At 62.3% G+C, this 57,671-nt stretch carries 48 protein-coding genes, 2 pseudogenes and 1 riboswitch (1 of these 51 running past the window's edge); of the genes and pseudogenes, 30 read left to right on the forward strand and 20 right to left on the reverse strand.

Features of this window, described 5'->3' with window-relative positions:
* Positions 1-892: chaperonin GroEL (gene groEL / locus NKI16_RS27325; RefSeq protein ID WP_352923907.1), on the reverse strand; the 892-nt coding region annotated here is incomplete at its 3' end.
* A gap of 62 nt (positions 893-954) precedes the next feature.
* Positions 955-1,251: a co-chaperone GroES gene (groES, locus tag NKI16_RS27330; protein ID WP_006203049.1), complete on the reverse strand. Its 297-nt coding sequence runs from the start codon at positions 1,249-1,251 to the stop codon at positions 955-957.
* A gap of 217 nt (positions 1,252-1,468) precedes the next feature.
* Here groES and NKI16_RS27335 point away from each other — a divergent pair, with 217 nt between their 5' ends.
* Positions 1,469-2,404 carry a bifunctional helix-turn-helix transcriptional regulator/GNAT family N-acetyltransferase gene (locus tag NKI16_RS27335; protein WP_352841659.1) on the forward strand — a complete coding sequence of 312 codons (936 nt, stop codon included), beginning with the start codon at positions 1,469-1,471 and terminating at the stop codon, positions 2,402-2,404.
* A gap of 40 nt (positions 2,405-2,444) precedes the next feature.
* Here the strand turns inward: NKI16_RS27335 and NKI16_RS27340 are convergent, their stop codons facing one another.
* Positions 2,445-3,833: an FAD-binding oxidoreductase gene (locus NKI16_RS27340; protein ID WP_352783260.1), complete on the reverse strand. Its 1,389-nt coding sequence runs from the start codon at positions 3,831-3,833 to the stop codon at positions 2,445-2,447.
* Between the two features lie 140 nt (positions 3,834-3,973).
* Here NKI16_RS27340 and NKI16_RS27345 point away from each other — a divergent pair, with 140 nt between their 5' ends.
* The 8 genes and pseudogenes from NKI16_RS27345 (at position 3,974) to NKI16_RS27385 (ending at position 14,737) form a co-directional block, all read left to right on the forward strand.
* Complete coding sequence (locus tag NKI16_RS27345) at positions 3,974-4,882, forward strand: LysR substrate-binding domain-containing protein (RefSeq protein ID WP_352517858.1); 909 nt, start codon at positions 3,974-3,976, stop codon at positions 4,880-4,882.
* A gap of 332 nt (positions 4,883-5,214) precedes the next feature.
* Positions 5,215-5,418, forward strand: a riboswitch (cobalamin riboswitch).
* A 167-nt stretch (positions 5,419-5,585) separates the two neighbouring features.
* Positions 5,586-6,329 (forward strand): ABC transporter ATP-binding protein, encoded by a 744-nt coding sequence (locus NKI16_RS27355; protein ID WP_352624294.1) that lies wholly within the window; start codon positions 5,586-5,588, stop codon positions 6,327-6,329.
* A complete protein-coding gene (locus NKI16_RS27360; protein WP_352624296.1) occupies positions 6,326-7,273 on the forward strand; it encodes an ABC transporter substrate-binding protein in 948 nt (315 codons plus the stop codon). Before NKI16_RS27355 ends, NKI16_RS27360 begins: the two co-directional genes overlap by 4 nt.
* Before the next feature lie 29 nt (positions 7,274-7,302).
* Positions 7,303-8,304 carry a FecCD family ABC transporter permease gene (locus NKI16_RS27365; RefSeq protein WP_352624298.1) on the forward strand — a complete coding sequence of 334 codons (1,002 nt, stop codon included), beginning with the start codon at positions 7,303-7,305 and terminating at the stop codon, positions 8,302-8,304.
* Positions 8,305-8,385: 81 nt separating this feature from the next.
* Positions 8,386-8,864 (forward strand): annotated as a pseudogene (locus NKI16_RS27370) (MarR family winged helix-turn-helix transcriptional regulator).
* Positions 8,861-10,039, forward strand: a complete 1,179-nt coding sequence (locus tag NKI16_RS27375) for an HlyD family secretion protein (RefSeq protein ID WP_352517859.1) — start codon at positions 8,861-8,863, stop codon at positions 10,037-10,039. Before NKI16_RS27370 ends, NKI16_RS27375 begins: the two are co-directional and overlap by 4 nt.
* Positions 10,040-10,343: 304 nt before the next feature.
* Entirely contained in the window at positions 10,344-11,879 is a 1,536-nt protein-coding gene (locus tag NKI16_RS27380; protein WP_352579230.1) for a DHA2 family efflux MFS transporter permease subunit, read from the forward strand.
* Positions 11,880-12,052: 173 nt separating this feature from the next.
* A complete protein-coding gene (locus NKI16_RS27385) occupies positions 12,053-14,737 on the forward strand; it encodes an EAL domain-containing protein (RefSeq protein ID WP_352592990.1) in 2,685 nt (894 codons plus the stop codon).
* A 43-nt stretch (positions 14,738-14,780) separates the two neighbouring features.
* Here NKI16_RS27385 and NKI16_RS27390 read toward each other — a convergent pair whose 3' ends face one another.
* Together NKI16_RS27390 and NKI16_RS27395 are read right to left on the reverse strand one after the other, a co-directional pair.
* Positions 14,781-15,296 carry a CAP domain-containing protein gene (locus NKI16_RS27390; protein ID WP_352923909.1) on the reverse strand — a complete coding sequence of 172 codons (516 nt, stop codon included), beginning with the start codon at positions 15,294-15,296 and terminating at the stop codon, positions 14,781-14,783.
* A gap of 195 nt (positions 15,297-15,491) precedes the next feature.
* The gene (locus NKI16_RS27395) at positions 15,492-15,986 is read right to left on the reverse strand and encodes a MarR family winged helix-turn-helix transcriptional regulator (RefSeq protein WP_051406070.1); all 495 of its coding nucleotides are present in this window, start codon (positions 15,984-15,986) and stop codon (positions 15,492-15,494) included.
* A gap of 62 nt (positions 15,987-16,048) precedes the next feature.
* Here NKI16_RS27395 and NKI16_RS27400 point away from each other — a divergent pair, with 62 nt between their 5' ends.
* A complete protein-coding gene (locus NKI16_RS27400) occupies positions 16,049-16,498 on the forward strand; it encodes an SgcJ/EcaC family oxidoreductase (RefSeq protein WP_352569763.1) in 450 nt (149 codons plus the stop codon).
* A gap of 276 nt (positions 16,499-16,774) precedes the next feature.
* Here NKI16_RS27400 and NKI16_RS27405 read toward each other — a convergent pair whose 3' ends face one another.
* Positions 16,775-17,140, reverse strand: a complete 366-nt coding sequence (locus NKI16_RS27405; RefSeq protein ID WP_023674333.1) for a winged helix-turn-helix transcriptional regulator — start codon at positions 17,138-17,140, stop codon at positions 16,775-16,777.
* A gap of 108 nt (positions 17,141-17,248) precedes the next feature.
* Between NKI16_RS27405 and NKI16_RS27410 the strand changes: the two genes are divergently transcribed.
* Both NKI16_RS27410 and NKI16_RS27415 read left to right on the forward strand, forming a co-directional pair.
* Complete coding sequence (locus NKI16_RS27410) at positions 17,249-17,953, forward strand: glutathione S-transferase family protein (protein ID WP_352624301.1); 705 nt, start codon at positions 17,249-17,251, stop codon at positions 17,951-17,953.
* 143 nt (positions 17,954-18,096) lie between these two features.
* Positions 18,097-18,921 carry a DUF2189 domain-containing protein gene (locus NKI16_RS27415; RefSeq protein ID WP_023674335.1) on the forward strand — a complete coding sequence of 275 codons (825 nt, stop codon included), beginning with the start codon at positions 18,097-18,099 and terminating at the stop codon, positions 18,919-18,921.
* Between the two features lie 6 nt (positions 18,922-18,927).
* Here the strand turns inward: NKI16_RS27415 and NKI16_RS27420 are convergent.
* Positions 18,928-19,559: pseudogene (locus tag NKI16_RS27420) on the reverse strand (LysE family translocator).
* Positions 19,560-19,678: 119 nt separating this feature from the next.
* Positions 19,679-21,634, reverse strand: coding sequence for a pilus assembly protein (locus tag NKI16_RS27425; RefSeq protein WP_023674337.1), 1,956 nt, complete (start codon positions 21,632-21,634; stop codon positions 19,679-19,681).
* A 331-nt stretch (positions 21,635-21,965) separates the two neighbouring features.
* Here NKI16_RS27425 and NKI16_RS27430 point away from each other — a divergent pair, with 331 nt between their 5' ends.
* Positions 21,966-22,826: a TIGR01459 family HAD-type hydrolase gene (locus tag NKI16_RS27430; protein WP_023674338.1), complete on the forward strand. Its 861-nt coding sequence runs from the start codon at positions 21,966-21,968 to the stop codon at positions 22,824-22,826.
* Positions 22,827-22,835: 9 nt separating this feature from the next.
* The gene (locus NKI16_RS27435; protein ID WP_023674339.1) at positions 22,836-23,819 is read left to right on the forward strand and encodes a bifunctional riboflavin kinase/FAD synthetase; all 984 of its coding nucleotides are present in this window, start codon (positions 22,836-22,838) and stop codon (positions 23,817-23,819) included.
* Positions 23,820-23,897: 78 nt separating this feature from the next.
* Here NKI16_RS27435 and NKI16_RS27440 read toward each other — a convergent pair whose 3' ends face one another.
* Positions 23,898-24,452 (reverse strand): HdeD family acid-resistance protein, encoded by a 555-nt coding sequence (locus NKI16_RS27440; RefSeq protein ID WP_023674340.1) that lies wholly within the window; start codon positions 24,450-24,452, stop codon positions 23,898-23,900.
* Positions 24,453-24,795: 343 nt separating this feature from the next.
* On the opposite strand from NKI16_RS27440, the gene NKI16_RS27445 reads away from it, so the two are divergent.
* Together NKI16_RS27445 and NKI16_RS27450 are read left to right on the forward strand one after the other, a co-directional pair.
* Entirely contained in the window at positions 24,796-25,701 is a 906-nt protein-coding gene (locus NKI16_RS27445; protein ID WP_031211148.1) for an alpha/beta hydrolase, read from the forward strand.
* Between the two features lie 198 nt (positions 25,702-25,899).
* The gene (locus NKI16_RS27450) at positions 25,900-26,703 is read left to right on the forward strand and encodes a MipA/OmpV family protein (RefSeq protein ID WP_352624302.1); all 804 of its coding nucleotides are present in this window, start codon (positions 25,900-25,902) and stop codon (positions 26,701-26,703) included.
* A gap of 16 nt (positions 26,704-26,719) precedes the next feature.
* Here the strand turns inward: NKI16_RS27450 and NKI16_RS27455 are convergent, their stop codons facing one another.
* Positions 26,720-27,154, reverse strand: coding sequence for an RES family NAD+ phosphorylase (locus NKI16_RS27455; RefSeq protein WP_352624303.1), 435 nt, complete (start codon positions 27,152-27,154; stop codon positions 26,720-26,722).
* A 2-nt stretch (positions 27,155-27,156) separates the two neighbouring features.
* Positions 27,157-27,531 carry an Xre family toxin-antitoxin system antitoxin gene (locus NKI16_RS27460; protein WP_352453467.1) on the reverse strand — a complete coding sequence of 125 codons (375 nt, stop codon included), beginning with the start codon at positions 27,529-27,531 and terminating at the stop codon, positions 27,157-27,159.
* Positions 27,532-27,840: 309 nt separating this feature from the next.
* On the opposite strand from NKI16_RS27460, the gene ileS reads away from it, so the two are divergent.
* The gene (ileS, locus tag NKI16_RS27465; protein WP_352624304.1) at positions 27,841-30,831 is read left to right on the forward strand and encodes an isoleucine--tRNA ligase; all 2,991 of its coding nucleotides are present in this window, start codon (positions 27,841-27,843) and stop codon (positions 30,829-30,831) included.
* Positions 30,832-31,026: 195 nt separating this feature from the next.
* Positions 31,027-31,707, forward strand: a complete 681-nt coding sequence (locus tag NKI16_RS27470) for a hypothetical protein (protein ID WP_352624305.1) — start codon at positions 31,027-31,029, stop codon at positions 31,705-31,707.
* A gap of 71 nt (positions 31,708-31,778) precedes the next feature.
* On the opposite strand, the gene NKI16_RS27475 is transcribed toward NKI16_RS27470, so the two are convergent.
* Positions 31,779-32,231 carry a nucleoside deaminase gene (locus NKI16_RS27475; protein ID WP_292653914.1) on the reverse strand — a complete coding sequence of 151 codons (453 nt, stop codon included), beginning with the start codon at positions 32,229-32,231 and terminating at the stop codon, positions 31,779-31,781.
* A gap of 76 nt (positions 32,232-32,307) precedes the next feature.
* Between NKI16_RS27475 and NKI16_RS27480 the strand changes: the two genes are divergently transcribed.
* The 5 genes from NKI16_RS27480 to NKI16_RS27500 all read left to right on the forward strand — a co-directional run bounded on the left by NKI16_RS27480 (position 32,308) and on the right by NKI16_RS27500 (position 38,516).
* On the forward strand, positions 32,308-34,236 hold the full coding sequence (locus tag NKI16_RS27480) for a pseudouridine synthase (RefSeq protein WP_352624307.1): 1,929 nt from the start codon (positions 32,308-32,310) through the stop codon (positions 34,234-34,236).
* Positions 34,217-34,771 (forward strand): 16S rRNA (guanine(966)-N(2))-methyltransferase RsmD, encoded by a 555-nt coding sequence (rsmD, locus tag NKI16_RS27485; protein ID WP_352624308.1) that lies wholly within the window; start codon positions 34,217-34,219, stop codon positions 34,769-34,771. The genes NKI16_RS27480 and rsmD overlap by 20 nt, the downstream gene beginning before the upstream one ends.
* 97 nt (positions 34,772-34,868) lie before the next feature.
* Positions 34,869-36,233: a M16 family metallopeptidase gene (locus tag NKI16_RS27490; RefSeq protein ID WP_352624310.1), complete on the forward strand. Its 1,365-nt coding sequence runs from the start codon at positions 34,869-34,871 to the stop codon at positions 36,231-36,233.
* Positions 36,234-36,399: 166 nt separating this feature from the next.
* Positions 36,400-37,650, forward strand: coding sequence for a M16 family metallopeptidase (locus NKI16_RS27495; protein WP_502897628.1), 1,251 nt, complete (start codon positions 36,400-36,402; stop codon positions 37,648-37,650).
* Positions 37,647-38,516: a patatin-like phospholipase family protein gene (locus NKI16_RS27500; RefSeq protein ID WP_352465401.1), complete on the forward strand. Its 870-nt coding sequence runs from the start codon at positions 37,647-37,649 to the stop codon at positions 38,514-38,516. Before NKI16_RS27495 ends, NKI16_RS27500 begins: the two co-directional genes overlap by 4 nt.
* An 89-nt stretch (positions 38,517-38,605) precedes the next feature.
* Here the strand turns inward: NKI16_RS27500 and NKI16_RS27505 are convergent, their stop codons facing one another.
* On the reverse strand, positions 38,606-39,502 hold the full coding sequence (locus NKI16_RS27505) for an MBL fold metallo-hydrolase (protein ID WP_352923915.1): 897 nt from the start codon (positions 39,500-39,502) through the stop codon (positions 38,606-38,608).
* 147 nt (positions 39,503-39,649) lie between these two features.
* On the opposite strand from NKI16_RS27505, the gene NKI16_RS27510 reads away from it, so the two are divergent.
* A complete protein-coding gene (locus NKI16_RS27510; protein WP_352680688.1) occupies positions 39,650-40,555 on the forward strand; it encodes a LysR family transcriptional regulator in 906 nt (301 codons plus the stop codon).
* Between the two features lie 170 nt (positions 40,556-40,725).
* Here the strand turns inward: NKI16_RS27510 and NKI16_RS27515 are convergent, their stop codons facing one another.
* The 3 genes from NKI16_RS27515 to NKI16_RS27525 form a co-directional block, all read right to left on the reverse strand.
* Entirely contained in the window at positions 40,726-41,262 is a 537-nt protein-coding gene (locus NKI16_RS27515) for a dihydrofolate reductase family protein (RefSeq protein ID WP_352783244.1), read from the reverse strand.
* 224 nt (positions 41,263-41,486) lie between these two features.
* Positions 41,487-43,217: an adenylate/guanylate cyclase domain-containing protein gene (locus NKI16_RS27520; protein ID WP_352783241.1), complete on the reverse strand. Its 1,731-nt coding sequence runs from the start codon at positions 43,215-43,217 to the stop codon at positions 41,487-41,489.
* Between the two features lie 196 nt (positions 43,218-43,413).
* The gene (locus NKI16_RS27525; protein ID WP_352783239.1) at positions 43,414-43,632 is read right to left on the reverse strand and encodes a dihydrofolate reductase family protein; all 219 of its coding nucleotides are present in this window, start codon (positions 43,630-43,632) and stop codon (positions 43,414-43,416) included.
* 325 nt (positions 43,633-43,957) lie between these two features.
* On the opposite strand from NKI16_RS27525, the gene NKI16_RS27530 reads away from it, so the two are divergent.
* On the forward strand, positions 43,958-45,553 hold the full coding sequence (locus tag NKI16_RS27530; protein WP_352783237.1) for a trypsin-like peptidase domain-containing protein: 1,596 nt from the start codon (positions 43,958-43,960) through the stop codon (positions 45,551-45,553).
* 67 nt (positions 45,554-45,620) lie between these two features.
* Here NKI16_RS27530 and NKI16_RS27535 read toward each other — a convergent pair whose 3' ends face one another.
* Both NKI16_RS27535 and NKI16_RS27540 read right to left on the reverse strand, forming a co-directional pair.
* Entirely contained in the window at positions 45,621-47,045 is a 1,425-nt protein-coding gene (locus NKI16_RS27535; protein ID WP_352783236.1) for an argonaute/piwi family protein, read from the reverse strand.
* A complete protein-coding gene (locus NKI16_RS27540) occupies positions 47,042-48,784 on the reverse strand; it encodes an SIR2 family protein (protein ID WP_352841695.1) in 1,743 nt (580 codons plus the stop codon). Before NKI16_RS27540 ends, NKI16_RS27535 begins: the two co-directional genes overlap by 4 nt.
* 254 nt (positions 48,785-49,038) lie before the next feature.
* Between NKI16_RS27540 and NKI16_RS27545 the strand changes: the two genes are divergently transcribed.
* The 5 genes from NKI16_RS27545 to NKI16_RS27565 all read left to right on the forward strand — a co-directional run bounded on the left by NKI16_RS27545 (position 49,039) and on the right by NKI16_RS27565 (position 55,519).
* A complete protein-coding gene (locus tag NKI16_RS27545) occupies positions 49,039-50,094 on the forward strand; it encodes a LacI family DNA-binding transcriptional regulator (RefSeq protein WP_352783263.1) in 1,056 nt (351 codons plus the stop codon).
* A gap of 83 nt (positions 50,095-50,177) precedes the next feature.
* Entirely contained in the window at positions 50,178-51,431 is a 1,254-nt protein-coding gene (locus NKI16_RS27550; RefSeq protein ID WP_352783232.1) for an ABC transporter substrate-binding protein, read from the forward strand.
* 291 nt (positions 51,432-51,722) lie between these two features.
* Entirely contained in the window at positions 51,723-52,652 is a 930-nt protein-coding gene (locus NKI16_RS27555; protein WP_352452309.1) for a carbohydrate ABC transporter permease, read from the forward strand.
* Positions 52,652-53,509 (forward strand): carbohydrate ABC transporter permease, encoded by an 858-nt coding sequence (locus NKI16_RS27560; protein ID WP_254817449.1) that lies wholly within the window; start codon positions 52,652-52,654, stop codon positions 53,507-53,509. The genes NKI16_RS27555 and NKI16_RS27560 overlap by 1 nt, the downstream gene beginning before the upstream one ends.
* Before the next feature lie 27 nt (positions 53,510-53,536).
* The gene (locus tag NKI16_RS27565; protein WP_352624182.1) at positions 53,537-55,519 is read left to right on the forward strand and encodes a glycoside hydrolase family 127 protein; all 1,983 of its coding nucleotides are present in this window, start codon (positions 53,537-53,539) and stop codon (positions 55,517-55,519) included.
* Here the strand turns inward: NKI16_RS27565 and NKI16_RS27570 are convergent.
* Positions 55,506-56,246: a gamma-glutamylcyclotransferase gene (locus NKI16_RS27570; protein WP_352569789.1), complete on the reverse strand. Its 741-nt coding sequence runs from the start codon at positions 56,244-56,246 to the stop codon at positions 55,506-55,508. The genes NKI16_RS27565 and NKI16_RS27570 overlap by 14 nt on opposite strands.
* 211 nt (positions 56,247-56,457) lie before the next feature.
* Positions 56,458-57,671 carry the 3' portion of an FAD-binding oxidoreductase gene (locus NKI16_RS27575; RefSeq protein ID WP_352624184.1) on the reverse strand. Its footprint extends 169 nt past the window's final position, so 1,214 of the gene's 1,383 nt are visible here — the last part of the coding sequence; its start codon lies beyond the right edge, outside the window; the stop codon is at positions 56,458-56,460.

Raw genomic sequence — 57,671 nt, forward strand, 5'->3', positions numbered from 1 at the left:
CACCGGTGAGGATGGCGATGTCTTCCAGCATGGCCTTGCGGCGATCACCGAAGCCCGGCGCCTTGACGGCAGCGATCTTCAGGCCGCCACGCAGCTTGTTGACGACCAGCGTGGCCAGGGCCTCGCCTTCGACGTCTTCCGAGATGATGACCAGCGGCTTAGAGGTCTGCACGACAGCCTCGAGGATCGGCAGCATGGCCTGCAGGTTGGAGAGCTTCTTCTCGTGGAGCAGGATGTAAGCGTCTTCCAGATCCGCAACCATCTTTTCGGCGTTGGTGACGAAGTAGGGCGAGAGATAGCCGCGATCGAACTGCATGCCTTCAACGACTTCAAGCTCGGTCTCGGCGGTCTTGGCTTCCTCGACGGTGATGACGCCCTCATTGCCGACCTTCTGCATCGCTTCCGCGATCATCGAGCCGACCGAAACGTCGCCATTGCCGGCGATGGTGCCGACCTGGGCTACCTCTTCCGAGGTCTTGATCTTCTTGGCGTTCTTGATCAGCGTCGCGACGACGTCGGCGACGGCGAGGTCGATGCCGCGCTTGAGGTCCATCGGGTTCATGCCGGCGGCAACCGCCTTGTGGCCTTCCTGGACGATCGACTGTGCCAGAACGGTCGCGGTGGTGGTGCCGTCGCCGGCGATGTCGTTGGTCTTCGAAGCAACTTCGCGGACCATCTGCGCGCCCATGTTCTCGAACTTGTCCTCAAGCTCGATTTCCTTGGCGACGGTGACGCCGTCCTTGGTGATGCGCGGTGCGCCGAACGACTTGTCGATGACGACGTTGCGGCCCTTGGGGCCGAGCGTGACCTTCACCGCGTCGGCGAGGATGTTGACGCCGCGCAGCATGCGCTCACGAGCGTCACGGGAGAATTTTACGTCTTTGGCAGCCATTTTTAGCTCCTGGCAGGGGCTTGGATTGAGCCCGAAGATTTAAACGAGGGTGAGGCCGATATTCAGCCGATGATGCCCATGATGTCGGATTCCTTCATGATCAGAAGGTCTTCGCCATTGAGCTTGACTTCGGTGCCCGACCACTTGCCGAACAGGATGCGATCACCGGCCTTGACGTCCAGCGGGACGAGCTTGCCGGCTTCGTCGCGGGCGCCGGAACCGACGGCGATGATCTCGCCTTCCTGCGGCTTTTCCTTAGCCGTATCGGGGATGATGATCCCGCCCGCGGTCTTGGATTCGGATTCGACCCGACGAACGACCACGCGGTCATGAAGCGGGCGGAACTTCGACTTTGCCATTTTTTATTCCTCGATGAGAATGGTGAGAACAGTTCCTCCGTCCGGCGGCGCCGGACATGTGGTTAGCACTCATCTTGGGGGAGTGCTAACGTGGCGCTGAAATAGGCTGGCAACTCGCGCGAGTCAAGGCGCCCGGTGAGCATCATCAGGACAATTGCTTCAAATGGATACTTGACTAAGTCAACTAAATCGCTGATCTTGCCGGGAGGAGGATGCCATGACCATTCATGATCACCCAGGCAAGGAGCGGATCGACGCGGTGCGGGCCTTCAACCGCTTCTACACCCGCCAGATCGGGCTGCTCGACGAAGGGCTGCTGAAAAGCACCTTCTCGCTGACCGAGGCGCGGGTGCTCTATGAGCTGGCGCATCGCGATGGCCTGACCGCCACCGACCTTGCGCGCGATCTCGGCCTCGATGCCGGTTATCTCAGCCGGCTGCTGAAGAGGTTCGAGGAGCGTGATCTGGTCGAGCGCGCCACGATCGAGGCGGATGCGCGGCGCTCGTCGATCGCGCTGACCAGGGCCGGGCGGCAGGCCTTCGCGCCGCTGAACCAGGGTTCGCACGACCAGGTCGCGGCTTTGCTCGAACGGCTTTCGGTTGCCGAACAGGACAAGCTGGTCAAGGCCATGCAGACGGTGCAGCGTTTGCTGGGCGGAAGCGCCGAGCCCAAAATTCCCTATATGCTGCGGCCCCTGCAAGTCGGCGACATCGGCTGGATCATTCATCGCCAGGGCCTGCTCTACGCGCAGGAATATGGCTGGGACGAAACCTATGAAGCGCTGGTCGCCGAAATCCTCGGTGCCTTCGTCAAATCCTTCGATCCGAAATGGGAACGCAGCTGGATCGCCGAGCGGGAAGGGGAGGTCGTCGGCTCGGTCTTCGTCGTGCGCCAGTCGGACGCGGTGGCGAAGTTGCGCCTGCTCTATGTCGAGCCTTCGGCGCGCGGCCTCGGCATCGGCAAGCGGCTGGTCGAGGAATGTGTCGGCTTTTGCCGCGCCAGGGGTTACAGGACACTGACGCTGTGGACCAACGACGTTCTCGCCGCCGCTCGCCACATCTATGAGGCTGCGGGCTTTAAATTGACCAACGAGGAGCGCCACCATTCCTTCGGCAAGGATCTGGTCGGCCAGAACTGGAATTTGGAGCTGTAGCAGCGCCGCAGAATTTCGAGCATCGGCCTGGGGCGGTCGCTCAGGTCGCAGGCTTAATGTTTTGGTTCAAGCGAAAGAAATTGGTGGGATCATACTTGTTCTTTAGTGCGGCCAACCTCGGATAATTCTCGCCGTAAGCCGCCAGAACCCGATCAGTGCCCTCTTCGCCGAGATTATTCGCGTAGACGCCGCCGGTCGAGAACGGTCTCATTGCATCCCACAGGTCGCGCGCCCATCGGATGTGCGTTTCGTCGTCAGACGGATTGTCCCAGATCGATATCGGGAAGCAATCGTAAAGTGCATCTCTGTTGGCGTAGGGCGTTCCGTCCATCGGTACTCGCGAGATGGCGCCGCCAACCTGCTGCAGGACTAGAAGCGATTCGCTGGGTGCAGTCATGTAAGCCGCAAGCATGGTATCGATCGCCTGATCTGTGATTTCGCGCATGAACTGCGCCTTCCAGTAGTAGCGCCGCCCGCGCGGAAAGAGGCTGTCCCCGGCCGATTGGACTTGAAGATAGGGGACAGGAGCAATCCGGCGCTCAACTGGCGTGCCATACTCTCTCAGAGGTTGAATGATTTGCTGACCTTCGTCGAGTGGGCCGATGTAGCACGCCGATATGCTGAAGAAGCGTTCGCCCGAGGGCGCCGTCACAAGTGCTGCATCCAGGCTCAGCTCATCCGGGGCGCCGCTCGAGAACGCACGATAGAACCGCATCGCTTCGCGTGCCTCTTCGTAGCGGTATAGCATCGATCCCGCGATGAGGAGCGGACCCACGGGATGGAGCTTGTATTCGAAGGTGGTGACTATTCCGAAATTGCCGCCGCCGCCCCGAATGCCCCAGAACAAATCTGCATTTTCGGCCGCGTTTGCCGTGAGCAACCGGCCGTCCGCCGTCACGATTTCGACAGCGACAAGGTTGTCGCAGCTCAGTCCATGTTTGCGGCCAAGCTTGCCGAACCCGCCGCCGAGTGTCAGTCCGGCTATGCCGGTATCCGCGTTGACACCCATGGTCGTCGCAAGACCATGGACCTGTGTGGCTGCGTCGAACTCGCCCAGGTTCAGGCCGGCTTCTGCGCGCGCAACACGGCGGATCGGGTCGACTTCGATCCGCTTCATGCGTGACACATCGATCACCAAGCCGCCGTCGCATACCGAACTGCCGGCGACGTTATGACCACCGCCGCGGACGGCGACGAGGAAGCCTTGCGATCGGGCGAAGTTGACGGCCGTAACGACATCGCTGGATTCGGCGCAATAGAAGACAGCCGCCGGCCTCTTATCGACCATGCCATTCCAAACTCTGCGCGCCTGGTCATAGCCAGGGTCGTCCGGAAGGATCAGATCGCCGCTAATCGCCTGCCTGAGCCGGGCGATATCTGGCGCCTGCAACGTCGGCTCGGAACCGTCTATAAGCTTGAACGTGCTCATCGAGGGATACCCTTCGTGATCCAGCACGGTTGGACAGGCCGCTGTCGTTCACCGGATCACAATGATCTCATGCGGCGCCATTCGCTGCAAAATCGAATATCTCAGTCGCTGGATGAGCTAAATTCATCTAAACTGCCTGGATGAGAAAACTTCCGCCGCTCGGGTCGCTTCGCGCCTTCGAAGCCGCTGCCAGGCTGATGAGCTTCAGGAAGGCCGCGACGGAACTCGGAGTGACGCCAACGGCCATCAGCCACCAGATTCGATTGCTGGAGGAGGTCTGTGGGCAACTGCTGTTCCGGCGGCGCCCACGACCGCTCGTGCTCACAGGCGTGGGCGAACGGCTATTCCCGGTAATTTGCAGCGGCTTCGACGCTTTCGCTGCGGCAATAGCATCAGCCTCGGCCGGAGTTGGCCAACGCCCGTTGCGCGTGACGAGCCCAAATGCATTTGCCAGCCGATGGCTGGTTCCGCGCCTGTCGAAGTGGCGCGAACAGCATCCGAACATTCCACTGGAGATCATCGGGACAGACGCCGTTCTGGACCTGCGAGCCGGTGACGCCGACGTCGCGATCCGCTATGCGCGCAGGATGCCGCGGGATGTTCCCGCGCAGGAAATTTTTCGGGACGCATTCTTTCCGGTATGCAGCCCGGAGTTGTTCGCAGGAGGCGACCGACAGATCGAGCGCGCCGCCGATCTGCTGCAATACCCGCTCATCCATTTCAATTGGACGAACCGCGACCCGGAAGCGCCGACTTGGCAACGATGGCTGGCGATCGCACGCTCGATCGATCCCAGCATCCCCAATGCCAACCAGGCATGGGACCTAAGCTTCCGCGAAGAGCTGCACGCGATTGACGCGGTAGCGGCAGGCCAAGGTATCGCTATCTGCAGCGATGTGGTCGTCAGTGGCGAACTCGAGGCTGGCAGGCTAGTCAAGGCACATGATCTCTGTCTGCCAGGCTATGGCTTTTACCTTGCCTGCGTAGCCAATCACCCCCGACAAGCGCATATCGAAGCGTTTTCCGCCTGGATGAGATCGATAGTCTGAGCATCTGAACGCCGATCTTCTGCATGCTCGTCACAAGCGGTAGCAGCGCTTCCTGCGCTTCGGGGTCGCCTGCCGCGCCTCACACTTTGACCGGTATCCAAATTTCCAGCCTTGCCGCTACAGGGATCGAATTCCGGCGCATCGGCGACCTCGCGCCCAGATGCCGGCAGCCATTTGTCCCAAATCATGTTGGGGGTTGACAGAAGCAGACAACGTCCTCTAGGTACGTAATGTTATTACATTACGAGGTATGCATGACTCCTTCTGACAAGACCCTTGCTCCAGCGGCTGTCCGAACTCCGAAAATTTATTGCGCTGTGAGTGGCGGAAAATTAGGGTGGCTGAGTGATGGTCCCCGAGTCGAAAGGCAAGGGGTGAAAAGGGAACACGGTGAGGTCTTCGGATCGAGGCCGTGGCTGCCCCCGCAACTGTAAGCGGTTAGCAAGATCCGAAGTGCCACTGGCCGGCAAGGCTGGGAAGGCAGGATGGCGCAAAGACCCGCGAGCCAGGAGACCTGCCATCAGCATGAGTTGACCGGACGGGGTGTGCCGGGAGGAGACGTGGACATCGGTCTTGTCGGCCGGTCCGTCCAGCTTCCTTCCGTCGCCATTGAGAAAGTGACGGTAAGTTGGACGCCTCCCAGCCTCTTCTTAAAGCGCGCGAACTGAGTGCGACGGCAAATGGCCAGCGCCTGGTCAGTGCGGTGAGCCTTTCGCTAGCGGCGGGCGACCGCCTCGCCATCATCGGCCCTAACGGCGCCGGCAAGACGACGCTGCTGCGCATGCTCTGCGGTACGCTGCGGCCAAGCGCGGGAGACGTGAGATTCTCCGGACGCCGGCTGGAGAGATTTTCGGCCGCCGAGCGGGCGCTGCACATGGCGGTCGTCGGCCAGACCGATCAGCCCGACCCGCGGCTTGCCGTGATCGACTATGTCGAGCTTGGGCGCGTCCCCCATGCGGGCTTGCGACGAAGGAGCGAGCAACGCGACATCGTCATCGAAGCGCTTCGCAGAACCGGCCTGATGCCGCTGCTCGGCCGCACAATCGGCTCGCTATCCGGTGGCGAGCGGCAACGCGCCCAGCTGGCGCGCGCCATCGCCCAGGAGCCCAAAATCCTGTTCCTCGATGAACCGACCAATCATCTCGATCCGCGCGCCCGCAGCGACCTTCTCGAACTCGTATCGCAGTTTGGCATGACCGTGGTGGCGGTGCTTCATGATCTGTCGCTGGTCACGCCATTTGCCACCAGGGTCGCGGTGATGAACGAGGCCCGCCTGCAGGCACTCGCCGGTCCGCACGAGGCGCTGACCAAGCAATTGATCCGCGAGACTTTCGGCGTCGACATGCTTCGGCTGCGCCATCCCACCGAGGACCGCGAACTTACGATCTTCGACGTTCCTAACCGTGCCTCTTCCCATCCTGATCTGACCAAGGAGCAACATTCGTGAAACGCCTCGTATTGTCTTTTGCCTCCCTACTGCTTGCCCAGGCCGCCTTCGCTTTTCCCGTGACCGTTGACAGCTGCGGCACGCCGCTGACGTTCGAAGCCGCGCCGAAGCGCGCCGTTATCCAAGATCTGAACATGGCGGAGATGGCCTTCGCGCTGGGGCTGCAACCGTCGATCGTCGGCCTGACGGGCATCACCGGATGGTACAAGGTCGGTCCGGAATTCAAGGCTGAGCAGGGCGCGATCCCGGAACTCGCGCCGAAATACCCGACGCTCGAAAACCTCGTCGCCGTCGAGCCCGATTTCTTCTTCGCCGGCTGGTATTACGGCATGAAACCAGGTGGCGAGGTGACGCCCGATACGCTGGCGCCGTACGGCATCAAGACGCTTGTGCTGACGGAAAGCTGCGTCCATCTCGACAAGAACCGCCCCGCGGCCTCGATGGACCTGCTCTATGGTGATGTCGAAAAGCTGGGCAAGATTTTTGGCAAGGAGGCCCAGGCGGGAAAGCTTGTGTCGGACTGGAAGGCACAACTTGCCGATATCACGGCAAAGATCGGCGACCGCAAGGGAACGCGCGTGTTTCTTTACGACTCCGGCGAAGACAAACCTTTCACATCAGGCAAGTTCGCGATCCCCAGCGCCATGATCGCTGCTGCCGGCGGCGACAACATCATGGCCGACATGGCGACGAGTTGGGGCAATACGGATTGGGAGACGGTGGCGGCCCGCAATCCGCAATTCCTTATCCTGCTCGACTACCAGGACGGCGGCGGCTACAGGAAACTGCTCGATTTCCTCAAAGCCCATCCGGCGATGAAGGAGACTGATGCGGTCAAAAATGAACGCTTCGTCGCGCTGCGCTATGCCGAACTGACACCTGGGCCTGCCAACATCGAGGCGATCGGCAAGATCGCCAGGGCGATGCACCCGGAAGCTTTCTGAGCTTGCGCCAGAGAGCGTTCGAATTGGCCATGACAGCAGGAGCAGCAGCAATTGCCGCTCTTGCTTTGTTGTCGATTGCCTATGGATCGACGGTCATCGCGCTGAGCGACGTGATTGCTGCGCTCGGACATGCGGCCGGGCTGGACGGAGATATCGTGTCCGGTCCGGCCGGCAAGATCCCGATTGCCAAGATCGTTGTCGATCTCAGGCTGCCGCGCACGATTATGGCCATCTGTGTCGGCGCCGGGCTGGGCGTCATCGGCGCGCTGCTGCAGACGGTAACGCGCAACGACCTCGCCGATCCGTTCCTGTTCGGCCTGTCGTCCGGAGCGGCGGCCGGCGCGGTTTCCGTCATCACCATTTTTGGCGACCATTTCGGCATCTGGACGTTGCCGGTCGCGGCCTTCACGGGCGGCGTATTAGCCGCCGGCATCGTGCTGTTGCTGGTTTCGCGGGTGAGGGGGCAAGGCCCCGAACGGCTGATCCTCGCCGGGCTTGCTGTCTCCTTCATGTTCACCGCCTTGACCAACTATCTCGTCTTTGCCGGAGACCAGCGCGCCGCTCACTCGGTGTTGTTCTGGACGATGGGCGGGCTCGGGCTCGCGCGTTGGGACAATGTCGGGCTGGCTGCTCTGGGCGCAGGCACCATCCTTGTCTATGGACTTTGGAACCATCGTCGGCTCGACGCTTTCCTGGCCGGCGAGAATGCCGCCGAAAGCCTCGGTGTGCCGGTTGCGCGGATGCGCAGGATGACATTTCTCGTCGCCGCTTTCTCGACAGCAATCCTTGTCTCGGTAGCAGGCGTCATAGGTTTCGTTGGCCTGATGATCCCGCATTTGTCCAGGACCCTTGCCGGCCCGCTACACCTTCGCCTGATCGCAACCTGCGCTATCTTCGGAGCGGTGCTGTTGCTGGCAAGCGATCTTCTCGCGCGCACGCTGCTGCCGCCGCAGGAACTGCCGATCGGCATCATCACCAGTTCGTTCGGTGCTTTCTTCGTGGTCACGATGCTCATTCGCAATCGCTCATGATGTGACTGCCATGCACACTTGCCGGCTTCTGGCACAATCCGGCTCCTTGAATTATGAGCACGCTTATTATATATGTCGCTCATGGTTTCCGACGGCATCGACAGATTGGGCTTTTTGATCCACGACGTGCAGCGCCTGATGCGCAAGCGCTTCGAGGCGCGCGCCAGTGGTTTCGGCCTTTCTTCGGCGCAATGGCGGCTTCTGGTACGTGTCGCCAAGGAGGCGGGTGTCGCGCAGGCGCGGCTTGCCGAGCTTCTCGAAATCGAGCCGATCAGCGTCTCGCGTCTTGTCGATCGCATGGAGGAGGGCGGCTGGATCGAGCGCCGTCCCGACGCAACCGACAGGCGAGTGCGCATGATTTTCCCGACCGCCAAGGCCAACGCGGCCTACACCCACGTCAAGAGCCTTGCCGGCGAGGTTTATGAGGAATCGCTCGTTGGCGTTTCGCCGGAAGATCGCCACGTCCTGGTCAGGGCGCTGGAGACAATGGTGCAGAATCTTGCAGATGGTGAGACGCCGCCCTCGGAAAAGTGAAGAATACGGAAGGCGCAGCAGCATGAACGCGGTAGCCAAACTAGATGAGAATGCGGCCAAGCTGGAGATGGAAGCTCCCGCGAAGCCGGCGGCAGCTCCGGTAACGGTCGCTCCGCAGATAGCTCCGGCGCCGGTGGCGCCGAAGAAGAAGCGCCGTGCCGGCCGCTTCCTTTTGATGTTTGTGCTGCCCGCTGCGTTGATCGCCGGCGGCAGCTATGTCTGGGTGACCGGCGGCCGCTATCAGGAGACCGAGAACGCCAATCTGCAGCAGGCCAAGGTGTCGATAGCCGCCGATACGGCGGGCCGCATCGTTCAGGTCGACATTTTCGACAACCAGTCTGTCAAGCAGGGCGACGTGTTGTTCGCTATCGATCCCGAGCCCTACCGGATCGCATTGGCCCAGGCCGACGCGGCGGTGGCTGGCGCACGGCTCAATGTCGAGCAGCTGCGTGCGGCCTACAGCCAGGCGCTGGCGCAGGAGAAGTCCGACGAAAGCCAGGTCCAGTACGCGCAGTCGCAATATGACCGCGCCGCCGACCTTGCCCGCAAGGGCATCAACGCCAAGTCGTCTCTGGACGAAGCCAAGAACGACCTCGACAAGGCGAAGCAGCAGCTGGCCGTGGCCCAGCAAGGGATCGCCAGCGCCAAGGCGGCACTTGGCGGCAATCCCGACATCGAGACCGACAAGCATCCAACGGTAATGGCGGCGCTCGCCGCACGCGACAAGGCGGCCTACGATCTGGTCCAGACCACGGTCAAGGCACCTGCCGACGGCATCATCAGCCAGGCCGCTTCGTTCAAGGTCGGCCAGTATGTCGGTTCGGGCACGCCGCTGTTTTCGCTGGTCGAGACCGGCGACACCTGGGTCGACGCCAATTTCAAGGAAACCCAGCTCACCAACATGAAGCCGGGCCAGAAGGCCGAAATCGTGGTCGATACCTATCCGGGCAAGACGTTCGAAGCCACCGTCAAGGCGATCGGCGCCGGCACCGGGGCCGAGTTCTCGCTGCTGCCCGCGCAGAACGCCACCGGCAACTGGGTCAAGGTCACGCAGCGCATTCCGGTCCGCCTGGAATTGGCCGATGCCGACGCCAAGACGGCGCTGCGCACCGGCATGAGCGCGACGGTCACGGTGGACACCGGCGTTTCCCGCGGGCTGCCGAGCATTTTCGGCCGCGCCACGGCAGGCGAGGCCAGGTAAAGAGGCCTGGTAGCGGCCGCATAGCAAACAGCGAGATGGATGCAGGATTGGTCCGAGGGAGGCGCAGGAAAAGTTGAATGCGTGGACGGGCTGCGCTGTAGCCTGCCTGAGCAGACAACGCCGCGCAGGATCTTCGGTCCTCAGGTTTCCGGGCGGCAGGCGCCCGCTTGTCGAGACGCTCAGTCGATGTAACCCCCACATCGATGCTCGCGTCCCACCGCGATGAGGGTCTCTCTACAGCGAGGGCCTCGCCGTCCGGAAACCTAATGTACACGTTTTTGTTACCTGCTGGAAGTTTTAGGTCATGAGCAGCCCAGAACCCTTTCGCGAAGTACCGCACCGCGGCCTGATCACAGTTGCGCTCATGCTTGCGACGATCATGCAGGCGCTCGACACGACGATCGCCAACGTTGCGCTGCCGACCATGACCGGCGATCTCGGCGCCTCCCCCGACAACATCAACTGGGTGCTGACCTCCTACATCGTTGCCGCGGCGATCATGACGCCGGTGACCGGCTGGCTTGCCGACCGCTTCGGCCGCAAGGAGCTGTTCCTGACGGCCGTGGTCGGTTTCACCGTCTTTTCAATGCTGTGCGGCATCGCCTGGAGCCTTGAGACCATCGTTTTGTTCCGGCTCATGCAAGGCGTGTTCGGCGCGGCCATCGTGCCGCTGTCGCAGACCTTCCTGCTCGACATCAACCCTAGGGAACGCCACGGCCAGGCCATGGCCATCTGGGGCGCCGGCATCATGCTGGGACCAATCCTTGGCCCGACGCTGGGTGGCTGGCTGACCGAGAATTTCAACTGGCGCTGGGTGTTCTTCATCAACCTGCCGGTCGGCATCATCGCCTTCCTTGGCATGGCCGCATATCTTCCCAGCGTCGCCCGTCGCGTGCGCAGCTTCGATTTCTTCGGCTTCACCATGCTCTCGCTCGGTGTCGGCGCGCTGCAGCTGATGCTCGATCGCGGCGGCGAGGTCGACTGGTTTTCCTCGATCGAGATATGGATCGAGCTTGGTCTTTCCATCACCGGTTTCTGGGTATTCACCATCCACACGTTGACGGCGGAGCACCCCTTTATCGACCCGAAGATATTCCTCGACCGCAATTTCGTCACCGGGCTCGCGTTCATCTTTGTCATGGGCGTGCTCATCCTGGCGAGCATGTCGCTGCTGCCGCCAATGCTGTCGACCATCTTCGGTTATCCGACCCTCACCATAGGCATCGTCTTGGGCCCGCGCGGTGTCGGCACGATGATCGCGATGCTGTTCGTCGGGCGGATCATGCACAGGATCGATGCCAGGATCCTCGTCGTCATCGGCTTCCTGCTGACCGCGCAATCGCTCTACACGATGTCGAGCTTTTCGCCGCAGATGGACAACTGGCTTATCCTCAGCTCCGGCGTCATCCAGGGCCTTGGAATGGGAATGGTGTTCGTGCCGCTGTCCACCGTGGCTTTCGCCACGCTCGACGCACGCTTCCGCACCGATGCAACGGCGCTGTTCAGCCTGGTGCGCAATCTTGGCTCGTCGATCGGCGTATCGGTGGTGACGGTTCTGCTGGTACGCAACACGCAGATCAACCACGCCGAGCTCTCGGCCTATATCAATGCGTTCAATCCCAACCTCTGGGCGGCATCGCCGGCAGCGGCGGGCGGCGATCCGACGGCGCTGTCGCTGATGGATCGCATGGTCAATATCCAGGCGATGATGATCTCCTACGTCAATGACTTCAAGCTGCTGATGATGATGACACTGCTTGCTGTCCCCTTTGTTTTCCTGCTGCGCAAGCCAAAGGCTGCGCCGCCCGCCGGTGGCGCGCCTGCCGCGCATATGGACTAAGTCTCACGGCTCCGGCACCGCGACCGGCTCACGGCTTCCGTTGCCTGTGCCGGTAGCGTCGGCGTTGAGCCAGTTTCACCTGCCATTAGTATATCCGGACCAATATGCAGTCGCTTTTGGGTTGAAGGCGAGCCTCCTTTGCTTGCCTCAAGCATCAGCGGGAGGAATTGTGTTTGGCCACGAAGTCATCCAGGCAAACCGACGCGCCCGAATCCGCAAATTTGACGACGCTGGCACAACTGGCGACTGCCTCATATGAGGCCCTCGAGCGCGAGCTTCGCGCCACGATTGCGGCACTTCAGGACCAGGCACTGCGGTTCCAGACCGCGATAGAGAACATCTCGCAAGGCATCTGTTTCTTTGATGCCGATGAACGGCTGATCCTGTGCAATCGACGCTATGCGGAAATCTATCGCCTTGCACCGGAGCAATTGCAGCCGGGTGCGGCGCTGCGCGAAATCGTCGAGCGGCGCGTCGCTGTCGGAACCTCGGCAATGAATGCGGACGCTTATCTGGCGTTGGCCCGGGCAGTCAATTCGGGCGCGGCTTCGGGGAACTGGACAGCCGAGCTCGCCGATGGCCGGACAATTCAGGTCTGCCATCAGCCGATGCCTGACGGCGGCTGGGTGGCCACGCATGAGGACATCAGCGAGCTCAGCGCCAACCGCTTGGTCGTCGACGAGCGTATCTCCTTGCAGACGCTGATCGACCTGGTGCCTGACTACATGTGGGTGAAGGACACCGAAAGCCGCTTCGTCGTCGCCAACCGAGCCATTGCGTCCGACAGCGGTCGAGACAGCACGAGCGACATGATCGGTCTGAGCGACTTCGACCTTCACGCGCCGGATCTTGCGCAGAAATTTCGCGTCATCGAGCAGCAACTGATGCGCGACGGACAGCCGATGATCGACGAGGAGGAGTTCGTCGTCGATGCGTCAGGCACCGGCAAATGGTTCCTGTCTACGAAACTGCCGTTGCGCAACGTTCAGAACAACATTTTCGGCCTCGTCGGCATTGCCCGCGACATCACTGCGCGCAAGCAGGCCGAAATCCTTCGCGACGGGCAGGCGCATATCCTCGAGATGATCGCAAAGAGCGCTCCCCTCGAAGACGTGCTCGAGCGGCTCATGCGTCTGGTCGAGTCCCAACTGGCGGGGATATTCGGTTCGGTCTTGCTGCTCGACAAGGATGGCAGCCACTTGCGCCACGCCGCCGCGCCGAGCCTGGCGAGAGACTACACCGACGCCGTCGACGGCGCCGCGGTAGGCCCAAGGGCAGGGTCTTGCGGTACCGCAGTCTATCGGCGCGAGCCGGTGATTGTCGCTGACATCATGCAGGATCCGCTTTGGCAGGACTATCGCGAACTCGCGCGGCCACACGGTTTGCGTTCATGCTGGTCGACGCCGATCCTGTCGCATCAGGGCGCCGTGCTCGGCGTTTTTGCGATGTATTCTGTGACGGTGCGCGAACCGACCGAGGCCGAGACTCGCCTCATCGATTTCACCACGCGCATCGCCGGGATCGCCATCGAACGCAAACAGGCCGAAGACCGGATCCACTTCATGGCCAATCATGACGTGCTGACCGGGCTCCCCAATCGCGCCTTGTTGGAGGACCGGCTTTCACAGGCAGTCTTGTACGCCCAGCGATACGATCGCTGGGTGACAGTGGTGTTCATCGATCTGGACAATTTCAAATTCGTCAACGACACGCTCGGCCACAATGCCGGCGACGAGCTCCTGAAGATCGTCGCAAGTCGCATGGTCGACTGCGTCCGGGCGACCGATACCGTCGTGCGGCTTGGCGGCGACGAATTCGTCGTCGTGCTTTTCGACCAGCCGGCGAACGTCGATCTCGTTTCCGAGACCTTGCAAAAGCTCAGGGCTGCACTCGCCGAGCCGGTTCAGCTCGGAGCGCATCTTGTGCGGGCGACGGCCAGCATCGGCATTGCCAACTATCCCAAGGATGGGACGGATCCCGATACGCTGCTGGCAAATGCCGACGCGGCCATGTATCGCGCCAAGGAGTTCGGCCGCGATAATTTCCAGTTTTACGCTCCGGAGTTCAACACCAGGGCGCATGAAAAATTCGTGCTTCAGGAAGAGTTGCGAAACGCCTTGGCGCGTTCGGAATTCACGCTGCTCTACCAACCGCAGGTGGACCTTCGGTCAGGTCGGGTTTTTGCGGTCGAGGCGCTGATACGCTGGAACCACCCAACGCTTGGCACGGTAATGCCGACGATGTTCATCCCGACCGCCGAGGAGACAGGTCTGATCGTATCGATCGGCGACTGGGTTCTGCATGAGGCGTGCCGGCAGAACAAAGCCTGGCAAGACGCAGGACTGCCGCCCTTGACCGTTTGCGTGAATGTGTCGGCGCGGCAATTCAGGGAGCGCAACCTGATCGATCGCATCGTCAGCGCGCTGAAGGACAGCGGCCTGGAGGCCAGGTATCTCGAGCTGGAGGTGACCGAGAGCCTTATCATGCAGGATATCGAGCTGGCGGTCGCCACCATGAACGCCCTGCAAAGCCTGGGTGTCCAGATCTCGATCGATGATTTTGGCACCGGCTATTCCAGCCTCAGCGCACTCAAGACCTTTCCCGTGGCGCGGCTGAAGATCGACAAGTCCTTCATCAAGGATCTCGCCGCCGACGAGAACGATCAGGCTGTGGCCAGCGCGGTGATTTCATTGGGGCAAAATCTCAACCTGAGGGTCATCGCCGAGGGCGTTGAGACAGATGATCAGGTGGCTTTCCTGCGCAGAAACAATTGCGACGAAATGCAGGGCTATCATTTCAGCAGGCCGATTTGTGCGCAGGACGTCGAGGAATTGCTCGGCGGCGGCCGCAAAGACTGACGGATCGGTCGCCAGCAGGCTTCTGCCGACCAAATGGCGGAAGTTATCTGCCGAGCACAAGGCACCAGTAGCGAAGCGTGCTGTCGCGGCCGTCGCGCACATAGGCGAGGCCGAAGCGGGTGAAGCGCGGGTCGAGCATGTTGCGGCGGTGGCCTGGCGAATGCACCCAGATATCAAACAGCTTCTGCTGGTCGAAGCGGCCTTCGGCGATGTTTTCGGCGGCAGCGCCGGCAATGCCATTGTCTTTGACGCGCGAGGCAAAGTCCTTGCCCCAGCCGGTGGTGTGGTTCATTCGGCCGCCGCGCGCCATATAGCTGGCCTGCTGCAGCGCCGCCTGCTCGAGCGGCGCATCGGGGACAAGCGGCCCGAGACCCGCCGAAGCGCGGATGCCGGCCAGCGTGCCAGCGGCGGAGGCAGAGACACCGGCGCCTTCGCCGGTGGGCAGCACGGTGGCGCAGGCGACGAGCCCGGCAAGGGCGCCAAGGCCGGCAGCTCTGAGCAGCACGCGCCTGCTTAGGCTTGGTTGGGCCTCATAATTTTCGATTTTCGTAACGGTCATGCCCGCCTGACATAACCGCGATCATGGCTTTTGCCGGGCAGGGCGGTGAAAATGCGTGATGATGGTTTCGACGTGATGGCACTGTGTCAGATTGATTTCACTGCTCAATCGAAACAGGCTTGCTCGGATGGCGGCATTCGCCCAGGCGGCTGTTCGGGCTCGATACGCCCAGGGGCTCGATACCCAGTCAGGCATTCACGGACCGAGAGTTTCTTTTGCCCCATCTTTGCGGCTTGACGAGCGCTGGCGAGGTATCCTCGGTTGCAAATTTTCTCTGGGGGATATCGCTTGCAGTGACGACCGGAGCGATTCGTACGCCTGAGCACCAAGCAGCCTCCGGTATTGGTCTTCGAGACGCTGATTGAAATCGTGGACGGTCCGGATCACCGCAAGCGCCGCGTTAGTTGCAACGATTAATTTGGCCCGTCGGTCGTTCGGATCATGCGAGCGCCGAACATAACCGAGGCGCTCCAGTTCATCGATCAACTCACCCATCGATGCTTTGCCAATGCCCGCACGCTCTGCGAGGACGCTGGGTCGGGTTCCCTCCGCGTCGATGTTGGCGAATACAGCGCCGTGTTTGGGCTTGATTGCCGAATGGCCGCTCTCCCGGAGAACCTGGACCAAAGCGCTCGCCGACGATTGATAAGCATAGAGAAGCAGAGACTGCGTGTATGGCTGATTATCCATCTTTCCAAACTTATATGGTGCCCATATAGTATGGCAACCGAACTATATGACAGGAGATCAGCATGGCTACCGGCAACATCCGAACTGAAGGGGTGGAAAGTGTCGCGCACAGGCTGATCGAAGCTTGGAATCGTCACGATGCTCGCGCCTTTGCCGCCGTATTCGCGGCAGATGCCGAGTTTACAAACGTCTTCGGTATGCAGGCGACTGGACGTGACAAGATCGAGCAGTTCCATGCCCCAATTTTTGAGAAGATGTTCAAGCACAGCCATCTATCCGCCGAAAGCGTGCGGAACAAGCTTGTTCGCCCTGATGTTGCCACGCTCGACCTGCGGTGGTCCATGACTGGCGCGCTCGATCCGATGGGAAACGAATGGCCGCGTCGGCGCGGATTAATCAGCGTAGTGGCGACGCGGGATCATGATGAATGGTTGATTGCAACGATGCACAATATGGAACTTGGGGACGATCAAATGGCAAAGTCTCAGGAGAAACTTCAAGAGGATAAGTAGGCTCTTCATTCACGTCAGAATCGAAAGCGACAGCCATCCAGAATAGTCAAGCCGATCTGATCGGGCAATGAGATCGAACGGCGGGTCAGGTGATCGGGATTGGCGAGCTATGCTACAGGAGTTGGTGCTGGATGGCCCGTGCCTTGTCCGGTTTGGCCGACCACAATGGCGCGCCTCATAGCCGGTCGCCTTGGTCTTGCGGGATCTAATGTATGAACGGCTTGGAGCGCTGGGCTCTCGCCGGCAGTTCTTGGCGGCGCGGTGATCGCCGGTCGGCTATTCCGCCGCCACGAGTTTGGTTTCCGGCGTCGATGTAGCCCGGCTGGCCCGATCGTCCTCGGTATCTTCCCACCAATCGCCCAGGGCGTCGATGAGCGGCACAAGCTTGAGACCGGGCTCCGTCAGGTCGTAATCCACGTGTAGCGGATAGCCGGCATGCGCTGTTCGCCGCACAATCCCGGCTTCCTCCAGCTTGCGTAGTTCGAGCGCCAGGATGCGGTGCGACACTGTCGGATTGTCACGCCTCAGGTCGCTGAAGCGCTTGGTACCGTCCTTGAGGTAGTAGAGCAGCAAGGTGGGCCAGCGACCGCTGAGCACACGCATGGTCTCCTCGATCGGGCAGCGTGAGACGACATCTTTCATGGCGGGGACCTGGTTACAGAATAGTGCGTAATTTACATGGGGCGACCAGCGTTTAGGGTCAAGTTTCGCTGCGCAGCGTGATCCCTAAATCATGGAAGAGACAAAGAAATGGAACCTATTCTCCTTTACGGCTTCCCGCTGGGAAGTTCGATGGGGCTTGTCGCTGCTTTTGAACGCCTCGAACAACGCTACCGCCTGTGTCGTGTCGACATGCTCTCTGAGATGAAGAACGATGCCTATGCCAGCATCAACGGCCGTCAGGAAACGCCGGTGTTGATCACCGACGAAGGCAGGGTGCTCACCGAGACCATGGCGATTGCCGCTTGGCTCGAAGCCCGCGATACGCAACGCCGTATCAGCTTCGAGCCTCGCTCGCCGGAGGCCGACCGGATGCACCAGCTAATGGCTTTCGTGAACACCGGTTTCACCGCCGCCTTCACCCCGCTCTGGGCCGCATATGAAATGGAATCGGCGGAACCGGTGCTGCTGGCGACCTTGCGTGATTTCGGCCGCAAGGTCGTTACCAACCGCCATGACCAGCTTGAGGCGATGATCGTCGACACGGATTTCCTGGTCGGCGGCCGGCTGACGCTTGCCGATACCACGCTGATCGGCGTGGCGCGCTGGGCGGAGTTCCACCAGGCGGTCGACGGCGCCGCTTATCCCAAACTGGCGGCGCTCCGCCGCCGCATCGAAGCCGATCCGGCCGTGCGATACGCGCTCGCTGTCGAGGCTGGCGAAAAGCCCGCCGGGTCAGGCGCTTGCCTCGGTCACGTGCCGCTGGCCGAGGTGATCGATCGCTTCGCGGCCTAATCCGTTCGTTCAGCCGCCCGGCGCCCCGGCGCCGGGCGGTGGCGACAAGCGTGCGGAGATCGGCTATCATACGGGCGTTCTTGAAGTGGCAGCTGCGGGCGGCCATCCTGGCGGTGACCGCCCCGACACACGGGAGAAAGGTTATGGCCGGCTTTCATGTCATGGCGGACGCACGTGGAATGCATGTACAGCCCACGGTGCGCCGCATCAGCACCGAGGATCTGATCGATGCGCTCCGTCTCGGCGTAGAGGATTTTTGGGCCAAGCCGTCGCATTATGTGTTCCTGTGCCTGATCTATCCGGTGGTCGGCCTGATCCTGACGCAGTGGACCTCGGGCTCGAACGCCATCCAACTCATCTATCCGCTGATGTCCGGCTTCGCTTTGGTCGGTCCGTTCGCCGCTATCGGCCTTTACGAAATCAGCCGCCGGCGCGAGTTCGGCATGGATACATCCTGGTGGCATGCGCTCGACGTGCGCCACTCGCCGGCGCTGCCCGCGATTGCAGTCATCGGTATCACGCTGGTGGTACTGTTCCTGCTCTGGCTGTTCACCGCGCAATCGATCTACACCAGCCTGTACGGCAATCAGCCTCCGGCCTCTATCGTCGGCTTTATTCGCGAAGTGCTGACGACCAGCAAGGGCTGGACGCTGATCCTGCTCGGCAACCTGGCCGGGTTCGCCTTCGCCGCGATCGTGCTGGCGACGACTGTCGTCGCCTTTCCGCTGCTGCTCGACCGCGACGTCGGCGCGGTCTCGGCAGTCGAGACGTCGGCGCGCGCAGTTATGACAAACCCGCTGCAGATGGCGCTGTGGGGCCTGATGGTCGCCGTGCTCCTGGTCATCGGCTCGATCCCGCTATTTGCCGGGCTTGCCGTCGTCATGCCCATCCTTGGCCACGCGACCTGGCATCTCTACCGCAGGGTGGTCGAACCGGAGCGGGCAGAGCAGGTCAGGCGGCCGATGTAGGACCGATCAGCGTTGCGCGTCGGTTGCCATCTTGACGGCCAGCGCGGTCAGCACCGTGCCCATCATCCAGCGCTGGATCACCAGCCATAGCGGCCGCCCGGCGAGGAAGATGGCGATCGAGCCGGCCGTCACCGCGATGATGGCGTTGACGGTCAGGCTGATCGCGACCTGCGTGGCACCGAGCACCAGAAGCTGCGACAGCACGTGGCCCTTGCCGGGGCTGATGAATTGCGGCAGCAGCGACAGATAGAGCACTGCCACCTTCGGGTTGAGCAGGTTGGTCATCAGGCCCATGGCGAACAGCTTGCGCGGCCTGTCTTTCGGCAGTTCGCGGATCTGGAAGGGCGAGCGCCCGCCGGGCTTCACCGCTTGCCAGGCGAGCCACAGCAAATAAAGCGCGCCGCAAGGCGCAGCACATCATAGGCAAAGGGCACGGCGAGCAGCAGCGCGGTGATGCCGAACGCCGCCGACAGCACATAGAACAAAAAACCGAGCGCCACACCGCCCAGCGAGATCAGCCCGGCCTTCGGCCCTTGCGACAGCGAGCGCGAGATCAGATAGATCATGTTCGGGCCGGGCGTCAGCACCATGCCGAGGCAGACCAGCGCGAAGGCAAGGTGGTTGGCGGGTTCAGGCAAGAGCGCATCTCCGGGTGGGGACACTCACCACATGCTTCCATCACCCGCAAGGGCATGACGGCAGGAGCCTTTGCGCCAGCGCGCCGGGCCCCCTGCCTTAGTTGCCAATCCCATCGCCTTCAGCCGACGATGCGCAGGTTCGACAATTCGTTGGCGATTTCCTTGAAATTGTCGGACAGCGTCGCGCCGGTTGCATTCCAGAACAGCTTGGCAGGCTTGCTCGGGTCGGCCGAATCCTTGCGGAAGCGCGAATCCGACGAACACGCCTTCAGCGCATCGATTGCCTTCTTGTCGCTGGCATCTGTGGGCGACAGGTCGAGCGCCACCGTCATCACCAGAACGTTCGAATTCTTTGCATTGGCGCAGAGCGTTTTCATCTGCTCGTCGAGTGCTGCCGTGTAGTTGGCACCGGTATAGGTGGTCTTGCCGATATCGGTGCTGGTATTCATGAACAGGCGGGTTACGCTTCCAGATCCCGGATAGGTCAGCCCAGTGTAGCCGTAGGCGGCGTAGGTCGACCTGTTGTTGGCGTAGCTGCCGTCGCTGACGGCACTATAAGTATTGGCTCCGTCGGTCAGCACCACGACCACCTTGTCGTTGCCCCTCTCGCTGTTCGGCCGACCATCGGTGAACGGTGGGTTGCTCGATACAGTTCGCCAGCCCCAGGCAAGGCCCTCCGGCACGTTGGTGTTGCCGTTCGGCGCCATGGCGTCGATGGCGTCCTTGATCTCCTGCTTCTCTGCGTCCTGGCTGACGTCCTTCAACGGCGTGATCGGGTTGGTGGTGCAGGAGGAATTCGGCCCATCGCCCGCGGCTGCGGATTGCGAACCGTATGGCTTTACCAGGAAATATTTGCGCATGTCAGACTGGCGCTGGGAAGCGGTAGGACCGGCGACATAGGGCCAATCGGCCCACCAGTTGTTGCCGTAATTGTAGGACGTGCTGATGACGTCGTTGATGCCGTCACGGTTGAAATCGAGCCACAGAGTGCCAGCCTCATCCGGGGCGAACATCGGCACGAAAAGCGTGGCCGGCGCGGCTGTATCGGGCGTGGTGTCGTCGACATTGTAGGGATATGGCCGTGCTTCGACGCAACCTTGCCAGCTCGCATAGCGGCTTGTGGTGTAGATATATTCCGGTGCGCTCCAGTGGCCGTACTGGCAGGTGCCGTTCTTCTTGTATGTGTCGCAGACATATTGCTTCGAATTGGGTACCTCTTCGCGGCCCGATTCGACCGTCATGTCGGCGTAGAGGCTGAAACGCGTCAGCGGCTGGTCCTTGGTCTCGCCCCAGCCGGTGCCGCGCTTGTACCAGACGCCGTTGAGCTTCTCGGCATATTTGTCCGGATTGTTGGCGGCACTCATCGTCGTCCAGTCGAAATCCTCGTGCTGGATCGGGGAGATGCCGTCCTGATCCATCCAGCTGTCCTGGTCGTGGGTAGGGCCGACATTGACCGAGGCCGCAAACGGCACGAGAGAAAACTGCACCGGTTTGGTGATCTGCTTCATCTGCTGCGCCTGAAGCGCCAGCGTATCGACAAGCTGCTTGGCGGCCGACTTCAGCAGGTCTATTCGCTTCTCGCCGGTGCCGGAGCCGAGATCGCTCATCGAGCCGGAATTATCCAGCACAAGCGCGACTTCGAGGGTGTTCTTGAGGCGGAGTTCCGAACATTCGGTGAAGGTCGTGTCGCTTGCCGTGCCGCCGATCAGCAGGCTGGCGGCCGGTAGAAAATAGGGGTGGAAGGTGAGGCCGGCGCAGAGCTTCAAGGTGCCGCCGCCGGCATTGTTGTTGGGCAGCGTGACGGTCAGCGCTGTGTTCGCCGGGTCGATACGTGCGAGATTGGTTTCGAAAAATGTCTTGGCGTAGGCCTTGACGTCGTCGTCGCTGGCGCCGGCAACGATCTGCTGGGCGGCGGCGAGGCCGGCCGCATCAAGTGCGTTCAGCGTTTCGTGCTTTTGGCGCAGCAACTCCCCGTAATCGACACTGAGCGCCAACCCGCCCATCAGCGGTACAATGGTGATTGCGGTCATTAAGGAGTAGTTGCCACGTCTGTCGCGTCGGAAATTTCCGATCATTGCCTTCAGCATTCCCGCCCGCCCTGTTTTTTTCCGGACGATGCCACGCATTTTTAAATTTCCGATTGCTAAAATACGTTCAAGGTCGGCACGGTTTTTCAATGCCCGTTAACCACACGTCCGCAATCGGCAATGCTGCTCCGCGGCAAAGCCCCATAAGGCTCTGAAAAAGAAGGCTTTCGCCATCACGTCCTCGCCGGCGTCCCCGGGCGGCAATCTTGCGGGCACAACGAAAGCTGGTGACAGAGCGAAGCGCTTCGGTTAATCCGGGCCGGCCGCTACGGACCGTCGGTCGCGGCGCTTGCAAGCATCATGGTACAGGGACAACGGCATGGCGGATTCGCCCGACATCATCGGTTCGCTCGCAGACCTGTCGGGAGCCTATTCAGCCATCCTGTGCGACGTCTGGGGCGTGGTGCACAATGGCGAATGGCATTTCCCGGCGGCGGCTGCCGCGCTGATCGCTGCTCGCGCGGCGAAAATACCTGTCGTGCTGATCACCAATTCGCCGCGTCGCAGCGCCGACGTGGTGGCACAGATGAACGCCATCGGCGTTCCGCCCGCCGCCTACGACCGTGTCGTGACGTCCGGCGACGTTACCCGCGACCTGATCGCCGAAGGGCCGCGAAAGATCTTCCACATAGGCGCCGATCGGGATTTCACGCTCTATGAGGGCCTCGACGTCGAACTCGTCGAGGAGTTCGAAGCATCCGGCGTGGTCTGCACCGGCCTGTTCGACGACGAGGTGGAGAAGCCGGAAGATTATGCCGATCTTCTGCAGAGGCTGCGTGCCAGGAACCTGCCCTTCATTTGCGCCAATCCCGACATCGTCGTCGAGCGCGGCGAACGCATGATCTGGTGCGCAGGCGCTTTGGCCCGCGAATACGCACAGCTTGGCGGACGCACGCTGATCGCCGGCAAACCCTACGCGCCGGTCTATGACGTCGCCATGAAGGAGATCGCCGTCATTCTCGGCCGCCGGGTCGAGCGTTCGCAAGTTCTGGCCATCGGCGACGGCATGATGACCGACATCAAGGGCGCGGCCGACAATGGCTTCGACGTGCTCTACGTATCGGGCGGCATCCATGCCCGCGATTACGGTGAGACGCTGCAGCCGGATCCGGCCAGGCTCGCGGCCTTCCTGGAAAAATATGGCTACAGGCCGGTCGCGGTGATTCCCAGGCTGCAATAGGTTCAAGCCATGACGGCCATGTTCGAACGCATTTCCGCAACCGCACCGCTGCCGGCCCATCTGCGCGGCGGCGTGGTGGCTATCGGCAATTTCGACGGCGTCCACCGCGGCCACCAGGCGGTGCTCGAACGCGCGCGCGCCGAAGCGGAGCGTCGCGGCGTACCCGCCCTGGTGCTGACCTTCGTACCGCATCCGCGAAAGGTGTTTAGGCCGGACATGCCGTTGTTCGTGCTGACGCCGCCGCCGATGAAGGCGCGGCTGTTGTCGCATCTGGGCTTTGCGGCGCTGGTCGAACAGCCGTTCACACGCGAGTTCGCCTCCTTGTCGGCGGAGGCCTTCGTCACCGGCGTGCTCGAGCGCAACCTCGGCATAAGCCACGCCGTTACCGGCTTCGATTTCCATTTCGGCAAGGACCGCCAGGGCGGTCCGGCCTATCTGATGGCTGCCGGCGAGCGCCACGGCTTCGGCGTCACGCTGGTGGATGCGTTTCGCGACGAAAGCGCCGAGGTGGTGTCGTCGAGCCGCATACGCACGCTGCTGTGCGAGGGCAATGTGGCCGAGGCCGCCGGCTTGCTCGGCTACCGTTTCACCGTCCAGGCGGAGGTGATCGGCGGCCAGCAGCTCGGCCGGACACTCGGCTTTCCGACCGCAAACATGAGGCTTTCGCCGGAAGCCACCCTCAAGGAAGGGATTTATGCCGTCCGCTTCCGCCGCGCCGACGGTTCGCTACATGATGGCGTCGCCAGCTTCGGCCGCCGGCCGACGGTCGACGACAGTGGCGCGCCGCTGCTGGAGACCTTCGTCTTTGACTTTTCCGGCGACCTCTATGGAGAGATTTGTGCCGTGTCCTTCTTCGGCTACCTGCGCTCGGAGGTGAAGTTCGATGGGCTTGACGCGCTGGTCGCCCAGATGAAGCGTGACGAGGCCGAGGCGAAGGCACTGCTCGCCGGCGTCAGGCCGCTTTCCGGGCTGGACGCGGCCATAGCTTTTTAGAGCATGGTCCCGAACTGAAGGTCAGCGAAGCAAAAACTGGGAACCGGTTTTCCGATTAAGATCATGCTCAACCAGAATTTATCTCTTCAGTGCCAAGCCAAGGGCGATGAAGGTCCAGCCCTGGAAGATCAGGTCGACGGCCAGGAACAGGCCGAGCACCCACACGCTGTTGACCGGCCAGCCCATGGCGATGACCAGTCCCGCCAGTGCGCTGATGATGCCGGCCGCGACCACCCAGCCCCAGCCCGGCTGCGGCCGGTGGCTGTAGCCTACCCAGGCCCTGAGCACGCCTGAAGCAAGCAGCGCGACCGCCAGGAGGAAGGTCAGCACCGTCGAGGCGAGGACCGGATTGTCGAAGGCGAAGAAGCCGGCGACGGCGTAGAGGAGGCCGCTGAGCAGCCAATAGAAGAAGCGGCCCCATGTCTTCACGCCGAAGGCATGGATAATCTCAACAATGCCGGCCATCAGCATCAGCCAGCCCACGACAAAGACGGAGGCGACGGTTGCGATGAACAGATTGCCGAAGGCGATGCCGCCGAAGACAAGCAGCAGCACCCCGAGCGCCACGAACCACCCCCATTTCGCCCGCGTCTGGCCAATGGCGTCTTTCATGGCATCGCTGTGCACGGTCATTGCCCTTCTCCCTCAAGGTTGCCTAGCTTCTTTGTTCCGGAAGGTAGCGCCGATCGCCTTGCCCGTCCAGCGAGCAGGCTGTGAGCGCCACACTCCCGAGCGATCCGCTAGACCTCCGTTTTTGACCCGAAGCGGCCAAATACCAGATGGAATAATTCGATCATGTGGGGGGTGAGCCAGTGCTAAAAGATAACAAGCGGGTTTACGGGCGACCCGTCGTCCCGTGTATTCGCCGCGGCGCAAGTGTAACGAAAATTCCCAGTGCTGGCATTGGCCCTTTATACGATGACGTGTGCTGCTGCTATATGCCGTTTTCTACGCTTGATGAGGCTAGGGAAGCAAAATGAGCGATGCGGACGAACACCTCGATCTGACGGAGATCAACGCCGTCCGCAGGTTGTTGACCTCAAAGCCTCGAACGGTCCGCTGGGACGAACGCCGGGCACGGCTCGACGAAGTCGGTTCGGTGTGGCCAGTCGCGGAGGACATCCGATGCGAGCATGTGGTTTTCGATGGCCTCGCGGGCGAGTGGTCCCTGGCGCCTGGGAGTGACAGGGATAAGGTTCTGCTCTTTTTCCACGGTGGTGGCTACTGCTCCGGCTCCCTTAAAAGTCATCGTCGAATGGTTACCGAGGCAGGTCGGGCAATGGGAATACGCACCCTCGCGATCGACTATCGCCGCGCACCGGAACATCCTTTCCCTGCGCAACATGAAGACGCACTCACCGCATGGCGCTTTCTGAGCCGGCAAGGCATCGCGTCGGATCGCATCGTGGTTGGCGGAGACAGTGCGGGCGGCAACCTCACTCTGTGCCTGGTCAGTATATTGCGCACGGCAGGCGAGCCGTTGCCGCGATGTCTTTGGCTGGTTTCGCCTTGGACGGACCTTTCGATGTCCGGCGCGACACTATCAACCAAGGACGCAATCGACCCTATCATCCACCGGGCGTATTTGGAGGAACTGGCAACGGCCTATGTTCCCAATGGCGTTGGTCGGCGCGATCCGCTGATCTCGCCTTTGTTCGCCGATCTGAGCGGATTTCCCCCAATGCTGATACAAGCCGGTTCGGCCGAGACGCTGTTGTCGGACGCAACTCGGCTCGCCGAAGCCGCTGGCGCGGCTGACGTTAAAGTAGGTCTCGAAATTTGGCCTCATATGATTCACGCTTGGCCGGTTTGGAATGCGGGGTTGAGCGCCGGTCGCCGCGCTCTTCACAGCGCAGGCATGTTTGTCCGCGAATGTTTGTAACCCCTGCCGAGGCAACTGCTATCGTATTCCAAACACTTGATCTGGAATCTTGGTGCGCCAAACAATCGACTGCAACGCGGAACAGGCCGGCCAACGCTGCCAATGTTGCGGATATTAAGTCAAATTTTACCGAACTGGCGCCATGGCTTCAGTCAAGGCTGGTTGTATCGGCCAATGCGTTCGACGTATGGAGTAACGATGCGGTCTGTCCCGACGATCTTGGCCGCATTCATGCTCGGCACCTGCGGCGTTGCCAAGGCCGGCGAGGGAACCTTCGGCTGGCTGTCCGGAGACTGGTACCTGACGGTCGGCGCCACCGGCATGGTTGCCCCGAATTTCGAGGGCGGCAAGAAGTACCTGCTCAGTGCCTCGCCGATCATCTCGCTCGGCAAGGCTGGTCCCGCGGCGCGCTTCACCTCGCGCAACGACAATATCTCATTGGCATTGATCGACGATGGCGGCGTCCGCGCCGGCCTGACGGGCAAGTTCCTGTTTTCCCGCGACGGTGGTGACGCCGACGAATTGAAAGGCCTCGACCCGGTGCGCTGGGGCGGCGAGGCCGGCGGCTTCTTCGAATTCTATCCTTTGGATTGGCTGCGTGCCCGCGCCGAATTGCGGCACGGCATTCGTGCCCATAACGGCTTTGTCGCCGACATCGCCGCCGACGCCTTTTACGATGTGACGCCCGATGTCAGGATTTCGGGCGGGCCGCGCGTTTCGTTCGCCTCATCGGACTATTTCGACGCCTATTACGGCGTTGATGGCAAGGAGTCCCTGGCCTCGGGGCTCAGCGAATATCATCCGGGCGGCGGGGTGAGGTCGGCGGGCCTGGGCGGCGCAGTGACCTGGAAGGTGACCGAGCCGATGACGGCCAGCCTGTTCGGCGAATATTCCCGCCTGATGGGCCCGGCCGCCGATTCCAGCCTGGTCAAGGAGCGCGGCTCCAGGGATCAGTTCATGATCGGCGTGTCGACGACCTATCGCTTCGATTTTTCGATGTGAGCGGGTAGGCGTCGGCTCATTTGATCAAACGGCTGTCGAACGGATAACGGTATAGGCCCGCAATCGTAATGCGTGTCGCATCGTCATGGGTCGGGTTGAGCAGATAGTTGTTTGCTTTGCGCATTATGATCGAAGGAATTTTCATGAGCGCGTAACGATTGGCCGAGAGAAAGTCCGTGCCCTGTCGCCGTGTCGATTCCATATCCTTGTCCCAGCCGTCATGGATAACCGGTTCGGTCATTTCTATTCCGTCCGGAACATCGATTTCGATAAGCTGGTAGGTTTCCGGAACGGTTTCGCGCGTCGCATGCACCAGTATCTCCAGCAGTGCCGTCGAAGGGTGGTCGGTGCAATACACGATGGGCATCCCGCGCCTGTTCCATCTTCCATCAACGAGCGTTCCGCCACGACCCGAGAGATCCGCGAAATTGGAGATGCGCCAGATGCGCATCGTCAGGCAAGCATGCCAAAGTCGATGCGGATAAGCTCTTCGGAAACGACGTGGGCGCCGGTCTCTGTCTCGAGGAGATCGATCGGCCTTGCACCATCCAATGCTATGATCTCGCTTCTCAGCCAACGCTGGGCTTTCTCATGGCTGCCGAATACACGATCCGCCTGCTCGGCGATGCGTTCTAGGCGCAGGGCGCGGTCGGATTCAGCTGGCGAAAGCGGCTCGGCACGTTCCTTGCGACGCGCCAGCGTGCGGCGGGGGGCAACGATACGATAGAGTTCTTCGCTACTGAAACCCAGACTGCGCAGATGATCGATCTTGTCCGTAGGGACGGAAAAGTCGTGTGTTGCGCGAATTGCCCTTGCTGCGACCGACATGAACGTCTCCTTGGCACAGGCCATTCCGCTTGCCATTTGCCTACAAATGTATGCGCAATTGGCACATGACGCAAGGAAGCATCAGAGTTCGGGCTTTTCAACGTCGCCTGTCTCGGTTAAAAGCCCAGCCATGACGAGCTTTTCGCGCCTTCCCGCGACTGCGATACGAATTACAGGCCCGGTGTTCCGGGCGGCTTGACCGCCGCCGGAGCCGCCGGGAATCTTGCGCGCGCCTCTCGCGCTTTTTCCAGATCATGATAGTTCAACGCCCGGGCTCTTTTGCCGCCGGGCAACGCATATGGCAGACGAATGACTGATACCGAGACCGCCGAGACGATCGATTATTCCAAAACGCTCTACCTGCCGCAGACGGATTTCCCGATGCGCGCCGGTTTGCCGGAAAAGGAACCGCTGCTGGTCAAACGCTGGCAGGACATGGATCTTTACCGCAAGTTGCGCGAAGACGCAGCCGGCCGCGAAAAATACGTGCTGCACGACGGCCCACCCTATGCGAATGGCAACATCCATATCGGCCATGCGCTGAACAAGATCCTCAAGGACGTCATCACCCGCTCGTTCCAGATGCGCGGCTATGACTCGAACTATGTACCCGGTTGGGATTGCCACGGCCTGCCGATCGAATGGAAGATCGAGGAGCAGTACCGCGCCAAGGGCAAGAACAAGGACGAGGTGCCGGTCAACGAGTTCCGGCAGGAATGCCGCGAGTTTGCGGCGCACTGGATCAAGGTGCAGGGTTCCGAATTCCAGCGGCTCGGCGTCGTCGGCGACTTCGACAATCCCTATACGACAATGGCTTTCCATGCCGAGGCGCGCATCGCCGGCGAGCTGCTGAAATTCGCCATGTCCGGCCAGCTCTATCGCGGCTCCAAACCGGTTATGTGGAGCGTGGTCGAGCGCACCGCGCTGGCCGAGGCGGAGGTCGAATACCAGGACTATGAGTCGGACACGATCTGGGCGAAGTTTCCGGTCGTCAGCCTCGCTCGCCAGGTCATCAACATCGAGGATGGGCAGCCAGCCCTGGACCCCAAGCTGACGCAGACGTCGCTCGATCTGCTTGATGCCAACGTCGTCATCTGGACTACGACGCCCTGGACAATCCCCGGCAACCGCGCCGTCAATTACTCGCCGCGCATCAACTATGGTCTCTACGAGGTTACGGCCGCCGAGAACGCCTTTGGTCCTCAGCCCGGCGAAAAGCTGATCTTTGCCGAGAAACTTGCGGACGACGCTGCCGCGAAGGCCAAGGTCACTCTGAATCGGCTTCGCAGCGTTGGCGCCGAAGAGCTTGAAAACCTTACGCTTTCGCATCCCCTCAAAGCTCTGGGCGGCGGCTACGATTTTCCCGTGCCGATGCTCGCCGGCGATCACGTCACCGACGATGCCGGCACCGGTTTCGTCCACACCGCGCCGGGACATGGCCGCGAAGACTTCGACGCCTGGATGGATGCTGCCTCTGATCTTCGCCAGCGTGGCATCGACACCGCGATCCCCTTCACCGTCGACGATGCCGGCTTCTTCACCAAGGACGCGCCGGGCTTCGGCCCGGACCGCGAGGATGGAGCGGCGCGCGTCATCGACGACAATGGCAAGAAGGGCAACGCCAACCAGGCTGTCATCGACGAGCTGATCAAGCGCAACGCGCTGTTCGCGCGCGGCCGCCTGAAGCACTCTTATCCGCATTCCTGGCGCTCGAAGAAGCCGATCATCTTCCGCAACACGCCGCAATGGTTCGTCTATATGGACAAGGAGCTTGGCGACGGCACGACGCTGCGCAGCCGCGCTCTGAAAGCCATCGACGATACCCGCTTCGTACCCGCCGCCGGCCAGAACCGCATCCGCGCCATGATCGAGGAGCGCCCTGACTGGGTGCTGTCGCGCCAGCGCGCCTGGGGCGTGCCGATCGCCGTCTTTGCCGATGCCGACGGCAATGTGCTGCGCGACGAGGCAGTCAACCAGCGCATCATGGACGCCTTCGAGAAAGAAGGCGCCGACGCCTGGTTCGCCGTCGGCGCCAAGGAGCGGTTCCTCGGCAATCACGATGCCTCGAAATGGCAGCAGGTCATGGACATCCTCGATGTCTGGTTCGATTCAGGCTCGACGCATGCCTTCACGCTTGAGGACCGGCCCGACCTGAAATGGCCGGCCGACGTCTATCTCGAAGGCTCCGATCAGCATCGCGGCTGGTTCCACTCCTCGCTGCTCGAAAGCTGCGGCACCAGGGGCAGGGCGCCCTACGACACCGTCGTCACCCATGGCTTCACCATGGATGAGGAGGGGCGGAAAATGTCGAAGTCGCTCGGCAACACCGTCGTGCCGCAGGACGTCATCAAGCAGTCCGGCGCCGACATCTTGCGGCTGTGGGTGGTGACGACCGATTATTGGGAAGACCAGCGGCTCGGCAAGAACGTGCTGCAGACCAATATCGACGCCTACCGCAAGCTGCGCAACACCATCCGCTGGATGCTGGGCACGCTCGCCCATGACGACGGCGAGGAGGTGCCGCTGGACAAGATGCCGGAACTGGAGCGGCTGATGCTGCACCGGCTCGCTGAACTCGATGAAGTCGTACGCTCGGGCTATGACGCGTTCGAATTCAAGCGCATCACCCGCGCGCTGCTCGACTTCATGGTGGTCGAGCTGTCGGCCTTCTATTTCGACATCCGCAAGGACGCGCTTTACTGCGAAGCGCCTTCCAGCGTGAAGCGCAAGGCTTCCGTGCAGGTGGTGCGCCATCTCTTCGACTGCCTGGTGAAATGGCTGGCGCCGATGCTGCCCTTCACCATGGAAGAGGCTTGGCTCGACCGTCATCCGGATGCGGTCTCCCTGCATCTCGACCAGTTCCCGGAAATCCCGGCGGACTGGAGGAACGAGGCGCTGGCGGAGAAGTGGCGCAAGGTTCGGCAGGTTCGCCGTGTCGTCACCGGCGCGCTGGAAATTGCCCGTGCGCAGAAGGTCATCGGCTCTTCGCTGGAAGCGGTGCCGGTCGTCACCCTCGACGATGCCGCGCTCGAAGCGGCGATCGCCGATGTCGATATGGCCGAGATGGCGATCACCAGCGATCTGGTTATCGTGCACGGCAAAGCGCCGGCGGGCAGCTTTACCCTCGACGACGTCAAGGGCGTCGCCGTGGTCGTCGAGAAAGCGGAGGACCGCGGCCTTGTGAAATGCGCGCGCTCCTGGCGCTACACCGCCGATGTCGGATCAGATCCGGAATTCCCGGATGTTTCGGCCCGTGACGCCGCTGTTCTGCATGAGCTGAAGGCTTTGAGCCGTCTTTAAGGCGGTGCACAAATGCCACGGCGGGCGGCCGATCGGCCCCCGCGCGTTGCCCTTAACGAGTGGTTGAGGTAAACACGCGAAACTCCGGACGACAAATTGTCGCCGGAATTCCGTCGGAAGAGCATAGGCGATGGGGACCGGACCTTTCTTTGGCCGGCGGCAATCGAGAGGCTGTCTACAGTGGGACTTTTTGGCATGACCGAGAGAACTTACGCGCGCGTTGCGCTGCTGGCGCCGCTTGTCGTATCGGGCCTCGCCTTGTCCGGCTGCATGGGCTCGCCCACTTACGGAACCGACAAGACCGCGGGCGCGCAGCTGGCTGGCGACCTCACCGGGGCTTTTTCCTTCGCACCCAAGCGCAAGGAGAGTATCGACTACAAGCCGCGCCCCACGCTGGTGAAGCCAGGGCCGGGGCAGAAGGAAGTCTTGCCGCCGCCGCAGGAAAGCATCGAGACGGCAAGCGCCGAATGGCCCGAATCGCCGGAGCAGCGCCGTGCCCGCCTGCGCGCCGATGCCACCCTGCATCAGGACGACCCGGCCTACCAGGCGCAGGTCATCGATGACGTGCAGACGGATCCGGCGTCGGTCAAGGCCGCGCTGAAGCAGTCGGGCTCGAGCCACCCGCCAGCCTGGACTCCGGCCGATTCGGACAAGAGCCGCGCCGCGGAAATCATGCGCCGCCGGGCTGAAGGCAAACAGGGCGACCCGACCACCCGCAGATATCTGAGCGAGCCGCCGGTGCAATACCGCGCTGCCGCCGCCAGCGCGCCGCAGGGTGACCTCGGCGAGGACGAGTACAAGAAGGAACGCCGCCTCAAGAGGGAGGCGGCCGCCAAGAGCAAGAGCAGCGGCATGTTCGACTGGCTGCCCTGGTAGACTGACGGCCCCAGAGACTTTCTGGCCTGGATTTGCCTGGCTGGATTTGGATCTTCGGCCCCGACCAGAAATCAGGGTCCGCGTCGCTCGCGAAAAAAGTCCTTCAGCAATGCTGCTGCTGCGTTCTCGGCCATGCCCGGATAGATGTCGGGCACATGGTGGCAGGTCGGTGACGTGAAGAAGCGAACGCCGTTGACCACTGCGCCGCCCTTCTCGTCGGCAGCGCCGAAATAAAGCCGGCGCAGCCTGGCGAAGGAGATGGCGCCGGCGCACATGGCGCACGGCTCCAGCGTCACATAGAGATCGTGGCCGCTGAGCCGCTCGCTGGAAAGCTTGCGGCAGGCCTCGCGGATCGCCAGCATCTCGGCATGGGCGGTCGGATCGGCAAACTCGCGGGTGCGGTTGCCGGCACTCGCAACGACCGTATCGCCGCCGACGACGACCGCGCCAACGGGCACTTCGCCACGCAGGGCGGCGGCTTCGGCTTCTTTCAGCGCCAGCGCCATGAAATCCTGCCGCTTCACGCGGTTTCCATTCCGATTATCTCCTCGCCACTAGAGCGCGATCCTGTTACTACCCGCGCAAACGAGCAAAGGCCACATGGACGACAAAAACAAGAAATTCCCCCGCAAGGCCGGCCCGAAGCCGGCAGGGACGCGTGGTCGCGATAGCGCTCCCGGCAAGGGCGGCAAGCCGCCCTTCGGCGCCAAAAAACCTTACGCTCCGCGCGGCGACCGGCCGGCGGCGGCCGAAGGCGAACGGCCGAAGCGCGACTTCAAAGGCGGCGACAGGCCGTTCAGCAAAGGGCCGCGTCCGGAAGGCAAGCCTTATGAACAGCGCGAGGGTCCACGCAAGCCTTATGCGCCGCGCGGCGACCGGCCGGCAGCTGCCGAAGGCGAGCAGCCGAAGCGCGACTTCAAAGGCGGCGACAGGCCGTTCAGCAAAGGGCCGCGTCCGGAGGGCACGCCTTATGAAAAGCGCGAAGGTCCGCGCAAGCCTTACGCACCGCGCGGCGACCGGCCAGCAGCTGCCGACAGCGAGCGCGGCGAGAGGCGCTTCGACCGTCCCAAGCGTGATTTTAGCGATCGTCCCAAGCGTAATTTTGGCGGCGATCGACCGCAAGGGGTACAAAGGGCACAGGCGGCATCGGAAGGCGGCTTCAAGCCGCGCCCGCGTCGCGTCGAGGCAACGGAAGAAGCCGGCGAACGCATTGCCAAGCGGCTGGCGCGTGCCGGCCTGGCCTCGCGCCGCGACGCCGAGGAACTGATTGCGGCCGGCCGCGTCAAGGTCAATGGCAAGGTGTTGTCCTCGCCGGCCTTCAACGTCATGCCCGGCGACATCATCCATCTCGACGGCATGGAGATCCCACCGATCGAGCGCACCAGGCTGTTCCTGTTCCACAAGCCGGCCGGCGTGGTCACGACAAACCGCGATCCCGAAGGCCGCAAGACCGTCTTCGACGTGCTGCCGCCCGAGCTGCCGCGGCTGATGACTATCGGCCGGCTCGACATCAACACCGAAGGCCTGCTGCTGCTCACCAATGATGGCGGCCTGTCGCGCGTGCTCGAACTGCCGGCGACCGGCTGGTTGCGACGCTACCGCGTGCGCGTCCACGGCAAGGTCGAGGAAAGCGCGCTTGCCGGCCTGCGCGAAGGCATTGCCGTCGACGGCGTCTTTTACGGCGCCATCGAAGCGACGCTCGACCGCGAGCAGGGCTCGAACGCGTGGCTGACACTCGGCCTGCGCGAAGGCAAGAACCGCGAGGTCAGGAACATCCTGGGCGCGCTCGGTCTCGACGTGACGCGGCTGATCCGCATTTCCTACGGGCCGTTCCAGCTCGACGATTTACCGGAAGGCCATGTGCTGGAGATCAAGGGCCGCGTGCTGCGCGACCAGCTCGGCGAGCGCCTGGTCGAAGAGTCCGGCGCCAATTTCGATGCCGATATCGCCAAGCCGTTTTCCAACAAACCGGTCAGGCGTGAGCGCGAGGAGGAGCCCGAGCGGCCGAAATTCACCCGCGACGGCGAACGCCGGCCGATCGGCGAGGGCGGCCTGATCAAGAACCGCAAGCGGCGCGAGGGCAGCCGCGACGAAGCGCTCGGCAAGCTGTCGACAAGCCCTGACAGGAGCTTTGCGCCAAAAAAGAGCTTTGGCGAGCGTGGCCCCAGACCTGAACGCAGCGACTTCGGGGACAAACCCCGTGGCGATAAGCCTCGTGGCGGCTTCGGTGGGAAAAAATCCGAACGCGAGCAGCGGCCGATCGAGCCGCCGGGCCAGCGCAAGGCCAATGTCTGGATGGCGCCGGGCGCACGGCCGATCGGCAAGGGCAGGGCGGAGGCAGACGCCGCCAAGGCGGCAGAAAACAAGGCGCGCAAGGCATCGTTCAAGCCGTCTTACGGCAAGCCCGGCGGCAAGCCGCAAGGCGGCGGTGCAAAGCCGTTCGGCAAACCGCGCGGCGAGCGCCCGGATGGCGGTGGCGACCGGCCGCGCGGCGGCCCGAAAGGAAGCAATGCGGATCGTCGGCGGTGAGTTTCGCGGGCGTCCGCTGGCGACGCCCCGCACCTTTGCCATCCGCCCGACCACCGACCGCACGCGTGAGGCGGTCTTCAACGTGCTGGCGCATCGCTTTCCCGAAAGACTGGACGGCGCGCGCGTGCTCGACCTGTTCGCCGGCACCGGCGCGTTCGGCCTCGAAGCGCTGTCGCGCGGCGCCTCCTACGCTGTCTTCATCGAGGAATCCGCCGAAGGGCGCGGCCTGATCCGCACCAATGTCGAGGCCTTCGGCCTCACCGGCCGCACCAAGATTTTCCGCCGCGACGCGACGGGCTTGGGCGAGGCGGGCACCATCGCCACATTCGGCATGGTCTTTGCCGATCCGCCCTATGGCAAAGGCCTTGGCGAACGCGCCTTGCGCTCGGCGAAAGCAGGCGGCTGGCTCGCCCCCGGCGCGCTATGCGTCGTCGAGGAAGCGGCGGCGGCGCCGTTCGAGGCAGGGCCGGGCTTTTCGGTTGTCGACGAGCGCAACTATGGCGAGACGGTCATCCGGTTCATCGAGGCCGCCTGAGTTCGGCTTCCACGATGGCGCCTTCAAAATGACGAACAATTCGCTTTGCCTCGACCAGCAACCCCGCCTATCGTCCCACTACAAACCGGAGCCATCTATGACATTTCAGGCTGAATGGCTGCGCGGAACGCTCTTGGGACTGGCTCTGGTGATGGCCGCGCCGGCTCTGGCGGATAACAATCCTGACGATGGCGTCGTCACCGATTTCCTGCTCGACAACGGCATGGAGATCGTCGTCATCCCCGATCACCGCGCCCCCATCGTCACCCATATGGTCTGGTATAAGATCGGCAGCGCCGACGAGCCGCCGGGCAAGTCCGGCATTGCCCATTTCTTCGAGCATCTGATGTTCAAGGCGACCAGCAACCATGCGGCGGGCGAGCTCGACCGTGCCGTCGCCGCCATCGGCGGCTCGGACAACGCCTTCACCTCCTACGACTACACCGCCTTTCACGAGACGGTGGTGCCTCAGGCGCTCGGTGAGATGATGGGCTTCGAGGCCGACCGCATGCGCAATCTCATCCTCAACGACGACGTCATCAAAACCGAGCGCGACGTCATCCTCGAGGAGCGCCGCTCGCGCATCGATAGCAATCCGCAGGCGGTGCTCGACGAGGAGATCGACGCCACGCTGTGGCAGAACCAGCCGTACCGCATTCCGGTCATCGGCTGGATGCAGGAGATGGAGAAGCTGAACCGCACCGACGCGATGGCCTTCTACAACAAATATTATACACCCAATAACGCCGTGCTGGTGGTGGCCGGCGATGTCGAGCCGGAAACGGTCAAGGCGCTGGCCGAAAAGACCTATGGCAAGGTCGCGCGCGGCCCGGATCTGCCGCCGCGCATCCGCCCGGTCGAGCCGGAGCAGAACACCAGGCGCACGGTGACGCTGACCGACGGGCGCGTCAGCGTGCCGAGCTTTACCACGCAATGGGTGGTTCCGTCCTATCACACGGCAAAGCCCGGCGAAGCCGAAGCGCTCGACGTGCTGTCCGAAATCCTCGGCGGCGGCAACCGCAGCCGGCTCTACCAGGAGCTTGTCGTCAGGCAAGGCATCGCCGCCGAGGCCGGCGCCTTCTTCCAGGGCACCATGCTCGACGACACCAATTTCACCGTCTACGGCGCGCCGCGCGGCGATGCCAAGCTTGCCGACATCGAGGCCGCGGTCGACGCCGAGATCGCCCGCATCGCGAAAGACGGCGTCACCAGCGACGAGCTGGAAAAATCCAAGGACCGTTTCGTACGCTCGATGATCTTTGCCCGCGACAAGCAGGAGGACATGGCCAACATCTACGGCTCGACGCTCGCCACAGGCGGTAACGTCCAGAACGTCCAGCAATGGCCGGACCGCATCCGCAAGGTCACCGCCGACCAGGTCAAGGAAGTCGCTGCCCGCTATCTCAATCTCGACCACGCAACGACCGGCTATCTTCTGCCGCAAACCCAAGCTGGGAATTGATTTGATGATGAGCCAGCATGGTCCCGCTCTGCCTTCCCCCCTCGTGGGCTCCTCACCTTCTCCCACAAGGGGAGAAGGGAAGCGCCAGCACGCCGGCCCTCTGCTAGCAACCCTGTTCCTCTCCCTTCTCTTTCTCCTCCTGCCGGCGCTTTCCGCTCGCGCCGCCATGAACATCCAGGAGGTGACCTCGTCGAAGGGCATTGCCGCCTGGCTGGTGGAGGATTATTCGGTGCCGATCGTCGCTATCCGCTTCGTTTTCGATGGCGGCGCGACGCAGGATCCGCCCGGCAAGGAAGGGCTTGCCAATCTGATGAGCGGCCTGTTCGACGAAGGTGCCGGCAACCTCGACAGCGAGGCCTTCCAGATCAAGCTTGACGATGTCGGCGCCGAGATGAGCTTCGATGCGCAGCGCGACGGCATCTACGGCTCGATGCGCATGCTGGCCGAGCAGCGCGACGGCGCCTTCGACCTGTTGCGGGTGGCGGTCAACCAGCCGCGCTTCGACCAGGTGCCGATCGACCGCATCCGCGCGCAAATCCTGTCCGGCATCATCGCCAACGAGCGCGATCCCGACACGCTCGCCCAACGCAAATGGCTGGACGCGATCTACGGCAGGCATCCCTATGCGCGGCCCGACCAGGGCACCAGGCAAAGCATCGCGACGATCACGCCGGCCGATCTCAGCGCCTTCCACAAGGCAAGTTTCGCCCGTGACGGCCTGCATGTCGCGGTGGTCGGCGCCATCGACGCCGAGACGCTGAAGCAGAAGCTCGACCTGGTGTTCGGCAGCCTGCCGGAAAAGCAGGCGCTCACGCCCGTTCCCGACATCGACCTGAAGCTCGGCCAGCAGCTCGAGGTCGTTTACGACCAGCCGCAGGCCTCGCTGCAACTCGCCTATCCCGGCGTGAAGCGGAATGCGCCGGATTTCTTCGCCGCGGTGCTGATGAACGAGATCCTCGGCGGCGGCACCTTCACCTCGCGGCTGTTCGACGAGGTGCGCGAGAAGCGCGGCTTGGCCTACAGCGTCAGCTCCGACCTCGTCGACCACCAGCATTCCGAGGCGCTGTCCATCACCACCTCAACCCGCGCCGATAGGGCGGCCGAGACGCTGGCCGTGGTGCGCGACGTGGTCAAGCGCATGGCCGATGAGGGGCCGACCGAAGCCGAGCTGGCGGCGACCAAGAAATACATGATCGGCGCCTATGCCATCAACAATCTGAATTCCTCCGGCGCGATCGCCTCAACGCTGCTCGAGATCCAGCTCGGCAAGCTCGGCATCGACTACATGCAGCGCCGCGCCGCCCTGATAAACGCGGTGACGTTGGACCAGGTGAAAGCGGTGGCGAAAAAGCTGCTCTCCGCCGAGCCGGCCGTCATGGTGGTCGGGCCGAAGCTCGGCGCGGCCAACAAGGGATGAGCCCTAGCTTCGGCATCGCCTTTGGCGGCGGCGGGGCGCGTGGGCTGGCGCATATCCATGTCATCGAGGCGCTGGACGAGCTGGGCATAAGGCCGGCAGCAATCGCCGGCTCGTCGATCGGCGCCATCATGGGCGCCGGCATGGCCTCGGGCATGACCGGCAAGGACATCCACGACTATACGCGCTCGATCCTCGGCCGCCGCGCCGAAGTGGCAACGCGCATGTGGCGGGCGCGGCCCGGCACTTTTGCCGAGGCGATGCAGGGCGGCCTGCGGGTCAGCCAGTTCAATGTCGAGCGCATCCTCAAGGCGTTCCTGCCCGACGCCATTCCCGAGACCTTCGCCGAATTGAAGATACCGCTGAAGGTGACCGCAACGGACTTTTATGGCCACCAGCTCGCGGTGTTCGACGAAGGCGAGCTGCATTCGGCGCTGGCCGCTTCGGCGGCGATCCCGGCGGTGTTCCGCCCGGTGATGCGCGACGGCAGGCTGCTGATCGACGGCGGCATCTACAATCCCGTGCCGTTCGACCTGATCGAGCTCGACGCCGACATCATCATCGCCGTCGACGTGGTCGGCGCGCCGACCGAGGCCGGCCGCAAATTCCCGACCTCCGTCGACCTGATGTTCGGCGCCACGCAGCTGATGATGCAGTCGATCATCGCCAGCAAGCTGAACCAGAGCCGGCCCGACATTCTGATCCGGCCGGCCGTCTCGAAATACCGGGTGCTCGATTTCATGAAGGTCGAGGCGCTGATGGCAGAGACGGTGGCGATCAAGGACGAGCTGAAGCGCGAGATCGAAAAGGCGGTCGAGGCCCGGGCCAAAGCCGAAGCCAGCAAGCGCACCAACCGTCTCGGCGGATGACCGTAATCAAGCGTCCGGCGTCAGCGCCCGCTGGACCATGAGCGTATCCTTCGTAAGTGACGCGGATCAGCTCGCGATTGGCGGCCATCTCAGCCCCACTTCATCTCGCCGGTGGCAACCTTGGAGCCGATGTCGAGCGCAACGCCCATGCCGAGGCCGGGGAAGCGGGCTTCCATGGCGCTCTTCAGTGCGGCCGCGTCCTTGGCCTTGGCCAGTTCTTCCTCGAAGGCGATGAGATAGGTCTTGGTGTGCTCGACGCCTGAAAGGTCCGTAGCGGCCTCAGGCGTCATGTGCCCGGGCACGACGATTGCCGGCTTGCGCGCCGCGATCTTTTCGAGATTGGCGAGCCAGGCGGTGCGCAGTTCCCTGGTCGGCGTGTCGGCGGTCCAGACATGCACGCCGGCAAAGATCATCACCCCGCCGAACACCGCATTCAGCGACGGCACGAAGAGATAGCGCCGGTTGGCGAGGCCTTCCGCGGCGACGATCTCGATGGTCTCGCCATCGACGCTGAGCGTCTTGCCGTCGAATGCTTCGGGGATGGCGACGTCGGCCAGCGCCTGCGGGCCATTCTCCTTCAGCTGCGGCCCCCAGACGGCGAGCTTCTTTTCGACATTGCCGTTGATGGCGGCCACCGTCTCGGCTGCGGCGATCACCCGTGCCTGCGGGAACGCCTGCTTGATCGGCTTGAGGCCGAAATAATAGTCCGGGTCGGACTGGCTGACATAGATGGTGGTGAGCGTCTTGCCGGTCGCCTTGATCGCCTCGGCCACGGCCCGGCCGTCGGGATAAGTGAAACCGCCATCGATCAGCACGGCTTCGGCGGCGCCGGAGACCAGCACCGGGGCGCGGAAGAAGCCGTTTTGCCCGGCGGGGAAATGTTTCCAGGAAAGCCCGCCGGCCGCATGGCCAAGCCCGGCGGGAGCAAAGACCGCGGCAGCGCCGGCGGCGAGGGTGGTTTTCATGATGGCTCTCCGTGTGAACATGGATGTCTCCTGGGAATGCGGAACTCGGCGGCGCGCAGCCTCGATGCCCGCAAGATGGCAAAAGCGGAATGCGTATTGAAGGCCGACAAAATAGACGTAATGTATGCCATTGCCTGACAATGAGACTGCCTCTGCCATGAGCGAAGCATGAACCTGAACCGGCTGGCCTATTTCGCGGCGGTGGTCGATGCCGGCTCGTTCACGCGGGCCGCCGAGCGGCTGGGCATCACCAAGGCGGTGGTCAGCCAGCAGGTGGCGCGGCTGGAGCGCGATGTCGGAACGACGCTGCTGATCCGCACGACGCGGCGCGTCCATCCGACCGAGGCCGGCCGAACGTTCCATGCCCGCTGCCTGCAGGTCCTGCAGCAGGCCGAGGATGCATTCGACGAGCTCGCGCAGGCCGCCGCCGAGCCGACTGGCACGCTGCGCATCGCCGCGTCCAACGACTACGGCACATCGGCGGTGGTGCCGGTGGTCGCCGCCTTCAGCGCGCGCTATCCCGCCTGCCGGGTGGAGCTGACGCTGGGCGACGAGACGATCGACCTGGTTTCCGGCCACATCGACGTGGCCATCCGCGTCGGCTGGCTGGCCGATTCCAGCCTGCAGGCCCGGCGCATCGGCACCTTCCAACAATTCATGGTATGCGGCGCCGGCTTTGCAGGCCGGTTCACCGCCGGCGAACCGCAAGACCTCGCCGGGCTGCCCTTCGTCGCCAACATGGCGCTGCGCGAACCGCTGCTATGGCAATTTTCGCGCGGCGATGACGAGCAGCAGGCCGTGCGCATGCAGGCAACGATTTCGATCGACGCAACTCCGGCAGTGCTGGCAGCGGTCCGCGCCGGCGCCGGCCTGTCGGTGCTGCCGGACTTTTTGGTGCGGGACGAACTGGCCGCCGGGCGGCTGGTGCAGATCCTGCCCGAGTGGCGGCTGCCCTCCGGCGGCATCTACACAGTCTACCCCGCCGCCCGCTTCCGCCCGCCCAAGGTGACGAGGTTTGTCGAGATGCTGATCGCGGCCGAGCAGAAGCTGGAGGCAGGCGGGCGGGGGCGCTGATGGGCGAAGCTGCGATCTCCCCGCTTGAGGGGGAGATGGCCGGCAGGCCAGAGGGGGTCGGTTCGACCGGGCGCGGCCTCCCTCTTGCGTCGGTAGGGGTTGGCGCATTACGCGAGACGCCCCCCTCTGCCCTGCCGGGCATCTCCCCCTCAAGGGGGGAGATTGGCTCATCACTCCATCCCAGCCGCATACTCCAGCGCCACCACGCCGTTGCTGAATTGCCTGGCCGAGATCAGCTCGAGCGGCAATTGTGCGCCGGGCGGGAACAGCAGCTTGCCCTGGCCGACGGCACCGGGATAGCTGAGCAGGCGGATGCGGTCGACAAGGCCATGGCGCAGCAATTCCTGCGCGACGCTGAGGCTGCCATGCACATAGATGTTGCCGCCGCTGCCTTGCTTCAGCCCTCTGACCGCGTCCGGCAACGCGCCCTGCAGCAGCTCGGCCGGCTGCCAGTCGAGCGCCTGCAAGCTCGTCGAGGCGATATATTTCGGCAGCGCATTGAACCGGTCGGCGAAATCTCCGGTCTCCTTGGGCCACGAGCCGGCAAAAATCTCATAGGTCGTGCGCCCCAACAGCATGGCGCCACTGTCGGCAAGCTCGTCGTCCTTGAATTTCTGCATCTCATCGTTCCAGGCCACGCTCGGCAGCTTCTCGACCTCGGCAATGCCATCGACGCTGATGAATTCGGTAATGATGAGTTTTCTCATGGCGGGTTCCTTTCTGGCAGGGCCGAATGGCGCGGGCCTTATGCGACATGCGCCGTCAACTAGCGCGGCGCTTTTTCAGGGGGAGGGTTTTCCCTGTTCGCTTCCAAAGACCGATACCGTGGGAAAAGCTTCTCCGACCTGCCCATCGTTCGGTCATGCCACAAGGTCCGCATCGGAGGCCGGTCTTTTTTGCCGATTGGATCTGGGTCGTAGTCACCGGCTGGCTACAGGTTGGCGATACCGGCTTTCAGCAGTCCTTCGCGGACGTGCTGCACATCAGACTCCTGGGCAAAGTGCAGGGTGGCGATAAATGAATCGAGGTCGAATTGGGGATCGAGCGTTCTGATCTTGCCTAGATGCGCCGCGGCCGCGATTTCGTCGCCGAGCCAGCCGTAGCAGGCAGCGGCGAAAGCGTGCTGAGCCGAGTCCATGGTTGACAGATGCATGAAAGCTTCGATCGCCTCGCCATACTGGCGCGCGGCGAAATGCGCCTTTCCCAGATGGCTCCAGAACCTCTCCGGGTGGTGCGGGTTCAACTGCATTGCCTTGCGGATCCATTCAATTCCCTCTTCCGGCCTCCCGAGCCACGTCAATAACTCGCCTTGCTGCACCACCACGAGGTCGTAATTGGGATTGAGGGCCAGCGCCCGCTCTTGATGGTAGCGCGCTGTGGTCAGCTCATTGTTGTTCACGTTCACTGCCGCGAGAATGCGGTGGACATCGGCATCGTTGTTGTCCAGCGCCAGCGCCCTGTCCAGCGCCGCCATGATGTTGTTCCAGATGGCATCCCTGTCTTCGCACCAGTTATGGACCCAGGCCTGGCCAAGAATGCAGGCCCGCCAGGCATGGGCATGGGCATAATTGGGGTCGAGCGTGACGGCCCTTTCTATCAAGGTTTGCGCGCGTTCATTATCTGCAACCGTGCTTCGGTGATGCAGCACCTTGGCAGCAAGCACACATTCATACGCGGCCATGTTTGCGGGTTTCGCCCGCGCGAGCTGGTCCCGCTGAGCCGCCTCGACACGACCGGGCAGCGTGGCTGCGATCGCCGCGGTCACCTCATCCTGAATCGCGAATATGTCGTCCAGCTTCCGGTCATACTTGTCTGCCCAAATATGAGCGTCATTCGCCGTGTCGATGAGCTGAACCGTCACGCGCACCCTGTCGCCAATCTTGCGGACACTTCCCTCCACCAGGTATTGGACGGTGAGTTTCTCGGCCACCTCGCGCACATTCACGGCGCGGTTCTTGTAGACGAAGCTGGAATTGCGCGAGATGACGAACAGCTCATGGTGGCGGGACAGTTCGGTGATGATGTCCTCGGTCAGTCCGTCCGCGAAAAATTCCTGCTCGGGGTCGCCGCTCATGTTGGTGAATGGCAGCACCACTATCGAAGGTTTCGAGATGGATCGCTTTGCCTCGACTTCTGGCAGGGCAGGACTGTCAAACCCAACGCGATAGAGGCGAACCGGGCGGCTGATGTTCTTCAGCGTCTTCTCGCCCAGGTCCTCCATGGCAATTTCGAGACGGTCGGCAATTTGGGTCGCCACCGCTGCGGTCACGCAGATACCGCCGACGTCGGCGAGTTGCTCGATGCGCGAGGCAATATTGACGCCGTCGCCGAAAATATCCTCATCGTCGAAAATGATGTCGCCGAGATTTATGCCGATTCTGAATTCGATACGCCGTTCTTGCGGCACATCCGAATTGCGCCGTTTCATGCGCTGTTGGATTTCCACGGCGCATTTCACGGCATCGGTCACGCTCTGGAACTCAACGAGCATGCCGTCTCCGGTGGTCTTGATGATCCGGCCCTTGTTCTTCGCGATGGCGGGATCGACCAGTTCTATGCGATGGGTCCGAAGGCGTGCGAGCGTGCCGGATTCGTCGGCCTCCATTAGCCGACTGTAGCCCGCCATATCGGCAGCCAGAATTGCGGCTAGTCTCTGTTCCATCGCTTGAACCAAAAACCAAGCCTATCCTTCCTGGGCTGCCAAATCCAGCAATTTGGGCTTGTGGCTGAATCAAGACGTCTTTTACAGCAGCAGCAAGAAAGGGCGGATCAGAACCCTCCGCCTGGTGGCTGCGAACTCGATCGCATCAATGGCGGGAGGGATCCGCGCGGCGTCAAGCTCGTCGAGGCGATATATTTCAGCAGCGCGTTGAAGCGATCGGCAAAATCTCCGGTCTCCTTGGGCCACGAGCCGGCAAAGGTCTCATAGGTCGTGCGCCCAAAAGCGTGGCGCCGCTGTCGGCAAGCTCGTCTTCCTTGAACTTTTGCATCTCATCGTTCCAGGTCACGCCCGGCAGCTTCTCGACCTCGGCAATGCCATCGACGCTGATGAATTCGGTGACGATGAGTTTTCTCATGGCGGGCTCCTGACGGTCGGGGGGCGGATGGCGCCGGCCTTTTGCGACCGCTCTGTGGAAAGTAGCGGTGCTCTGCTGTTTTTAGCTAACGCGGGATAGGTATGCCAAAGCTGCCGTTAATTCGTAATTCTGAGAGCAGCTCTCGGGTGATTAGAAAAGATACACGAGCAGGTTTGAAGACTCGCCGCAGAACTGATAGGCGTCTTCACACGAGGTCTCCCCTCGCATACGCGCTGTAGTAACTGCGGCGTAAGAGCTAATGTCTGCACATATCGTGCGCGCCATATCAGTAACGCGATACATGGCGTGATTGGAGGGAGACCTCGTGCCGCCTTCTTTTTTTAGTTTCCCTGCTGTCCGCGTCACAATACCTCCCGAGTTGGCCAGTGAAGCCGCGCTCCTCACCTATTTAGGTCTGTCGGCCAATGAGTTGAAGAAGATCTGGTGGTTTCGCGGGCGCATGTATCATCAGTTCGAGATCGCCAAGGGTAGGGACAAGACCAGGATTATCAACGCGCCGAACGAACGCCTCAAATATCTTCAGAGACATATCGCGCCGCTACTCGACCAGCTCTATCGCGTGCGGAATCCAGTTCACGGATTTGTCTCCGGGAAATCGGTAAAGACCAACGCGCTCGCGCACCTACGCAAACGCTTCGTGCTTAACATCGATCTGAAGGATTTCTTCCCGTCGATCACCGAAAACCGGGTCGCCGGCGTCCTTGAAGCTCTCGGCATCGACAGTCGCGTAGCAAGCATAGTCGCCCGGCTCTGCTGTCATAACGCTCATCTGCCTCAGGGTGCGCCGACCAGCCCCGTCCTCTCCAACATGATCTGTTTTCGCTTGGATAAGGAACTGCTTACCTTCGCGAAGAGCGCGCGCTGCATCTACACACGCTATGCAGACGACATCACGCTTTCGAGCAATCAACCCATGACGGCGCTATTCGAGGGGCCAGCTCAGCCCTTGGGGCATTTCGCACCCGACCTCCTCGTCGCGACCTTGCGCAACATTGTTGTCACCAACGGATTTGCGATAAATCCCAACAAGGCGCACTACGCCGATCGAAATTCGCGCCGGATGGTTACAGGGCTCAAGATCAACGAGCTAATCAATGTGGATCGCCGCTACGTTAGAAATGTGCGAGCAGCGCTCTACTCAGTGGAGACGCTTGGCAGAAAGGCCGCGCAGGCCAAGTTCAAAAGCGAGCATGGCGGCACGTCCGATCTCGGCGAGCACCTCGGAGGCAAGATCATCTGGCTCAGGTACATCCGAGGCCAATCCGACCCTGTGTTTCGGGCTATTGCTGTTCGTTTCAACGCTAGCTTCCCGGACCGAAGGATCGAGGTGACGCCGACTGCGGACGAGGTCCGTGACCGGGCTGTGTGGGTAATCGAGTATTGTGAGGGTGAGGGCGAGCAGCTCCAGTTGTCGCAGGGCAGTGCCTTCTTTCTCGAGGATGCCGGCCTTGTCACCGCCGCGCATTGCGTTGAGGGAGTGGACGAGGTTGAAGTCTACCACCCGAGCAAGCCCTCTAACAGATTCAAGGCGACAGTGCTCAAGCGCGACGAGCACCGTGATCTTGCGGTTCTTGGTCACGCTATCCCAACTACCGAGTATTTCGATTTCGGGCGATCAACCCACACCGTTGCAGTAGGTCAAGAGTTGACCGCAGTCGGCTATCCAAGCTTTGGCCCTGGCGACCGGCTCAATGTCCGGGATGGGAAGGTGAGCTCACTTCCTGTCAAGCATGGCGTCAAGCTGATCGAGGTGACGCAAAAGCTCTCGCAGGGTATGTCTGGTGGTCCTCTGCTGGACGGCAACGACGCGGTTGTTGGCGTCGTTCACAAAGGGGGACCGGGCGAAGGACGAGACTTCGCTATTCATGTCGAGGTGCTAAACGATTGGCTTGCTGAGTAGACGTTCGGATTGTCCGCGCCGCGCAATTGTAAAGATATCCGCCCGAAGGCGTCGCCCTCCGTTGCGACTACATGAAGAAGCGGAATTGATAGGGAGCGTTTCCTAGACGATCCATGCGCTTCACAACGCGGGCGAGAACCTGTGCGTAGCCCATCGTCACTGGCAAATGGTCATAGAGCGCGTCATTGTTCCAGTTCATTTTTGAGAGTGCCAAAGCTGAACGGGCTGTTTCGTCCCAAGGGCCATGCCCCGCATGGCGAACAAGTCGGATTGGCTGGGGTGTGCTCTTGCCGCCTTGGAAATAATCCCGACGTTCTGCAATCCCACTGACTGTGCCGCGCATCCAAAGAAGCGCATCGCGGGGGCCTAGGCTCAGGAGTGATCCCCGTTCGACAGGGTACGCTGCCGCTTTTCCCTTTGAAGAATTGCTGCCGCCGGAGTCGATGCGAACGCCACGCCAACCAATGTCCTCGACAACTTGGACAAGGTCGACCGCCTCGCAGAGATGGAGCGCTTCCATACATCCGTCGATTTCATCCGGCTTGAACTCCGTCGACTTGTGGACGATGACGCGACGCGGCACCCGGCCGGCATGCCTGCGCCGATAGAGATCGAGAGAGCGCGTCATCACCCGGAACATCTCAGTCCGTGACATGAATGGATTCTCGCGCTGGATCTCTACCTCGTGAGCGTCGTAGGCTATGAACTCAAGCCCGGCTCCCTCCGCATCAAAGACTTGGCTACAGCATGTGACGAAGCGAGGACGGGCGGACAGGACAGGACGCACGGCGTACGAGATCCCTATGAAAGCGGTTTCCGCATCGGTATCGGCTAGCTTCCAAGGCACGCCGCCTGCTTTCGCATAAAGGGCTAGGCCAATGCGCCACATCACGCTCGCCCGGTCTGGGTAGGCCAGCGCCTTGTCTTCACGAACGAGCTGAATCGGCAAGCCGCGCGCCGCGGTCATTGCCTTTAGGTGGTCGTGCAGATCGAAATCCTCGCCGGCGGCGCCGACATAACCCGCCTGCCAACGGACAGGGATGTAGATGAAAAGTACGTCGAACTCTGCGCGACGCATATCCAGTGCTTGGATCGCCCGAGTAAGCCGGTCAGCGATCACAAGATGCGGCGTGGGAGAGGCCTCGATATCGCGGTCAACATTCGCATCGAGCTGCAGATGACAAGAAGTGGCCGCCCCGCGCATATGCAAGTTGAACACGGCGCTGAACCCGGGCCACTTCGGTACGTAGTCCTTCCGCTCGCGGGGCTCGAATACCGAGTTTAGCTCTTTCATGAAGTCGTAGAGGGCCTGACTTTCTCCAAAGGGAGCTATCGTCGCTACGCGTATTGGATCGGGCACCAAACCGGCAGAGTAAGGGCCATAACGGAGCAAGCCGCGTAGCGGGTGAATGTCCGTGTCGCCGGGCCGATCAGGATGAAACAGAAGCCGGGCCTCCGGCAGCCAGATATGTGCGCCAACCTCACTGCTCATGGGCCTATTCTCCGCGAGAACGCGGTCGCATCGGAGAGCTGAAAGACAGCTTCGAGACCTGCGCTGACCCCTAATGCGCGCTGTGGAACTCCGCCGTTCGCGAGCCTGGCGGCCCAGAACCCGATTAGCGCATTCAGTGGACCGTTGTAGCGTTTCACGGTTCTTTCTCTTGCGAAGTCTGTCGCTGCAAAACGATTTTCATCCGAAAGGCCGGAAAATACGATTCGGGGCTCAACCAGAAGCCAAGGTCGTTCGTCTGCCCAATCGATCCTAAGGCCAACACCCTCACGCCAACTCAGTTCAGGGAATTTCTCAACGATCCCCGACAGTTTCCCAACGATAGATCTCAACTCTTCCCATTCGGATGACTTGGGATCGGAGGGAGCCAGGAGATCGGTGGTTCGGCGATGGTCAATCGTGAGCCCGCTTTCCCTCGCAAGCGCGCGCGATAGAGCATCGCGCAGAAGCCCGCGTTCGCCCGTCTCGTTGCGGAGGCGCTGCGGCTCGATGGGGTGAAGAGCAAAATCGGTGATCCCGAATGGCTCGAACGCGGCACGAAGGTCGGCATCCGCCCCGAACGCCAGGACGCCAGCCCTTGTTCGTGTGCACAACACGTCCACCTCGGCCACCGCCACCGCTGTTCGCACAGCTGCATGACCTTCGATATTGCATACGATCCGTCGGCAGGTCGATGGCAAGACAGCGATGGGGAGGGCATTGAGCCGAATGACCGGCCAACCCTTCTTGCCAGCCGGCGCGGGCGTCGCGGTCCACCGCCGCCGTTCGCCTGCAACAGCATCCAATGCCGTCGTGTCGATCCCTTTCAAAAGCCGCACAAGGTCGCGAGTTGTCTCGTCGAAATTCTCGATAGTCACCAATCCGCCATCGATTCCTCTCTCGGCTGCGTGAGCTAGTAGCGAGGTCACGGCAGGCAGCGGGGGATAATCTCCGCGATGCAACCAAAAGAAGCCGCCTGGAAAGCTGGAATCCTGCTTCAATGCTTCTGTCAGTGTTGACATAACCGATTCATCACGCCCGCTATAGCCGGCCACGACCATCCCAGACGTTTGGCACGCTTCTATTAGGATACGCCTGAGTTGAGCGTCTTGGTGGCGGAGCTCCTCTGGCGTGTTCTTTAAGCGCCGAAAACGAAAATCGCCGTGCAACTTGATTTGGGCGGGCCAACGTTGTCCGCTGATTGTCTCGCGCGCCAGTTCGGGCGCCTGCAATCCCGCAGTTGTGAGCGCGGACGTAGTGCCAAAGACCTTTGCGCACGCGTCGTCGACTAGGTCGTCGAAGTTTGTTGTCCAGATGATCTTAGAGTACTCGGCCATCAGCAACGTCGCTAGCGCGAGATGGCCGTAAGACGGCTTGGCGCCCCGTGTTCTGGACTCGATGTACGTGCGGCGATCGGCCTCGCCTGGCCAAGCGGCTTCGAATATGGCTGCGTACTCATCTGGCGCACCTTCGACGGGGAAAGTGCCCGACGAACTTATGTAATTTTGAATGAGGGAACGGACCGCCGGGTTGGTCAGGTCCTCGACCGATTTTGGTGATACCTTTCTCTGACTAACATAGAGCGCCTGTTTGAATTCCCAGAGCATTTCGCCGGCGGTTGGAATACCGGAGGACGCTGACGCGCCCGCTCCAAGTAGCCACATGAGACCACCCGCACGCATTTGAAAACGGCGGGCGAAGTCGTCGGACTCTACAATCGGATAAACGTGCTCGATTCGCATCGTGACATAGTATCAGGTCGTGTGCGGGAGTAAGGCTTAGTTGATCCAATCCCAAGGCAATAATGTTACTTGCCCCAGGTTGGGTGAGTTTGCGCGAGGGTCCCTATAAACGACCCCTTGCCATCCCCCACGCCTTCCCCTAATCTCCTCTGAGAAAACCTTTTCCCAAATCGCCCTGCGCTCGTCATCCCCCCAAGTCAGCACCCCGCAGGACCATAAGAGAAAAGCTTTTCCCAAATGGGAGGATCGATATCCTGGCGTCCGATGCGCAGCCAACGCCTGTCAAGCAGCCCGTCACCCTGCGTGAGGTGGCGGCGCTTGCCGGCGTCAGCGTCGCTACGGCCTCCAAAGCGCTGAACGGGCAGGGGCGGATGACGGCGGAGACGCGCGAGCGTATTCGCGAGACGGCGCAGCGGCTTGGCTTTCGCCCGAACAGCTTGGCGCAGAGCCTGTTGCGGCGGCGCTCCTTTACCGTCGGGCTGTTGACCAACGACACCTATGGCCGGTTTTCGCTGCCGCTGATGGCCGGCGTTTCCGACGCGCTGGTCGATGCCGGCGTCTCGGTGTTTTTGTGCAATGTCGAGGACGACCCGCGCCTTGCCCAGCTGCATGTCGATGCCATGCTCGACAAGCGCGTCGATGGCATCATCGCCACCGGCAAGCGCATCGACCGCCATCTGCCGGTCGACCTCGCCAATCTCGGCATTCCGGCGATCTACGCCTTCACCGAGCCCGATCCCGGCGCCATCGCTTTTGTGTCCGACGATGCCGGCGGGGCGCGGCTGGCGGTCGAGCACTTTTGCCGGCTCGGGCGGCGGCGCATCGCCCATGTCAGCGGTCCGGCGAGCTTTGCCGTGGTGCATGCCCGCGCCGAGGCCTATCGCGCGGTGCTGGCCGAGAACGGCCTGCCGGTCATGGAGCCGCTGCTCGGCCCGTGGTCGGAAGCCTGGGGGCATGAGGCGATCGGAAAGCTGTTCGACGGCGAGAGGTTCGACGGCACGCGGGAGCGGCCCGATGCCGTCTTCTGCGGCAACGACCAGATCGCGCGCGGCGTCATCGACGCCTTGCGCGAGCGCGGTATCGGCGTGCCGGACGAGGTCGGCGTCATCGGCTTCGACAATTGGCAGATCGTCGCCGAGGCGACCCGCCCGCCGCTCACCTCGGTCGACATGAACCTTTCAGCACTTGGCCGCGAGGCCGGCCTTGCCTTGCTTTCGCTCGTCGGCGGCGAACCCGCTTTGCCGGGCATCAGAAAACTGCCGTGCCGGCTGGTGGTGCGTCAGTCATGCGGCCGTCCGCCGGACGGCTGAACGAAACGGGCCGTGTCGATAGTCACCCGCTTGGGGGCGCGGCTAAATTAAAACGCTAAATTAAAACCATGTGGAGGAGAAGCATGAGAACCACCATTACCGGGCTCGCCATCGCCGCGAGCATTTTGGGCACGCTGGCGACAGCCGGCTCGGCCGCCGCCGACACCGCCAACATCTGGGTTCGCGCCGACGGCTCGAACTTCATGCCGCGCGTCGTCGATGCCTTCAACAAGGGGCATCAGAACCAGATCAAGCTGGACATCATCCCCAACGCCGAAATCATTCCGAAATACGGCGCGGCCGCCGCCGGCGGCACGGCACCCGACGCGCTGTCGCTCGACCTGATCTACACGCCGTCCTTCGCCGCCGCCGGCCAGCTCGAGGACATCACCGACTGGGCGAAATCGCTGCCTTATTTCGCCAGCCTGTCGCCGGCGCATGTCAAGACCGGCACCTATAAGGGCCGCATCTACGGGCTGCCGTTCTCGGCCGATTCCTCGGTGCTGATCTGGAACAAGAAGCTGTTCAAGCAGGCCGGCCTCGATCCGGAAAAGGGCCCGACCAACTGGGCCGAGATCGAAGCCGACGCCGAAAAGGTCAACGCGCTCGGCGGCGACATCAAGGGCTTCTACTTCTCCGGCAATTGCGGCGGCTGCAACATCTTCACCTTCACGCCGCTGATCTGGGCCTCGGGCGGCGACATCCTGACCGAGGACGGCTCCAAGGCGACGCTGGACACGCCGCAGATGCGCGGTGCCATCGACCTCTACCGTTCGATGGTCAAGAAGGACCTGGTGCCTTCAGGCGCGCAGACCGACACCGGCTCCAACTTCTTTGCCGCCTTCGCCACAGGCAATATCGGCATCTCGCCATCCGGCGCCTTCGCCATCGGCGCGTTGAACACGCAATATCCCGACATCGACTACGGCATCACCTTCCTGCCCGGCAAGGACGGCGGCTGGTCGTCGTTTGCCGGCGGCGACAATTTCGTCGTCACCAAGGGCACCACCAAGGTCGCGGTGGTCAAGGAGTTCCTCGACTTCGCCTATTCGCTCGAAGGCCAGACCATCCTGGCGAAATACGGCAGCCTGCCGGTGCGCGGCGACATCGCCAATGAGGCGCTGAAAGACCTCGACCCGCGCTACAAGGTCGCCGCCGAAGCCATGGCCAAGGGCCGCACGCCCTATTCGGTGGTGTTCAACGATCTGATCAACTCGGCCAACGGTCCGTGGAACCAGATGATGAACGAGGTCTTCTTCGGTGAAGACGTCGACGGCGCCATCGCCAACGCGCAGGAGACCATGCAGTCGATCATCGATTCGGCGCCGCAGAAGTAAGGCGCGCCACCTCCCCCTCGAGGGGAGGTCGGACCGCAGGTCCGGGTGGGGTCCGCCGTGAAACCCGCCGACACAAAGAACCGGCGGCGCACGTCGCAGAGGACCCCACCCCCGCAGCCCCTTAACCTCCCCCTTGAGGGGAGGTCGGACCGCAGGTCCGGGTGGGGTCATCGCGGCAGTGCTCGACGCTCTTTTGATGTCGGCGCGCTTCGCGGAGGACCCCACCCCCGGCCTTCGGCCGGACCCTCCCCTCAAGGGGGAGGGGGACGTCCCGCCAATGGAACAACAGGCATGACCACCATCACAGCAACCACCGCCGCGCCAGCGCGCGCATACAAACTGGTCGGCGCCGGCCGCCGGCAGTGGATCGGCCTGCTCTATGTCGCGCCGGCCGTCGCGCTTGTCGTCGTCTTCTTCATCGTGCCGCTTTGCATGACCGCCTGGATGTCGCTGCACAACTGGCCGCTGATGGGCGCGCATAGCTTTATCGGCCTCGACAATTACTGGGCGATCCTGCGCGACACCCGCTTCTGGAACGCGCTGAAGTTCACCGGCTATTACACGGTGGTGGTGACGATCGCGATCTTCGCCGTCGCCTTTCCGCTGGCGCTGTTCATCGAAAGGCCGCGGCAGCTGACCGGCTTCTACCGCACGTCCTTCTTCATGCCGGCGGTCATCGGTTTCGCCTCGGCGAGCCTTTTGTGGTCGTGGCTGCTCAATGTCGATTCCGGCCTGTTCAGCCCGGCCGCCTTCGAGCTCGGCCTGACCGAGAAGAAATTCAACCTGCTGGCGACCTTCCAGCCGGCCTTCTGGTCGATCATCGCCATGGTGGTGTGGAAGGTGGCGGGCTTCACCATGATCATCCTGATGACCGGCCTGCAGTCGATCCCGCCGGATCTGCAGGAGGCGGCGATGATCGACGGGGCAGGGCCATTCGCGCGGTTCCGGGCGATTACCTTGCCCTTGATGCGCCGCACGCTGGCGCTGGCGCTGATCCTGTCGGTCGCCGGCTCGATCCTCGCCTTCGACCAGTTCTACATCATCCTGCGCGGCGGCCCGCGCAACCAGACGCTGACCGCCGTCTACTGGATCTTCAACCAGTCCTTCGTGTCGTTCAAGCTCGGCTATGGCGCAGCACTTTCGATGGTCCTGCTGGTCATCCTGGTGGCGCTCAGCCTCATCCAGCTGCGGCTGCTGCGCAATCCGGAAGGGGTCGACTGATGGCGCAGGCCCGCAGCCGCAAACGCCGCATCGGCATGCAGATTGCCGAGCACTCGACCGGCATCATCGCATCGATACTGTTCCTGGCGCCGATCGCCTGGACGGTGCTTTCGGCCTTCAAGCCGGCGCAGGAGGCGCGTCAGCCGCCGCTGCCGCCGTGGCCGACCAGCGGCATCTCGCTCGAGAACTACGCCACGCTCAACACCTTCGGCGACGGCCTCTGGCTGCCGGCGCAAAACAGCATCTACGTCTCGGTCATGACGGTGGTGCTGTCGGTGATCGTCAGCGTGCTCGCCGGCTACGGTTTCTCGCGCTTCCGCTTTCCGCTGAAGAACCTGCTGTTCGTCGTCATCCTGTCGACGATCATGATCCCGTTCCAGTCGATTCTGACGCCGATCTTCCTGGTGCTGACCAAAATCGGCCTGCACAACACGCTGACCGGGCTGGTCTGCGTCTACGTCACGCTGCAGCTGCCGTTCTCGATCTTCATGATGCGCAACGCCTTCGACGCGGTGCCGCGCGAGATCGAGGAGGCCGCGCGCATGGACGGCGCCAACAACGTCACCATGCTGCTCAGAGTGATGCTGCCGCTGGTCTGGCCGGGCATCGTCACCATCGCGCTGTTCGCCTTCCTCGGCGCCTGGAACGAGTTTCTGGCGGCGCTGGTGCTGATGACAGACCAGTCGAAATTCACGCTGCCGATCATGATGACCGCGCTGCAGTCCGGCCGCTTCGGCGCGATCGACTGGGGCGCCGTGCAGGCCGGCGTCACCGTGATGATGGTGCCGTGCCTGGTGCTCTTCCTGCTGCTGCAGCGCTTCTACATCCGCGGCCTGATGGCAGGGGCCGTGAAGTGACCAATCGAACCGAACCGGAGTAAATTGATGACCGCATCGCAATCCGCCAGTCAGGGCGCCAAGCCGAAACTCGCCTTCCGCCCGCTGCCGGTGCCGCAGGTCGATGTGCGCGGCTTCTGGGGCGACCGCGTCGATGCCGTCGCCTCAAAGACCGCCGGCATCCTCTATGACCGCTGCGTCGAGGCGCGCATGCTGGAGCAGATCGACCCCGACCGGCCGTCGCCCGGCGTCGTCATTCCGTTCCACTCACCCTCGCCGGACGAGGCGGCCACCGCCGGCAACGAGTTCACCGGATCGACGGTGACGACGCAGATGTTCTGGGACTCGGATTGGGGCAAGACCATCGAGACCGCCGCCTATTCGCTCTACCGCCGCCGCAACGACGAGCTGGAGAAGAAGATCGATGCCGTCATCGACATGTACGGCAAGCTGCAGCAGCCCGACGGCTATCTGTCGAGCTGGTACCAGCGCATCCAGCCCGGCCTGCGCTGGACCAATCTGCGCGATTGCCACGAGCTCTATTGCGCCGGCCACCTGATCGAAGGCGCGGTCGCCTATTACCAGGCCACGGGAAAACGCAAGCTGCTCGACATCATGTGCCGCTATGTCGATCACATCGCCGAGACGTTCGGTCCCGAGCCCGGCAAGAAGAAGGGCTATTGCGGCCATGAGGAGATCGAGCTGGCGCTGGTCAAGCTGGCACGGGTGACGGGCGAGCGCAAATACATGGAGCTAGCCAAATACTTCATCGACCAGCGGGGACAGCAGCCGCATTATTTCGACGAGGAGGCGCGTGCCCGCGGCGCCGACCCCAAGGCCTATCATTTCAAGACTTACGAATACAACCAGTCGCACAAGCCGGTGCGCGAGCAGGACAAGGTCGTCGGCCATGCGGTGCGGGCGATGTATCTCTATTCGGGCATGGCCGACATCGCCACCGAATATGGCGACGACACACTGCGGGTGGCGCTCGACCGGCTGTGGGACGACCTCATGACCAAGAACCTCTACGTCACCGGCGGCCTCGGGCCGTCCTCGCACAATGAGGGTTTCACTGCCGATTACGACCTGCCCAACGACACCGCCTATGCCGAAACCTGTGCTTCGGTCGGCCTGGTGTTCTGGGCAAGCCGCATGCTCGGCATGGGCCCCAACGCGCGCTACGCCGACATCATGGAGCGGGCGCTCTACAACGGCTCGATCTCCGGCCTGTCGCTCGACGGCTCGCTGTTCTTCTACGAAAATCCGCTCGAAAGCCGCGGCGCCCACCACCGCTGGAAATGGCACCGCTGCCCGTGCTGCCCGCCCAATGTCGGGCGCATGGTCGCCTCGATCGGCAGCTATTTCTACGGCCTGTCGGACGACGCACTCGCCGTCCATCTTTATGGAAACGGCACGGCTCGTTTCGATATCGCGGGCCGGCAAATAGAGCTCACCCAGACCAGTAATTATCCATGGGACGGCGCGGTCTCGATCTCTGTCGAACCGGAAGCTCCGACCGAGTTCACTTTGCACCTGCGCTTGCCGGCCTGGTGCCGCAAGGCAGCGCTCAAGGTCAACGGCGCCGATGTCGATCTGGCTGCCATCAGCAGCGACGGCTATGCCGCGATCCGCCGCGAATGGCGCAAGGGCGACCGCGTCGAGCTCGACCTCGAAATGGCCGTCGACCGCCTCTACGCCGATCCACAGGTGCGGCAGGATATCGGCCGTGTCGCACTGGCGCGCGGCCCGCTGATCTATTGCGTCGAGGAGACCGACAATTCCAGCCAGCTGCACCGCATCGCTCTGCCGCGAACGGCCGACATCGAGGCGCGTCAGCAGCCGAACCTTCTGGGCGGCGTCGTGATACTTTCGGCGATTGCCAAAAAGGAGGCTTTCGAAAACTGGGAAGAGGGGCTCTACCGCACCGAACCGCCGGCGGTCGAGGACGCGAAAATCACCGCCGTGCCGTATTTCGCCTGGGACAACCGCGACCCCGGCGAGATGCTGGTCTGGCTCAGGGACGAATGAAGCCCGACCGCAGCGCCCGACCGATCTCCTCGGCCACAAGTTCCTGCAACTGCCAGAGATTGCGGTCGCGGATGCCGCAGGCGTCGAGATGGCGAATGGTCTCGAACAGATATTCGGCGCCCGAACCCCAATGGCCGACGGCCGTGGCCAGGGTCGCCGCTATCGCTCGCTTTTCGAGCTTGCCGGCATAGCGCGGATTGGCGGGATCGACAACGAAACCAAGCGCTTGGCCCGTGCCGTCGCCCGTCCTGACCTGCAGCCAGCGCGGCACGTTGACGGCCGGCAGGATGGTCATCTCACGTCGCAGCAGCGTTTCGAGATTGGCCCCCACTGGCTCGGCGACCTCGAACACCATGCCCTGACATTGGCCGCCGCGGTCGAGCGCCATCATCAGGCCGGGCTGCTCGACGGTGCCCCTGAAGCGTTGCACCGTAAAACAGAACGAACGGTGCCAGCCCGTCGCCACGGCCCGTTCGCCACCCCTGACCTCGCCGGCCGGCTTCCACAGCAGCGAACCATAGGCGAACAGCTTCACCGGCCCGGCCGGCGCGCCGGCTAGCACCTCGTCGCGAATGCGCGCGTAATCGGCATCGGTCATATAGACCATGCCCGGCGTCGGCCCGGCATCCTCGACCGCACGCAAGGTGCGGGCGACCAGCGCCTCGGTCAGCGCCATCGGTGTCTTGCGCGGCGAACGCCGTGATGCGGCGGAAATGACCTTGCTCATCCTCATGCTCTCAGCCTTGCCGCCATGTTGCCGAAGGCTGAAGGATTCTCAAGGGCCGAGTACACCAGCGCGGTATCGGGATTCGAACTATCGTGTCCAACAGCTTGACTGGATTCGACGAAATACCCAGCGGGCTTAAGCGCGTCGACTGAACCCATTTCAGCGCGACGCGCTTCAGTGCGGAGGCTGATCTGGCCGGCCGCCACCGCCGTCAAGCAGCCGGTCGAATGTTCTGGTTCACCCGGAAGAGGTTGTTTGGGTCGTATTTCTTCTTCAGCGTAGCCAGGCGCTCATAGTTGTCGCCATAAGCCGCCTTGAGCCTTGCATCGCCCTCGTCATCCATCATGAAGTTCAGGTAGGCGCCGCCCAGATCGAACGGATGCACGGCCTCCCAGTAGGCCTTGGTCCAGCGCGTCACCGGCCCCGCTTTCTGTGGGTCCGGATCGATCCCGGCGATGACCATCGACCAGGTCGCATCACGGTAATTCCAGGGTGTCTCGTCTTTGCCGACGCGATGGACCGCACCATCGATCGGGTAGAGGTGCATGAGCGATAGCTCGCTCGGCGTCTTCGCCGCCTGCGCGAGATGGGCGTCGATCGCCTCGTCGGACAGCGTCTTGACGAAATCGCCCCGCCAGTACCACTGCATTCCCTTCGGGTAGAGCCCATCGAACATGCTCTGCACCGCGGGATAGGGCATCGTTCCCATCCAGTTGAACCAGGGCGCGGGCAGCGCATCGAGCAGCGGGGCCAGCGCCTCTCTGCCCTTTTCCTCCGGGCCGTTGTAGCAGCACATCAGCAGACACATCCGCTTTCCCCAAAACTCTTCCGGGAAGGGTGCGCTCGAGAGGACGGTCTTGAGCCCGAGAAAGATCCCGAGTTCTTCGGGCGCGTTCGGCAGGAACTCGCGATAATGCTGCATGATGGTGCGGGCGTGGCGCTGATCCCATGCGATCGGCCCCGCAAAGACCATGCTGACCTGGTGGAGCTTGAACACAAAGCTGGTGACGATGCCGAAATTGCCGCCGCCGCCGCGAAGCGCCCAGAACAGGTTGGGGTTCCGCTCCTTGCTGGCGGTGACGAAGCTTCCATCGGCAAGCACGACATCGGCCTCGATCAGATTATCGATGGTCAGGCCATATTTGCGCGTCAGATAGCCATGGCCGCCGCTCAGCGTCAGTCCGGCGACCCCGGTGGTCGAGATGATGCCCGCCGGTACGGCCAGGCCAAAGGCATGGGTGGCATGGTCGAGGTCGCCCTGAGTACAGCCCGGGCCTACCCGCGCCGTGCGGGCATCCGGATCGACGCGCACGCCGTTCATCGCCGACAGGTCGATCACCAGACCGTCGTCGCAGCTCCCCAATCCTGGTCCGTTATGGCCGCCGCCACGTACCGCAACCAGCAAATTGTTGTCGCGGCCGAAAT

Source organism: Mesorhizobium sp. M0698, assembly GCF_040320455.1.
Taxonomy (GTDB): domain Bacteria; phylum Pseudomonadota; class Alphaproteobacteria; order Rhizobiales; family Rhizobiaceae; genus Mesorhizobium.

Bases quoted from the DNA above. Each gene is read 5' to 3' on its own strand.
- groES (WP_006203049.1), bottom strand. From the start codon at position 1,251: ATGGCAAAGTCGAAGTTCCGCCCGCTTCATGACCGCGTGGTCGTTCGT.
- NKI16_RS27335 (WP_352841659.1), top strand. From the start codon at position 1,469: ATGACCATTCATGATCACCCAGGCAAGGAGCGGATCGACGCGGTGCGG.
- NKI16_RS27340 (WP_352783260.1), bottom strand. From the start codon at position 3,833: ATGAGCACGTTCAAGCTTATAGACGGTTCCGAGCCGACGTTGCAGGCG.
- NKI16_RS27345 (WP_352517858.1), top strand. From the start codon at position 3,974: ATGAGAAAACTTCCGCCGCTCGGGTCGCTTCGCGCCTTCGAAGCCGCT.
- NKI16_RS27365 (WP_352624298.1), top strand. From the start codon at position 7,303: ATGACAGCAGGAGCAGCAGCAATTGCCGCTCTTGCTTTGTTGTCGATT.
- NKI16_RS27375 (WP_352517859.1), top strand. From the start codon at position 8,861: ATGAACGCGGTAGCCAAACTAGATGAGAATGCGGCCAAGCTGGAGATG.
- NKI16_RS27380 (WP_352579230.1), top strand. From the start codon at position 10,344: ATGAGCAGCCCAGAACCCTTTCGCGAAGTACCGCACCGCGGCCTGATC.
- NKI16_RS27390 (WP_352923909.1), bottom strand. From the start codon at position 15,296: ATGACCGTTACGAAAATCGAAAATTATGAGGCCCAACCAAGCCTAAGC.
- NKI16_RS27395 (WP_051406070.1), bottom strand. From the start codon at position 15,986: ATGGATAATCAGCCATACACGCAGTCTCTGCTTCTCTATGCTTATCAA.
- NKI16_RS27400 (WP_352569763.1), top strand. From the start codon at position 16,049: ATGGCTACCGGCAACATCCGAACTGAAGGGGTGGAAAGTGTCGCGCAC.
- NKI16_RS27405 (WP_023674333.1), bottom strand. From the start codon at position 17,140: ATGAAAGATGTCGTCTCACGCTGCCCGATCGAGGAGACCATGCGTGTG.
- NKI16_RS27410 (WP_352624301.1), top strand. From the start codon at position 17,249: ATGGAACCTATTCTCCTTTACGGCTTCCCGCTGGGAAGTTCGATGGGG.
- NKI16_RS27415 (WP_023674335.1), top strand. From the start codon at position 18,097: ATGGCCGGCTTTCATGTCATGGCGGACGCACGTGGAATGCATGTACAG.
- NKI16_RS27425 (WP_023674337.1), bottom strand. From the start codon at position 21,634: ATGATCGGAAATTTCCGACGCGACAGACGTGGCAACTACTCCTTAATG.
- NKI16_RS27430 (WP_023674338.1), top strand. From the start codon at position 21,966: ATGGCGGATTCGCCCGACATCATCGGTTCGCTCGCAGACCTGTCGGGA.
- NKI16_RS27435 (WP_023674339.1), top strand. From the start codon at position 22,836: ATGACGGCCATGTTCGAACGCATTTCCGCAACCGCACCGCTGCCGGCC.
- NKI16_RS27440 (WP_023674340.1), bottom strand. From the start codon at position 24,452: ATGACCGTGCACAGCGATGCCATGAAAGACGCCATTGGCCAGACGCGG.
- NKI16_RS27445 (WP_031211148.1), top strand. From the start codon at position 24,796: ATGAGCGATGCGGACGAACACCTCGATCTGACGGAGATCAACGCCGTC.
- NKI16_RS27450 (WP_352624302.1), top strand. From the start codon at position 25,900: ATGCGGTCTGTCCCGACGATCTTGGCCGCATTCATGCTCGGCACCTGC.
- NKI16_RS27455 (WP_352624303.1), bottom strand. From the start codon at position 27,154: ATGCGCATCTGGCGCATCTCCAATTTCGCGGATCTCTCGGGTCGTGGC.
- NKI16_RS27460 (WP_352453467.1), bottom strand. From the start codon at position 27,531: ATGTCGGTCGCAGCAAGGGCAATTCGCGCAACACACGACTTTTCCGTC.
- ileS (WP_352624304.1), top strand. From the start codon at position 27,841: ATGACTGATACCGAGACCGCCGAGACGATCGATTATTCCAAAACGCTC.
- NKI16_RS27470 (WP_352624305.1), top strand. From the start codon at position 31,027: ATGACCGAGAGAACTTACGCGCGCGTTGCGCTGCTGGCGCCGCTTGTC.
- NKI16_RS27480 (WP_352624307.1), top strand. From the start codon at position 32,308: ATGGACGACAAAAACAAGAAATTCCCCCGCAAGGCCGGCCCGAAGCCG.
- rsmD (WP_352624308.1), top strand. From the start codon at position 34,217: ATGCGGATCGTCGGCGGTGAGTTTCGCGGGCGTCCGCTGGCGACGCCC.
- NKI16_RS27490 (WP_352624310.1), top strand. From the start codon at position 34,869: ATGACATTTCAGGCTGAATGGCTGCGCGGAACGCTCTTGGGACTGGCT.
- NKI16_RS27495 (WP_502897628.1), top strand. From the start codon at position 36,400: ATGAACATCCAGGAGGTGACCTCGTCGAAGGGCATTGCCGCCTGGCTG.
- NKI16_RS27500 (WP_352465401.1), top strand. From the start codon at position 37,647: ATGAGCCCTAGCTTCGGCATCGCCTTTGGCGGCGGCGGGGCGCGTGGG.
- NKI16_RS27505 (WP_352923915.1), bottom strand. From the start codon at position 39,502: ATGTTCACACGGAGAGCCATCATGAAAACCACCCTCGCCGCCGGCGCT.
- NKI16_RS27510 (WP_352680688.1), top strand. From the start codon at position 39,650: ATGAACCTGAACCGGCTGGCCTATTTCGCGGCGGTGGTCGATGCCGGC.
- NKI16_RS27515 (WP_352783244.1), bottom strand. From the start codon at position 41,262: ATGAGAAAACTCATCATTACCGAATTCATCAGCGTCGATGGCATTGCC.
- NKI16_RS27520 (WP_352783241.1), bottom strand. From the start codon at position 43,217: ATGGAACAGAGACTAGCCGCAATTCTGGCTGCCGATATGGCGGGCTAC.
- NKI16_RS27525 (WP_352783239.1), bottom strand. From the start codon at position 43,632: ATGAGAAAACTCATCGTCACCGAATTCATCAGCGTCGATGGCATTGCC.
- NKI16_RS27535 (WP_352783236.1), bottom strand. From the start codon at position 47,045: ATGAGCAGTGAGGTTGGCGCACATATCTGGCTGCCGGAGGCCCGGCTT.
- NKI16_RS27540 (WP_352841695.1), bottom strand. From the start codon at position 48,784: ATGCGAATCGAGCACGTTTATCCGATTGTAGAGTCCGACGACTTCGCC.
- NKI16_RS27550 (WP_352783232.1), top strand. From the start codon at position 50,178: ATGAGAACCACCATTACCGGGCTCGCCATCGCCGCGAGCATTTTGGGC.
- NKI16_RS27555 (WP_352452309.1), top strand. From the start codon at position 51,723: ATGACCACCATCACAGCAACCACCGCCGCGCCAGCGCGCGCATACAAA.
- NKI16_RS27560 (WP_254817449.1), top strand. From the start codon at position 52,652: ATGGCGCAGGCCCGCAGCCGCAAACGCCGCATCGGCATGCAGATTGCC.
- NKI16_RS27565 (WP_352624182.1), top strand. From the start codon at position 53,537: ATGACCGCATCGCAATCCGCCAGTCAGGGCGCCAAGCCGAAACTCGCC.
- NKI16_RS27570 (WP_352569789.1), bottom strand. From the start codon at position 56,246: ATGAGCAAGGTCATTTCCGCCGCATCACGGCGTTCGCCGCGCAAGACA.